At 67.0% G+C, this 55737-nt stretch carries 56 protein-coding genes (2 of these 56 cut by a window edge); 23 read left to right on the forward strand and 33 right to left on the reverse strand.

The features are described 5' to 3' along the window. The 4 genes from G6N37_RS11740 to G6N37_RS11755 all read right to left on the reverse strand — a co-directional run. Positions 1–727: the 5' portion of an alpha/beta hydrolase gene (locus G6N37_RS11740; protein ID WP_163680271.1), read on the reverse strand. It extends 245 nt beyond the left edge of the window; the window shows 727 of its 972 coding nt (coding positions 1–727); the start codon lies at positions 725–727; the stop codon falls past the left edge of the window. Positions 728–864: 137 nt separating this feature from the next. Beyond that, on the reverse strand, positions 865–2013 hold the full coding sequence (locus G6N37_RS11745) for an amidohydrolase family protein (protein ID WP_163680275.1): 1149 nt from the start codon (positions 2011–2013) through the stop codon (positions 865–867). Beyond that, positions 2010–3059 (reverse strand): amidohydrolase family protein, encoded by a 1050-nt coding sequence (locus G6N37_RS11750; RefSeq protein ID WP_163680278.1) that lies wholly within the window; start codon positions 3057–3059, stop codon positions 2010–2012. The genes G6N37_RS11745 and G6N37_RS11750 overlap by 4 nt, the downstream gene beginning before the upstream one ends. Then, positions 3056–3415, reverse strand: a complete 360-nt coding sequence (locus tag G6N37_RS11755; RefSeq protein ID WP_163680281.1) for a Rieske (2Fe-2S) protein — start codon at positions 3413–3415, stop codon at positions 3056–3058. The genes G6N37_RS11750 and G6N37_RS11755 overlap by 4 nt, the downstream gene beginning before the upstream one ends. Positions 3416–3566: 151 nt before the next feature. On the opposite strand from G6N37_RS11755, the gene G6N37_RS11760 reads away from it, so the two are divergent. After that, a complete protein-coding gene (locus tag G6N37_RS11760) occupies positions 3567–4793 on the forward strand; it encodes a cytochrome P450 (RefSeq protein WP_163680284.1) in 1227 nt (408 codons plus the stop codon). After that, complete coding sequence (locus G6N37_RS11765) at positions 4790–5947, forward strand: Zn-dependent alcohol dehydrogenase (protein ID WP_163680287.1); 1158 nt, start codon at positions 4790–4792, stop codon at positions 5945–5947. Before G6N37_RS11760 ends, G6N37_RS11765 begins: the two co-directional genes overlap by 4 nt. On the opposite strand, the gene G6N37_RS11770 is transcribed toward G6N37_RS11765, so the two are convergent. The 5 genes from G6N37_RS11770 to G6N37_RS11790 form a co-directional block, all read right to left on the reverse strand. Next, entirely contained in the window at positions 5940–6680 is a 741-nt protein-coding gene (locus G6N37_RS11770; RefSeq protein WP_163680290.1) for an SDR family NAD(P)-dependent oxidoreductase, read from the reverse strand. The genes G6N37_RS11765 and G6N37_RS11770 overlap by 8 nt on opposite strands. Then, positions 6677–7126, reverse strand: a complete 450-nt coding sequence (locus tag G6N37_RS11775) for a VOC family protein (RefSeq protein WP_163680292.1) — start codon at positions 7124–7126, stop codon at positions 6677–6679. Before G6N37_RS11775 ends, G6N37_RS11770 begins: the two co-directional genes overlap by 4 nt. 21 nt (positions 7127–7147) lie before the next feature. Then, a complete protein-coding gene (locus G6N37_RS11780) occupies positions 7148–7969 on the reverse strand; it encodes an SDR family NAD(P)-dependent oxidoreductase (RefSeq protein WP_163680295.1) in 822 nt (273 codons plus the stop codon). Positions 7970–8051: 82 nt separating this feature from the next. Then, positions 8052–9287 carry a cytochrome P450 gene (locus tag G6N37_RS11785; RefSeq protein WP_163680298.1) on the reverse strand — a complete coding sequence of 412 codons (1236 nt, stop codon included), beginning with the start codon at positions 9285–9287 and terminating at the stop codon, positions 8052–8054. Next, the gene (locus G6N37_RS11790) at positions 9284–10306 is read right to left on the reverse strand and encodes an LLM class F420-dependent oxidoreductase (RefSeq protein ID WP_163680301.1); all 1023 of its coding nucleotides are present in this window, start codon (positions 10304–10306) and stop codon (positions 9284–9286) included. The genes G6N37_RS11785 and G6N37_RS11790 overlap by 4 nt, the downstream gene beginning before the upstream one ends. An 85-nt stretch (positions 10307–10391) precedes the next feature. On the opposite strand from G6N37_RS11790, the gene G6N37_RS11795 reads away from it, so the two are divergent. Then, on the forward strand, positions 10392–11888 hold the full coding sequence (locus G6N37_RS11795) for an acyl-CoA carboxylase subunit beta (protein WP_163680303.1): 1497 nt from the start codon (positions 10392–10394) through the stop codon (positions 11886–11888). A gap of 6 nt (positions 11889–11894) precedes the next feature. On the opposite strand, the gene G6N37_RS11800 is transcribed toward G6N37_RS11795, so the two are convergent. Genes G6N37_RS11800 through G6N37_RS11815 form a run of 4 tightly spaced genes read right to left on the reverse strand, consistent with a single transcriptional unit; the run spans position 11895 to position 16068 of the window. Next, positions 11895–12938, reverse strand: a complete 1044-nt coding sequence (locus tag G6N37_RS11800; protein WP_163680306.1) for a TIGR03857 family LLM class F420-dependent oxidoreductase — start codon at positions 12936–12938, stop codon at positions 11895–11897. Then, positions 12935–13315, reverse strand: a complete 381-nt coding sequence (locus G6N37_RS11805; protein WP_163680309.1) for a nuclear transport factor 2 family protein — start codon at positions 13313–13315, stop codon at positions 12935–12937. The genes G6N37_RS11800 and G6N37_RS11805 overlap by 4 nt, the downstream gene beginning before the upstream one ends. Beyond that, positions 13315–14433, reverse strand: coding sequence for an alpha/beta hydrolase (locus G6N37_RS11810; protein ID WP_163680310.1), 1119 nt, complete (start codon positions 14431–14433; stop codon positions 13315–13317). Before G6N37_RS11810 ends, G6N37_RS11805 begins: the two co-directional genes overlap by 1 nt. 9 nt (positions 14434–14442) lie before the next feature. Next, positions 14443–16068, reverse strand: coding sequence for a flavin-containing monooxygenase (locus G6N37_RS11815; RefSeq protein WP_163680313.1), 1626 nt, complete (start codon positions 16066–16068; stop codon positions 14443–14445). Between the two features lie 81 nt (positions 16069–16149). Here G6N37_RS11815 and G6N37_RS11820 point away from each other — a divergent pair, with 81 nt between their 5' ends. The 7 genes from G6N37_RS11820 to G6N37_RS11850 all read left to right on the forward strand — a co-directional run bounded on the left by G6N37_RS11820 (position 16150) and on the right by G6N37_RS11850 (position 23750). Further along, complete coding sequence (locus tag G6N37_RS11820) at positions 16150–17154, forward strand: Rieske 2Fe-2S domain-containing protein (protein ID WP_163680316.1); 1005 nt, start codon at positions 16150–16152, stop codon at positions 17152–17154. Beyond that, complete coding sequence (locus G6N37_RS11825) at positions 17151–17771, forward strand: cysteine hydrolase (protein ID WP_163680319.1); 621 nt, start codon at positions 17151–17153, stop codon at positions 17769–17771. The genes G6N37_RS11820 and G6N37_RS11825 overlap by 4 nt, the downstream gene beginning before the upstream one ends. After that, the gene (locus tag G6N37_RS11830; RefSeq protein WP_163680322.1) at positions 17768–18388 is read left to right on the forward strand and encodes a PaaI family thioesterase; all 621 of its coding nucleotides are present in this window, start codon (positions 17768–17770) and stop codon (positions 18386–18388) included. The genes G6N37_RS11825 and G6N37_RS11830 overlap by 4 nt, the downstream gene beginning before the upstream one ends. An 8-nt stretch (positions 18389–18396) precedes the next feature. Continuing rightward, entirely contained in the window at positions 18397–20049 is a 1653-nt protein-coding gene (locus G6N37_RS11835; protein WP_163680325.1) for an acyl-CoA synthetase, read from the forward strand. A gap of 99 nt (positions 20050–20148) precedes the next feature. Continuing rightward, entirely contained in the window at positions 20149–21357 is a 1209-nt protein-coding gene (locus G6N37_RS11840; protein WP_163680328.1) for a cytochrome P450, read from the forward strand. Positions 21358–21378: 21 nt separating this feature from the next. Continuing rightward, positions 21379–22596, forward strand: coding sequence for a CaiB/BaiF CoA transferase family protein (locus tag G6N37_RS11845; RefSeq protein WP_163684943.1), 1218 nt, complete (start codon positions 21379–21381; stop codon positions 22594–22596). An 8-nt stretch (positions 22597–22604) separates the two neighbouring features. Then, positions 22605–23750 carry a thiolase family protein gene (locus tag G6N37_RS11850; RefSeq protein ID WP_163684945.1) on the forward strand — a complete coding sequence of 382 codons (1146 nt, stop codon included), beginning with the start codon at positions 22605–22607 and terminating at the stop codon, positions 23748–23750. Between the two features lie 185 nt (positions 23751–23935). On the opposite strand, the gene trxA is transcribed toward G6N37_RS11850, so the two are convergent. Both trxA and G6N37_RS11860 read right to left on the reverse strand, forming a co-directional pair. Then, positions 23936–24310, reverse strand: a complete 375-nt coding sequence (gene trxA, locus G6N37_RS11855; RefSeq protein ID WP_163680331.1) for a thioredoxin — start codon at positions 24308–24310, stop codon at positions 23936–23938. 93 nt (positions 24311–24403) lie between these two features. Further along, positions 24404–24772 (reverse strand): carboxymuconolactone decarboxylase family protein, encoded by a 369-nt coding sequence (locus G6N37_RS11860; RefSeq protein ID WP_163680334.1) that lies wholly within the window; start codon positions 24770–24772, stop codon positions 24404–24406. 205 nt (positions 24773–24977) lie between these two features. Here G6N37_RS11860 and G6N37_RS11865 point away from each other — a divergent pair, with 205 nt between their 5' ends. Together G6N37_RS11865 and G6N37_RS11870 are read left to right on the forward strand one after the other, a co-directional pair. Then, entirely contained in the window at positions 24978–26435 is a 1458-nt protein-coding gene (locus G6N37_RS11865) for an NAD(P)/FAD-dependent oxidoreductase (protein WP_163680337.1), read from the forward strand. Between the two features lie 11 nt (positions 26436–26446). After that, entirely contained in the window at positions 26447–26620 is a 174-nt protein-coding gene (locus G6N37_RS11870; protein WP_163674201.1) for a hypothetical protein, read from the forward strand. A 43-nt stretch (positions 26621–26663) separates the two neighbouring features. On the opposite strand, the gene G6N37_RS11875 is transcribed toward G6N37_RS11870, so the two are convergent. From G6N37_RS11875 to G6N37_RS11900, 6 genes are read right to left on the reverse strand one after another with little or no spacing between them, the layout of a single operon-like run. Continuing rightward, the gene (locus G6N37_RS11875; RefSeq protein ID WP_163680341.1) at positions 26664–27863 is read right to left on the reverse strand and encodes an acyl-CoA dehydrogenase family protein; all 1200 of its coding nucleotides are present in this window, start codon (positions 27861–27863) and stop codon (positions 26664–26666) included. A 14-nt stretch (positions 27864–27877) separates the two neighbouring features. Continuing rightward, positions 27878–28936, reverse strand: coding sequence for an acyl-CoA dehydrogenase family protein (locus G6N37_RS11880; protein WP_163680344.1), 1059 nt, complete (start codon positions 28934–28936; stop codon positions 27878–27880). 2 nt (positions 28937–28938) lie between these two features. Then, positions 28939–29769 (reverse strand): amidohydrolase family protein, encoded by an 831-nt coding sequence (locus G6N37_RS11885; protein WP_163680347.1) that lies wholly within the window; start codon positions 29767–29769, stop codon positions 28939–28941. Beyond that, the gene (locus G6N37_RS11890; RefSeq protein ID WP_163680349.1) at positions 29750–31417 is read right to left on the reverse strand and encodes an acyl-CoA synthetase; all 1668 of its coding nucleotides are present in this window, start codon (positions 31415–31417) and stop codon (positions 29750–29752) included. Before G6N37_RS11890 ends, G6N37_RS11885 begins: the two co-directional genes overlap by 20 nt. Positions 31418–31428: 11 nt before the next feature. Next, positions 31429–32631 carry an amidohydrolase family protein gene (locus G6N37_RS11895; protein ID WP_163680352.1) on the reverse strand — a complete coding sequence of 401 codons (1203 nt, stop codon included), beginning with the start codon at positions 32629–32631 and terminating at the stop codon, positions 31429–31431. Between the two features lie 31 nt (positions 32632–32662). Further along, the gene (locus G6N37_RS11900; RefSeq protein WP_163680355.1) at positions 32663–33505 is read right to left on the reverse strand and encodes an enoyl-CoA hydratase; all 843 of its coding nucleotides are present in this window, start codon (positions 33503–33505) and stop codon (positions 32663–32665) included. 282 nt (positions 33506–33787) lie between these two features. Here G6N37_RS11900 and mbp1 point away from each other — a divergent pair, with 282 nt between their 5' ends. Further along, on the forward strand, positions 33788–34024 hold the full coding sequence (gene mbp1, locus G6N37_RS11905) for a microaggregate-binding protein 1 (protein WP_163680359.1): 237 nt from the start codon (positions 33788–33790) through the stop codon (positions 34022–34024). Positions 34025–34087: 63 nt separating this feature from the next. Here mbp1 and G6N37_RS11910 read toward each other — a convergent pair whose 3' ends face one another. After that, complete coding sequence (locus tag G6N37_RS11910) at positions 34088–35116, reverse strand: dihydrodipicolinate synthase family protein (RefSeq protein ID WP_163680361.1); 1029 nt, start codon at positions 35114–35116, stop codon at positions 34088–34090. Positions 35117–35160: 44 nt separating this feature from the next. Next, on the reverse strand, positions 35161–35958 hold the full coding sequence (locus G6N37_RS11915; protein ID WP_163680365.1) for an SDR family NAD(P)-dependent oxidoreductase: 798 nt from the start codon (positions 35956–35958) through the stop codon (positions 35161–35163). A gap of 236 nt (positions 35959–36194) precedes the next feature. Between G6N37_RS11915 and G6N37_RS11920 the strand changes: the two genes are divergently transcribed. Beyond that, positions 36195–36992, forward strand: coding sequence for a TetR/AcrR family transcriptional regulator (locus G6N37_RS11920; RefSeq protein WP_174813818.1), 798 nt, complete (start codon positions 36195–36197; stop codon positions 36990–36992). Positions 36993–37009: 17 nt separating this feature from the next. On the opposite strand, the gene G6N37_RS11925 is transcribed toward G6N37_RS11920, so the two are convergent. Together G6N37_RS11925 and G6N37_RS11930 are read right to left on the reverse strand one after the other, a co-directional pair. Further along, a complete protein-coding gene (locus tag G6N37_RS11925; RefSeq protein WP_163680373.1) occupies positions 37010–37906 on the reverse strand; it encodes an enoyl-CoA hydratase/isomerase family protein in 897 nt (298 codons plus the stop codon). After that, positions 37903–38610, reverse strand: coding sequence for a hotdog family protein (locus G6N37_RS11930; protein WP_163680376.1), 708 nt, complete (start codon positions 38608–38610; stop codon positions 37903–37905). Before G6N37_RS11930 ends, G6N37_RS11925 begins: the two co-directional genes overlap by 4 nt. Before the next feature lie 131 nt (positions 38611–38741). Here G6N37_RS11930 and G6N37_RS11935 point away from each other — a divergent pair, with 131 nt between their 5' ends. From G6N37_RS11935 to G6N37_RS11960, 6 genes are read left to right on the forward strand one after another with little or no spacing between them, the layout of a single operon-like run. After that, entirely contained in the window at positions 38742–39554 is an 813-nt protein-coding gene (locus G6N37_RS11935; RefSeq protein WP_163680379.1) for an enoyl-CoA hydratase/isomerase family protein, read from the forward strand. A gap of 9 nt (positions 39555–39563) precedes the next feature. Further along, positions 39564–40376: an enoyl-CoA hydratase/isomerase family protein gene (locus tag G6N37_RS11940; RefSeq protein ID WP_163680382.1), complete on the forward strand. Its 813-nt coding sequence runs from the start codon at positions 39564–39566 to the stop codon at positions 40374–40376. Further along, complete coding sequence (locus G6N37_RS11945) at positions 40367–41167, forward strand: enoyl-CoA hydratase/isomerase family protein (RefSeq protein WP_174813819.1); 801 nt, start codon at positions 40367–40369, stop codon at positions 41165–41167. The genes G6N37_RS11940 and G6N37_RS11945 overlap by 10 nt, the downstream gene beginning before the upstream one ends. Next, positions 41167–42645, forward strand: coding sequence for a class I adenylate-forming enzyme family protein (locus G6N37_RS11950; protein ID WP_163680388.1), 1479 nt, complete (start codon positions 41167–41169; stop codon positions 42643–42645). Before G6N37_RS11945 ends, G6N37_RS11950 begins: the two co-directional genes overlap by 1 nt. Then, on the forward strand, positions 42635–44239 hold the full coding sequence (locus tag G6N37_RS11955; RefSeq protein ID WP_163680391.1) for a class I adenylate-forming enzyme family protein: 1605 nt from the start codon (positions 42635–42637) through the stop codon (positions 44237–44239). Before G6N37_RS11950 ends, G6N37_RS11955 begins: the two co-directional genes overlap by 11 nt. Then, the gene (locus tag G6N37_RS11960) at positions 44232–45770 is read left to right on the forward strand and encodes a class I adenylate-forming enzyme family protein (RefSeq protein WP_163680394.1); all 1539 of its coding nucleotides are present in this window, start codon (positions 44232–44234) and stop codon (positions 45768–45770) included. The genes G6N37_RS11955 and G6N37_RS11960 overlap by 8 nt, the downstream gene beginning before the upstream one ends. Here G6N37_RS11960 and G6N37_RS11965 read toward each other — a convergent pair. The 6 genes from G6N37_RS11965 to fabG form a co-directional block, all read right to left on the reverse strand. Continuing rightward, complete coding sequence (locus G6N37_RS11965; protein WP_163680397.1) at positions 45767–46129, reverse strand: hypothetical protein; 363 nt, start codon at positions 46127–46129, stop codon at positions 45767–45769. The two genes, G6N37_RS11960 and G6N37_RS11965, sit on opposite strands and share 4 nt — an antisense overlap. Positions 46130–46197: 68 nt before the next feature. Further along, the gene (locus G6N37_RS11970; protein ID WP_163680401.1) at positions 46198–46887 is read right to left on the reverse strand and encodes a GntR family transcriptional regulator; all 690 of its coding nucleotides are present in this window, start codon (positions 46885–46887) and stop codon (positions 46198–46200) included. Between the two features lie 2 nt (positions 46888–46889). Further along, positions 46890–48083 carry an acyl-CoA dehydrogenase family protein gene (locus G6N37_RS11975; RefSeq protein WP_163680403.1) on the reverse strand — a complete coding sequence of 398 codons (1194 nt, stop codon included), beginning with the start codon at positions 48081–48083 and terminating at the stop codon, positions 46890–46892. Between the two features lie 25 nt (positions 48084–48108). Beyond that, positions 48109–49302, reverse strand: coding sequence for a CoA transferase (locus G6N37_RS11980; RefSeq protein WP_163680406.1), 1194 nt, complete (start codon positions 49300–49302; stop codon positions 48109–48111). Next, positions 49299–50525 (reverse strand): acetyl-CoA C-acetyltransferase, encoded by a 1227-nt coding sequence (locus G6N37_RS11985; RefSeq protein WP_163680409.1) that lies wholly within the window; start codon positions 50523–50525, stop codon positions 49299–49301. The genes G6N37_RS11980 and G6N37_RS11985 overlap by 4 nt, the downstream gene beginning before the upstream one ends. Continuing rightward, a complete protein-coding gene (fabG, locus tag G6N37_RS11990) occupies positions 50522–51325 on the reverse strand; it encodes a 3-oxoacyl-ACP reductase FabG (RefSeq protein ID WP_232075437.1) in 804 nt (267 codons plus the stop codon). The genes G6N37_RS11985 and fabG overlap by 4 nt, the downstream gene beginning before the upstream one ends. 110 nt (positions 51326–51435) lie before the next feature. Here fabG and G6N37_RS11995 point away from each other — a divergent pair, with 110 nt between their 5' ends. Genes G6N37_RS11995 through G6N37_RS12005 form a run of 3 tightly spaced genes read left to right on the forward strand, consistent with a single transcriptional unit; the run spans position 51436 to position 53926 of the window. Further along, positions 51436–52629 carry an acyl-CoA dehydrogenase family protein gene (locus G6N37_RS11995; protein ID WP_163680415.1) on the forward strand — a complete coding sequence of 398 codons (1194 nt, stop codon included), beginning with the start codon at positions 51436–51438 and terminating at the stop codon, positions 52627–52629. Beyond that, entirely contained in the window at positions 52629–53450 is an 822-nt protein-coding gene (locus G6N37_RS12000) for a mycofactocin-coupled SDR family oxidoreductase (protein ID WP_163680417.1), read from the forward strand. Before G6N37_RS11995 ends, G6N37_RS12000 begins: the two co-directional genes overlap by 1 nt. Before the next feature lie 47 nt (positions 53451–53497). Continuing rightward, positions 53498–53926, forward strand: coding sequence for a pyridoxamine 5'-phosphate oxidase family protein (locus tag G6N37_RS12005; protein WP_163680419.1), 429 nt, complete (start codon positions 53498–53500; stop codon positions 53924–53926). A gap of 4 nt (positions 53927–53930) precedes the next feature. On the opposite strand, the gene G6N37_RS12010 is transcribed toward G6N37_RS12005, so the two are convergent. Both G6N37_RS12010 and G6N37_RS12015 read right to left on the reverse strand, forming a co-directional pair. Further along, positions 53931–55007 carry a phosphotransferase family protein gene (locus G6N37_RS12010; protein WP_163680422.1) on the reverse strand — a complete coding sequence of 359 codons (1077 nt, stop codon included), beginning with the start codon at positions 55005–55007 and terminating at the stop codon, positions 53931–53933. Positions 55008–55094: 87 nt separating this feature from the next. Further along, on the reverse strand, positions 55095–55737 hold the final stretch of the coding sequence (locus G6N37_RS12015; RefSeq protein WP_163680425.1) for an ABC transporter ATP-binding protein. Its footprint extends 1097 nt past the window's final position; the window shows 643 of its 1740 coding nt (coding positions 1098–1740); its start codon lies off the right edge, out of view — the gene reads right to left on this strand; its stop codon occupies positions 55095–55097.

Consider the following 55737-nt stretch of genomic DNA (forward strand, 5'->3'; position numbering starts at 1 on the left):
CGTGTTGACCGGTGGCGCTCGCGTGCCCGAGGTAGTGACCCCACGCCCGGCTCACCGCCGGCCCGTTGAGCCCCGGCGTGCGCTGGAACTCACGCCGCGACTGGGTGGCATCGGAGTCGAGCATCGGCTGGTGCAGGATCTGCACCAGGATCTGCGGGCCCTCGTCGTCGAACATGCGCTGACTGAGGCCCGCGACCAGCGCGGCACCCGCGTCCCGCCCCATCACCGCGATGCGGTTGACATCCACGTCCAGCTCGGCGCAATTGCGGATCGCGTAATAAAAGCCCGCCTCTATGTCGTCCAACGCCGCCGGGCAGGGATGTTCCGGCGCGAGCCGGTAGTCGACCGATATCAGCAGGCAACCGCCTTCTCTGGCCAGCTCCACGCATTGCGCGTGATCCGTGTCGAGGTTGCCGGTCACGAAGCCACCGCCGTGGGCGTACAGGACAAGGGGGGAACCCGAGTCCGCTCGGTCGAGGTCGGGGCCCCGGTAGAGGCGAAGCTTCAGCTGATGGCCGCCCGGGCCGGCGATCGTGCGCGTCTCGATGGCCACACCGGCGGTGTCGGCTGCCGTGGCGCGCTCGGCGGCGAGCCGGTCGGCGTGCTCGCGTTCGGCGGGCAATGTCTCGGCGCGGAATTCGACGACGCCCAGCGCGGCTGCCACCTCCCGAAGCACCGGGTCGATCCGGGTAAGGCCCTGCGGCCGCGACAGATTCGTCTGTGTCATACCTTCTCATCTTCCGGCTCATGAATGCGGGCTCGTCCGGTGCCGGCACGGTGCCGCGCCGGAAACCCTCTTCAACGTAGACCTGCGAATCCGTGCGGTGAAGGATGAGGTGCTTCTCGCTTGAGCGTGGGCCAGATTCACCGTTCTCCGGGGAGCGCCTTGACGGTCGCCGGCAGCCCGTAGAGAGCGGTCGCGTTGCCGCGCATGATCCGCTCGCGCTGGTCGGCCGGGAATCGGTTGATCGCGTAGGCCGGCGAGTCGTAGCTCCAATGCGGGTAGTCCGTCGAGAACATCAGGTTGTCGCCCAGGTCCATCATCTCCAGGTACTCCCGGAACTGCACGGTGCCGGCGTCTTCGAGCGGCTGGGTGGTGAACCGAACATGTTCTCGCACATACTCCGACGGGCGGCGCCGCACATGCGGCAGGTCGCCGCGGCGGGCTTCCCAGATGCGGTCCATCCGCGACATCACCGGCATCGCCCACGTAAAACCACCTTCGACGAACACCACCCGCAGCTCGGGGTGGCGGTCGAACGCGCCGTCGAACACCAGGCTCATCAGGTGCGAGACGTACAGCAGCGGCCAGGAGGCGAAGAAGTCGTGCCAGTGCGCGGGATTGCCGACCGGGTACAGCGGAATGAGCTCGAACGGCGTCTGCCCCATCAGGTGGGTGGCCACCGGGAAACCGTTGCGCGCCGCCGCTTCGTAGAGAGGGTCGAAATGCGGGTTACCGAAGGGGATCCCGCGGGTCTGCGGTGTCATCAGCACCTGGGCCATGTACGGATGCCCCGCCCATCGTTCGACCTCGCGGCCGGCCTGCTCCGGGGTCTGCGCGCTGACGCTGATCGATCCCCGCCAGCGGCCGTGCCAGTTGTACTTGTCCAGCCAGACATCGGCGAGCCAGTCGTTATAGGTCGATTTGAGAACGTGTTCGGCCTGCGGCAGCTGCGCGTCGCACATCGGCTCGAGCGTCGCGATGCTCACGCCGGCGTCGAGCAGCAACTGCTTGGCGGCGAAATCCGGGTCGCTGCCGGCGACCCCGCCACCGGGCGGGGCTGCGTCGAGGCGCAACGACATCGTCTTGTATGAATCGGGGGTGTCATAGAAGTGCGGCACGGGGCTCACCGCGTTGCCCGTCGGCCAGATCTTGTCGACCCATTCGGCGGGCGCGTAGGACTTCAGCACGTCGGCCGAGACCGGCAACGGGTGCACGTCGGTGTCGACGATGGTGACCGCTATTTCTTCGTCATGACCCGTCGTCGAGCCGACCCGTTCGATGGTCGTCATTGGACACGCTCCTTCAGCCCGTAGAGTTCGCTGGCGTTGCGCCACAGCACCTTTTCACGTTGCTCGGCATCGAGGCCCTCCGCGATGCCCTCCGGCGGCGAGCTGGACCAATGCGGATAGCTCGAGCCGTACATCAGCAGGTCGGACTTGCCGGTGAAATCCATCCAGCGCCGCATGTCGCCGGCGTCGGTCGGTCCGTCGAACGCCGACGAGCAGAACCTGACGTGGCCGGGCAGGTATTCGCTCGGGTACCGGTCGACCCACGGCGTCTGGTCCCGCATCGACACCCAGAACGTGTCCAGCCGCCAGATCAACGGGGTGAGGATGTCGTAGCCGCCGTCGGCGAAGACGAACGTGAGGCCGGGGTGCCGGCCGAACACCCCCTCGACGATGAGGGTGGCCAGGTGGACGAAGTAGTTCAGCGGCATGAACGCCGCGTATCCCGGATAGGTGTGGGCGTGCCCGGCGAAGGTGGGCGGGTAGTCGACGCCGTTGCCACCGTTGATGTGCACGGCCACCGGTAGCCCGTGCGCGGCGGCGGCCTCCCAGATCGGCTCGAACATCGGTTTGCCGTAGGGCTCGCGTGACTGCATCGGGACGCCGACCTGCACCAGTTTCGGGTGATCGGCCAGGCGCTCGATCTCGGCGACTGCCCCTTTGGGATCCTCGGGATTGACCCGGATGGTGCCCCGGAATCGATCGGCGGAGTCGGGCTCGAGCCAGCGGTCGAGCAGCCAGTCGTTGACCGCCGCGCAGATCCTGCTGTTGAGCAGGTAGTCGGCGATGTTGCCGCGAGTCAGCGGATTGAGGATGGCGTATTCGACGCCCATGTCATCGAAGAGGTGCCGGCTCACGGTGTCTGGGTCCGAACCCGGGTAGTGCTCCCCGTAGAGGTCTTTGCGGTAATCCCCGCCGGGCGCCTGATACCACTGCTGTTCGACGTCGGGGATCGATCGCAGTCGGTGGGCGGCGGGCAGGTAGCGCCGGATCTCCGCGTTGGAGCGGAAATGCGGCTGCACGTTGGCGTCGATGATCGGTGGGCTCATGCGGTCAGGTACACCTCCCCCTCGGCGACCTCGACCTGGTAGGTGCGGATGCGCCGGGTCGGATCGGCGACGCTCTGTCCGGTGGTGATATCGAATTCCCAGTTGTGCCAAGGGCATCGGACGATCTGCCCGTCGCGGACCCGCCGCAGCCCGCCGGGTTCGTCCGGGGCGAACTCGTTGGTGCCACCGATCAGACCGAGGCACAGCGGGGCGCCCTCGTGAGAGCAGTAGTTCACGATCGCGTAGAACTCGCCGCGCACGTTGTACACGCCGACCCCGAACTTCCCGACGTCGACCAGCTTCATCCCGCCGGGCGGCAGATCGTCCAGCGAGCACACCAATCGCCGTTCGGGCATTCGCCTCACCGCCTCCCGACGCCACGCAACCTCAATACTGAGCCCGTTACGGTAACCACGACAAGCCGTTGGGCTTAGTTGCTATCTATACTATGATAGCGATATTCCCCGCATTCCGATCCGCTTGCCGGCTGCCTCAGGAGGAGCGCTGATGACGCTCAGCACCGACCCCGCCAACCAGCCCGTCACGCTCGACCTCACCGGAGAAACCAGCCCCTACCCGTTCTTCGAATACATGAGGCGCACGGACCCGGTTTGGCACGGCGCTCTGGCGGACCACTCGCAGATGCCTGAAGAGCTGCGGCCGGGCGACGAGTGGGTGTTGTTCGGTTACGACCCGGTGTTCCAGGCGTTCCGCGACGACCGCATCTTCAGCTCCCACAAGTACGACGAGACCATCGGTTTGGTGATGGGACACACCATCCTGGCGATGGGCGGAAAGGAACACCACGATCACCGCAACCTGGTGGCCAAGGCCTTCCGCGCGACCGCGCTGGAACGCTGGGAGCCGTCGGTGATCGGACCGGTCTGCGATCGACTGGTTGACGAGATCAAGAACGACGGCCACGCCGACCTGGTCAAGGCGGTGACGTTCGAATTCCCCACCAGGATCATCTCCACGCTGCTCGGTTTGCCCCCCGAGGATCTCGACTTATTCCGGCGGCTATCCCTCGATCTCATCTCGATCCCGACCGACATCATGGCGGGGCTGAACGCGGCGGCGGAGTTGCACGGCTACTTCCTCGAACAGGTCGAGCAGCGGCGGCGCAAGCACACCGACGACATCATCGGGGACCTGGTCGCGGCCGAGATCGACGGGGAGAAGCTCACCGACGAGGCCATCATTGCGTTTCTGCGGCTGCTGCTGCCCGCAGGACTGGAAACCACCTACCGCTCGTCGGGCAACCTGCTGTACCTGCTGCTGACCCACCCCGAGCAGCTCGACCTCGTCTACCGGGACCGGTCGCTGATACCGATGGCGATCGAGGAGGGCCTGCGCTTCGAAACGCCACTGACGATGGTCATGCGGACCACGACCGAAGAGGTCGAAATCGGCGGCAAGACAATCCCGGCCGATGCCCAGATCGACATGTGCATGGGCTCGGCCAACCGCGACGAGACCCGCTGGACCGACCCCAACACCTTCGACATCCGCCGGCCGCGGCAAGCGCACATCGCGTTCGCCGGCGGTATTCACATGTGCCTCGGCATGCATCTGGCCCGGCTCGAGACGCGGGTCATGCTGAACAGCCTCTTCGACCGCGTCACAGATCTGGCCTTCGTGGCCGACGACGGAACGGGCCAGGAATCGAAGATCGTCGGGCTGACGTTCCGCTCCCCCAACAAGCTTCCGGTCACGTTCGCCCCGGCGGCATGAGAAGCCGCGCGGCGCTCCTGCACGACGTCGGCGGCCCCTGGTCGGTCGAGGAATTCGAACTCGACCCGCCCCGTGCCGGCGAAGTCCTGGTCGAGATGGCGGCGGCCGGGCTGTGTCACTCCGACGACCACATCCTCAAAGGTGACATGTCGGCGCCCAACGAGGTGATGCGATCCCTCGGCCTGCCGACCATGTTCCCGATGATCGGCGGCCATGAGGGCTCCGGGATCGTGCGGCAAGTCGGCGACGGGGTAACGGATTTCGCCCCCGGCGACCACGTGGTGATGTCGTTCGTCGCGGTGTGCGGCCAGTGCCGCTGGTGTGCCACCGGCATGGAATACATCTGCGATGTCGGCGCTTTCACCCTGACACCGGGGATGCCCACCGACGGCACTTTTCGTCATCACACCGCCGACGGCCGGCCGCTCGGACATCTGGCCAAGGTCGGGGCGTTCGCCGAACACACCGTGGTGTCGACGAATTCACTGGTGAAGATCGAGCCGCACCTGCCTCTGGCGCCGAGCGCGTTGCTGTCGTGCGCTATTCCAACCGGCTACGGTTCGGCCGCCAATCGCGCCGGCGTGCGCGGCGGCGACACGGTGGTCGTCGTAGGCGTGGGCGGAATCGGTACGGGGGCGATCCAGGGCGCGCGGATCAGCGGTGCCGCACAGATCGTCGCGGTGGACCCGGTGGACTTCAAGCAGAAATCGGCGTTGCAGTTCGGCGCGACCCACAGCGCCGCCACGATCGCCGAGGCGCAGGACTTGGTGCGGGACTTGACATACGGCGTGATGGCCGACGCCGTGGTGGTCTCACCATCGCTGATCACCGCCGACGACGTCCGCGACGCGCTGAAGCTGACCCGCAAGGGCGGGACATGCGTCCTCACCGGCATGACCTCGCAACTGACCCACTCGGTGAAGATCGACCTGCAGGAGTTCATCCTGATGAACAAGACGCTGGCGGGGACGATATTCGGCTCGTGCAACCCGCGGGCGGACATCGCCCGGCTGGCCAGGCTTTACCAGACCGGGCAGCTCCAGCTCGACGAAATGATCACCCGGCGCTACCGCCTCGAGGAGATCAACGATGCCTACGACGACCTCCGCAACGGCAAGATCATCCGGGGCATCATCGATTTCGGGGTCAGCTGAGGCCCTTTCGACGCATCACCCGCTGCAGTTGGCCGTAAGCGTCGATGGGACTGTGCAGCGCCAGACCGCCGTCGGCATGCACGACTTGGCCTGTCACCCATGGCAGTTCGAGGACGCCCACGATCGCCCCCGCCACGTCGACGACCTCCCCCAAACCGCCCAGTGCGGTCCGCTCGGACAGGGCCGCCACCCAGCCGGGCAGCTGTTCGGGTTTGGCCAACATCGGCGTGCGGGTGACGCCCGGGCCGACCGCGTTCACGCGGATTCCGTACCCACCCCACTCCGCCGCGGCGACCTTCACCAGCATGTCGACGCCCGCCTTGGACACGCAGTAGGCGCCCATGTCGCGGTCGGCGACGGTTCCGCTGATGCTGGAGACCGCGACAACCGAGCCGCCCACCCCGGCGTCGATCATGGCCCGCGCCGCCGCGCGAATCGTCAGCCAGGTGCCCGTGAGGTTGACGGCCAGCACCCGGTTCCATTCCGACGGTGACTGTTCGAGCAATAGCCCCGAGGCGCCGACGCCGGCGCAGGTGACGACTCGGGTGGGGGCGCCGTGGTCGCGCACGGTTTGCGCCATCGCGGCAGACACCGCGTCGGGATCGCTGATGTCGCAAGTGATATCGGCATTCGTGAGGTCCCACACCACAACGTCGTGTCCCGCTTCACGCAGCCGCGCGGCGACTTCTCGCCCGATGCCGGACGCGCCTCCGGTTACCAGGGCGGTGCTCACTGCGCCCGCCCGATCAACTCGACGAGTACGCCGTCCGGTGCGATGATCACCGCCATTGCGACGGTCCTCCCGTCCGGGGCCACGACATCGATGCGGCGAACGCCCTCGGTGAAACCCAATGCAGCCAAGCCAGACAGCGTCTGGTCGACGTCACGCTGAAATGACAGCAGGAAGAATCCGTGCCGGGGCGCCCTGGTCGCCGAGCTCGCGGGCAGCGCCGGGTCGGCGCCCGCCAACTCCACGAGTTCGACGATCCCACTGCCCGGCGTCTGCGGATCGCCGAGAAAGATCGACCGCAGCCGATCGGTCGCGGCGCCGAACAGTTCTGGCCAATCACCGGTGAAGTGATAGTCGATCAATTGGCTGAGGCCTAGCCCGTCACGCCAGAATCGAAGCGATCGTTCGACGTCCGAGGTGCATATCGCCGAGTGGTGCACACCGAGCACAAGCTGCCTCCTACGGTGTCCCTAGATGACCTTGGCCAATGTGTGATCCCAGAGCTCGCGCGCAAGCACGGGATCGTCGGCCGCGCGGTTGGCCCTGGCGACTTTGCCGTTCGCGTAGTACTCGCCGGACGACCAGTCGACGCCGGGCGTGCTGGAGGCCAACCACACCAGTTGGTCGGCGCCTTGATCCGGGGTTTTGATGAGGCGACGCACCGGGGTGCGCTGCATGGTGGTCAGGAATCGTGAACCCGACGAGTGGCCGATGTTGGTGTTGACAAAGCCCGGATGCACGACGGCGGTCGAAAGCCCGTCGTCGTGGTAGCGGCGATGTAATTCCCTGGTGAACAAGATGTTTGCGAGTTTGGCCAACGCATAGGCCGTGCTCGGCCGGCGTCGCCCGGTCGTGTCGAAATCGGTGAGGGTGACGTTGCGGAGCAGCCGCTGCGACGAGCTCGAGGTGTTGACGATCGTGGCGCGCGAAGCCACGAGCACATCGAGCAGAAGTGTGGTGAGCAGAAACGGCGCCAGGTAGTTGACCTGAAGGGTGATCTCGTGGCCGTCGGCCGTTTCGGTCAGCTTGCTGAACACGCCCCCGGCGTTGTTGCCCAAAACATCGATGCGCGGATATTCCGAGCGGATCTTGTCGGCCAGGGCCCGCACTTGGCCCAGATCGGCGAAGTCGGCCACGAAATAGGCGGCGTCCAGCTCCGCGGCCATGGCGGCAGCCTTTCGTTCGGTGCGACCGACCAATACGACGTTCGCGCCGGTGCGGCGGAGCCGGCGCGCCGCCGCGGCGCCGATGCCGTCGCTGGCACCGGTGATCACGATCGTCCTCCGCGTCATTGCCTCGTCCTCCACGGGGAGCCTAGCCGTCGCGATCGTCGCAAAACGCCAACTAAGCGGGTCGCTCACCCCCGGCGGTCACTCAGGTCAACGAGTAGCGCACCGGCAGGTGCTTGAGGCCGCCGACGAACGTGGTGGCCACCAGCTCCGGCTCCCCGGTCAGCTCGATGGATTTCAGCCTGGGCAGTAGCTCGGTGAAGAAGCTGTTGACCTCCATGCGCGCCAACGCCGCGCCCATGCAGAAGTGCACCCCGTACCCGAAGGCGAGGTGCTTGTTGGGATCGCGCCCGACGTCGAAGCGGAACGGGTCGACGAACACGTCCTCGTCACGGTTGGCCGACACGTAGGACAGCAGTACCGAATCCCCCGCCGCGATGGGCACCCCGCGCACGGTCGTGTCTTCGGTGGCGGTGCGCATGAATTCCTTGACCGGGGTGACCCAGCGGATCATCTCCTCGGTGGCCAGCGGCATCAAGTCGAGGTTGTCGCGCAGCCGCCCGAGCTGGTCGGGGTTCTCGATGAGCGCCTGCAGGCCACCGGAGATGGTCGCGCTGGTGGTGTCGTGCCCTGCGGTGGCGACGATGAGGTAGTAGGACACCGTGTCGATGTCCGACAGCGGCTCGCCGTCGACGCGGGCGTTGGCGATCGCGGACGCCAGATCATCGGTCGGGTGCTCGCGACGCGACTCGGTCACCCCGTTGAAGTACTGGAACATGTCGAACAACGCGGGCAGCTGATCCTCGTTGCCGGTACCCCGTTTGAATTCGGAATCGTCGCTGCCGAACAATTCCTGGGTCAACTTGAGCATCCTGGGGAAGTCGGCCTCCGGCAGGCCGAGCAGCGACATGATCACGTACAGCGGGTAATTGACTGCCACTTCCTGAACGAAGTCACATTCCGGACTTGCGGCCATCATCTTGTCCACGTAGATCCTGGCGAGCTCGTCCACACGAACCTTCAACGCCCGCATCGCCTTCGGACGGAACCAATCGGAACCGATCGCCCGCACCACCCGGTGCTGCGGATCGTCGAGGTGGATCAGCGTGCGCACGCCCGCGGCCGCCTGCATCTCGTCGCCCTCGGCGTTCGTCAGGACGGGTCGTGGCCAGTTGGTGAACAGCATGTTCTCGCGTTCGATGTCCATGATGTCGGCGTGCTTGGTGATCGCCCAGAATGGCCGGTAGTTCGGCACCTCGACCCAGGACACGGGCGCGCTGGCGCGCAGGTGGGTCAGCGCGGCATGCAGTCGCCGCTCGTCGGTGTATGCCAGGGGATCTGCCAGCAGCTTGGCGGACTCGTCTACCGTGGCTGTGCTCACTCGCGAAACTCCTTCAAAACGGCGGTAATACAGGGTTGGGAGGCGTTCATGAAGATGGGCAGCACGCGGTCGACCGCGCCGTGGCAGCGGTCCTTGAGCGCGGTGGCGACGCCGGTCACCGGGCCGACGACCGCGAAGGCCGCCAGCATCTCGTCGTCGATCAGCGAAGCCATGGCGTCCCACTCACCGGCCAGCGAAAGGCGGTGCAGTTCGGTCTGCAGGTCTCCCCAGCCATGCACGTCCAGCACCCTGCGGTAAGCGGGCGTCGACCCGTAGAAGGCGATCTGCTTGCGCACGGCGGCGGTGGCGGCGGCCAGTTCGTCTTCGTTCTCCCCGGTCGCGATCAGCACCTCGCCGGACACCTCAAAGTCGCTGCGACGCCGGCCCGCTCGCTGCAGGCCGCGCTCCAACGCCGGGACGGTGACTTCGTCGAGGTAGCGCTTCGAGACCATCGGGTGACCGAGGTGACCGTCGGCGACCTCGCCGCACATCTCGGTCATCGCTTCGCCCACCGCCGCGATGAAAACCTTGGGGACGGAATAGGGCTGTGGCTCGGGCGTGAACATCGGGGTCATGATTTTGTGCGTGTAGAAATCTCCCTCGAAACGCAGCTTTGTCCCGTCTTTCCACGCGGACCAGATCGCGTGCAGGGCGGCGACGAATTCGCGCATCCGGCGGGCGGGATGGCTCCACGGCATGCTGAACCGTTTCTCGATGTGGGGCTGGATCTGAGTGCCCAGGCCGAGGATGAACCGGCCCCGCGAGAACGCCTGCAGGTCCCAAGCGGTGTTGGCGACGATCATCGGATTGCGGGCGAACGCCACCGCGATGTTGGTGCCGAGTTCGAGTCGCGACGTGTGCTCAGCGGCCAGTAGTAACGGCAGGAATGGGTCGTGACTGGTTTCCGCCGTCCAGCCGCCGTCATACCCGTCTCGCTCCAGGGCGATCGCCGCATCGGTCACCCGTGCCAACTGATTGGGGATGCCCCCGTCGACCTTGAGGTGGGCGGCGTCGGGCATGCGGGTAACTTTACCGTAAGCGATCCAGTATGTGACCCCACGGATCCGCTCGCGTGACGAATCTTCCATGAGGTAGGACATAGGCATGCCGAAATCCCAGGACTGGGGAGAAACGCTCGACGATCTCGCGCGGCGCCGTCGGCGCGCGAGCGAGATGGGCGGGCCGGAGCGGCTCGACAAGCACCGCGGCAAGGGCAAGCTCGACGCCCGCGCGCGCATCGACCGGCTGCTCGACCCTGGCTCCTTCCGGGAAATCGGCACCCTGGTGGGGGGCCAGGTTGCGGCCGACGGGATCGTCGTCGGCTCCGGTTTGATCAACGGCTCGCCGGTGATGCTGGGCGCCGAGGACTTCACCACGATGGCCGGCAGCATCGGCCCAGGCGGCAACTCGAAGCGCTACCGCATCGCCGAACTCGCCCTGCGGGACAAGGTTCCCCTGGTGATGCTGCTCGAAGGTGCCGGCTTTCGTCCTGGCGGTGGGCATTACGGCCGCACCCCAACCGACCTGCTCGCCCAGGCGCAGTGCTCGGGCCGGGTACCGACCGTCGCCGCCGTCCTCGGCCCCTCGGCCGGACATGGCGCCCTGGTCGCCCCGGTCTGCGACTTCCGGATCATGAGCAGACAGGGCGCGATCTTCACCGCCGGGCCGCCGGTCGTCAAAGAGTCTACGGGCGAGGACATTTCGAAGGAGGACCTCGGCGGACCCGTCACCGCCGTTCCGAGCGGGGTGATCCACAACGTCGCCGAGGACGACGAAGCCGTGATCGCCGATATTCGGCGGTACCTGTCGTATTTCCCGCCGAGCGCGTGGTCATACCCGGCGCCGCTGCCGCCGGACGCGGACAGCGAGCCACGTGCGACGCCCGAACTGCTCGACATCGTCTCCCGCGACAACCGCCGCGTCTACGACATGCGCGCCGTGCTCGACGTGGTCTTCGACCGGCCCGACTGGTTCGAAGTCCAGCCGCAGTACGGCAAGGCGATCATTTGCGCGTTGGCGCATCTCGGCGGCCACCCGGTCGCGGTCGTCGCGAACCAGCCCAACGTGCTCGCGGGCTCCATCGACGCCGACGCGGCGGACAAAGCGGCACATTTCATCATGGTGGCCGACTCGTTCCACCTGCCCATCGTGTTCCTTGCGGACAACCCGGGCATGCTGCCCGGCAGTCGGTCCGAGCGCAGCGGCGTGCTGCGCGCCGGTGCGCGGATGTTCGCCGCGCAGACGGCGGCGACCACGGTCAAGTTGCACGTCACGCTGCGCAAGGCATACGGATTCGGCTCCATGGTCATGTCGCTCTTGGGTTTCGATCACCAGAGCGCGACGTTCGCATACCCGGGAGCGACCATGGGCGCCATGAGTGCGGCCGCGCTGGGCCGGGCGACGCACGCCGGTGAGGACATCACCGCGAAGCTGCGTGACGCCGAGTTGCAGGCGTCCTATCGCTCGGCCGAACATCTGGGATTCGACGAACTCATTGACCCCCGCGAAACCCGTGATGCCTTACTCGGTTCACTACTTCGCGGACTGTCCAGCCGGCAGGCCGCCGCCGAACCGGTGACCCGTACCGTCATCATGCCCTGACTCGCGCTAATCCCCCGCCCGATAAGCCGCGATCACGGGCTCTAGTTCGTCCGGTGTCGCGCCGTGCATGATCACCGCATCGGCCCCGTAGTCGAATTCCTTGCGGACGCGCTCGGCGCATTGGCGGGCCGACCCGGTCGCCGACGGCTCCAGCCACTCCTCGGGGATCAACGTCGCGATGTGCTCGATCTGCTCGGCCGTGCCCTTGTGGTCGATCCCTCCCGCGATCGACGTCACCACCGGGTCCTCCCGGAAGCGTTGCAGCACAGCCGGATCCCAGTTATTCGTCCGCACCATCAGGTCGCCGTAACCCTGCAGGTAGGTGGCCAGGCGGGCGACCGTCTTCTTCAGCCGCAACTCCTCGGGGAGGTGGTCACCGACAGTGGCGAAGCACGACCACACCCGGACGCTGTCCGGGTCGCGGCCGGCCTTCTCCGCCGCGGATTTGACGGTCTTGACGCAGCGCTGCAGCGTCTCGGGGGTGAAGTAGGTGTGCAAGATGACGTCGTCGAAAACCCGGCCCCCGAGGTCGAGGGTCCTGGGCCCGAAAGCCACCAGCGCCAGCCGGATGTCCTCGTTGAAGTCCGGGTCCAGGAACAGGATCGGGTACTTGCCCATCGGTCCGTCGTGGTTGAAGATCAGCTCGCCGTGCCAGAGGCGGCGCATGACCTGGGCCCAGTCCTCCATCTGCGCGGTCGTGACCGCGGGTATGCCGAACGCCCCGTAGATCGCCGCGATACCCCGGCCGATCCCCAGTGTGAAGCGCCCGCCGGAGAGCCGGTGCATTGTGGTGGCCCACGACCCCGTGATCAGCGGGTGGCGGGTGTTGTGATTGGTTGCGGCGGTGGCGATCTGCATCCGGGTCGTCACCGCGCATGCGGCCCCCGTCAGCGACGACGCTTCTTTGACGTTCCAGCGCTCGGAGATGAACGCGGTGCCGAAGCCCAGCTCCTCGCCGCGGCGGGCCTCGCCGATCAGTGTTGCCGGGCCCTCACCGCCGGCACCGGCCAACAGGTAGTAGCCCAACTCATCGAGAGTGCGATCGCTCAACTCCAAACTCCTTGCTGGTAGCCGCAATTCCAGACCTCCGCGATCTTCCCGTCGACGACGCGGAACACCTCGATGCTGGCGACATTTGTCTCGGTGCCGTCTTTGGCGGTCATCGACGAGTCGTAGACGATCGCGACGTGCTCGCCGTCGTCGCCGGCGGCGACGATGTTCAGATCGAAGCGCAACGTGTCGAACATCGCCCACACGTCCCTCACCCGGCTGATCGCCTGCTCGCGGGTCAGGGTGTGCGCCTCGCCTACCCCGTGCCGAATTACCTTGTCGGCGAACAACTCCTCGGCCAGGGTCAGGTTGCGCTCGTTCCAGACGACCAGGTTGTAGAGCTCGACCACCTCGCGTGCCGTGCGCGGGGCTGCCATCAGCCGGCCACTTCGCGCAGGAATCGGTCGGTCACGTTTTGCACCCGCCGGGAGAAGATGTGTCCCACGTGGCTGCCGTCGTACCAGTAAAGCTGGCCGCCCCAGCGCTCCTGCAACTCAACCGTGGGATCACGCATCGCCATCCGGTCGTGCCAGGCACCGACGATGAGCCGGCGATGCGGCGGCGGCGCCGGATCCACCCGCAATGGATCGATCACCGAGGTCAGCTTGGCCACCTGCGGCGAGGCCAGCAGGTCGCGGAATTCGTCCCGCGACGATCCCCAGCGCCCCAGGTGCCGCGCGATCATCGCATTCAGCCCGAGGATCGGCGTATACAGCGCCACCGCATCGATCTGCCTTTCCAGGTGCGAAACCAGCGCCGCGACCGGAGTCCCCATCGAAACCCCGGCTACCACAATCGCACTCGCCTGTGGTTGTGCCCACCGCACCACGGCGCGGATCTCCGACACCGACCGCATCATGCCGGCGACGTTGCCCAAGGGGTCCATGTCGGGGTAGGCAGGCCATTCCCGGCGCCGGCAGCCGTGACCGGGCTGCACCGGCAATGCGACGTTGAATCCCAACTGACGATGTATCCGGCCGATCCGGGTCAACAGCAGGTCTTCCGTGCCGCCCTGACCGGCGCCGTGCACCCAGATGAGCCACGGTCTCGGCCCGTCGGTGTGCCGGCACAGGTGCACCACCGCCCTCGCCGGTCCGCCCAGGCCCTCGGCTTCCAGCGTCTCCGGCAACGCCGGATCGTGCTCGAACGCCATCCGCTCGTACGCCAGATTGCCGATGCGGCGCCGCCGAACCGAGGTAGGGCGCAGCGGCATCGGGTCCCTGTGCGCACGGTCGATGCCCAGGGTGGACAACTCCTCTGCCGCGGCCGTGCAGCCAGACAGCGGCCGCATCGCCGCCGGGCTGCCGCCGAGCAGCGAAAAACCGCTCAGCACAAGCTCGTCCAGCATGACCTCGCCGAACTGGCGCACGCCACGCGGTGATACCGGAGCCCAGCCGGTGGATTCGTTCAGACCGGCCACCGTCCGGGGTAACAACTTGCCAAGTTCGCGGGTCGCTTCCTTGGCGAGTCCCAGCCCGCGCGTCACCTTCGACATGCCCTCCACCTAAGCGAGCTTGAAACCGGTGTATCCGTCGGCCGCGACTTCGTCGCAGCGGCGCCGATATTCGGGGATCCCGCCGGTATAGCCCATGTACATTCGCTTCTTCCCGGGCACGTTGCCGCCGTTGTACCACGAGTTGCAGGACGGGTGGACCAGCACCGTCGGCGCGACGAGCGCGGTGGCGTGGTCGATCCACTCCTGTTGTGCGGTGGCCAGCGCCTCGATCGTGCGGATACCGCGGGCCCGCAGGTGTGCGATGCAATCACCGATCCACTCCACATGCTGTTCCAGCGCGGCGACGAAGTTGGTGGCGGCGCTGGGGCTGCCCGGCCCCTGGATGGTGAAGAGGTTCGGGAAGCCCGCCACCGCCAACCCAAGATAGGACAGCGGACCCTCGCTCGCCCAGAACTCGGCGAGCGACATCCCATCGCGGCCGCGCACGTCGATGCGGCTCAGCGCCCCCGTCATCGCGTCGAACCCCGTGGCGTACACAATGACATCCAGGTCGTAGGAGCCGCCCTCGGTGCGGATTCCGCCCGGCGTCACCTCCCGGATCGGCGACTTGCGCAGGTCGACGAGGGTGACGTTGTCCCGGTTGAACGTCTCGTAGTAGCCCTGGTCGATGATCGGCCGTTTGCAGGCGAACGGATGGACGGGCACCAGCGAGGCCGCCGTTTCCGGGTCCTTGACGATGCGGGCCACCGCCTCGCCATACAATTCGGCGGCCATTCGGTTGGCCTCGATGTCGAAGAAGACGTCGCCCCAGTTGAGCGCGCCCATGACGCCGTGCTCCTCGATGGCACGCAACTGCTCGTCGCGCGTGGCCGACTTCAGCGGCGGCCTGCCCAGCATCTCCAGCAGTACCGAGAAGGCGCTCAGCCGCGCCGCCCCGATCGGGTGGGCCCGTTGCGCGGCGCGGATTTCGCCGTAGCGGGCCTTCATCCCGTCCAGCTCGCCGGCCTCGAACCGGCGCACGCGCCACGGCAGGGTGTAAGCGGGCGAACGTTGGAACACGCAGAGCCGCAACGCTTGCCGGGCCACGATGGGAATGAGCTGAACGCCGGTGGAACCTGTCCCGATGACGCCGACCCGCTTACCGGTCAGGTCGAAGCCCTCCTTGGGCCAGTGGCTGGTGTACAGCGACGTCCCGGTGAAGGTGTCCATGCCCGGGATGTCGGGCTGCAACGGAACGGACAGGATGCCGGATGCGGCGACGACGAACGGGGCCCGGAAAGTTTCGCCGCCCTCGGTTCGGACCAGCCAGGCCGCGGCGTCCTCGTCGAAGGTCATGGCGACGACCTTGGTGTGGAACTGGATGTCGCGGCGAAGGTCGAGCCGGTCGGCGACGAAGTTCAGGTAGGCCTCGATCTCCGGCTGGGCCGGCATCGACTCGGTCCAAACCCATTCCTGCTGAATCTCTTCGGAGAAGCTGTAGGAGTATTCGATGCTCTCGATGTCGCAGCGGGCACCCGGGTATCGGTTGTACCACCACGTGCCGCCGACGTTTTCGGCCATCTCCAGGACACGGGTCCGGATGCCCAATTGGCGCAGCCGATGCAGCATGTACAGCCCTGAGAAGCCGGCGCCGATGACGATGACGTCGATCCGGGTATCAGCCGCTTCAGTCACTTCACTCCTTGCCGTGCACGGGCCGGACTGCTGAAATCTATACTGTAACGGACTTAGTATCAGGCAATCGGAGGCTTCACTTTGAAAGTGCCCTTCACCTGGAAGGTCACCGGGTGGTTCATGGTCGGGTGGTCTCCCGAGTTTCCCGCCGGCGAGGTCCGGCCGCTGCACTACTTCGGTGAGGACTTGGTCGCCTACCGCGACGCGTCCGGGCAGCTACACGTGCTGGAAGCGCACTGCAAACACCTCGGCGCCCACATCGGCCACGGCGGCAAGGTGCTGGGCGACTGCGTCGAGTGCCCGTTCCACGGCTGGCGCTGGGGCCCCGACGGCACCAACCGGTACATCCCCTACCAACCCGACCGGCCCAACCGCGCGCTGCGGCTGCGGGTGTACCCGGTGCGCGAGCAGTACGACTGCGTGTTCATCTGGCACCAACCGGAAGGCAAGGAGCCGCAGTGGGAGATGCCGGACATCTTCCGGAAGTTTCCGCAGTTCGAGACCGACCCCGCGGCCTACTACCGCGCGTATCCGGAGTTCTCCCGGCGCGCCGAGCGCGAACCGGTGCATCCACAGATCGTCGCGGAGAACGCCCCCGACAGCGCCCATTTCGAATACGTGCACCACGCCACCGTGACCCCGCGGGTGCTGGACTGGAAGATCGTCGACCACGAGTGGCAGTTCGTCGCGGGATGGCCCGACGCGCGCAGCGGCAACCCCGAGGATCTCGCGTTACGGTTCCACAGCCACCTGTTCGGCCTGGGCGGGGCCATCAGCGTCTTCGAGGGAGCACAGAACCATCGGCTGATCTTCACCTGCACGCCGGTCGACGACGAGTGCTCGGACCTCTTCTACTCCATCTGGTGGCCCCGGGTCCCCGGCGACACCGCGGACGTACCGCACGGCAAGCTACGCGACGTGATCGAAAAGCAGTTCCTGTCCACCGTCTTCGACGATCTGCAGATCTGGCGCTACCAGAAGTACGTCGAAAACCCGGCGCTTTCCAAAGTTGACGCGAAAGGCTATATGGCACTGCGAAAGTGGGCGAAGCAGTTCTATGACGTCCCGCCGGCAGTACCGGCATGACACCGACCCTTGCCGAAATCGCGGCGCCCCAGCACACCGCGATCGTCACGCAGGAGTGCCAGGGGGCGGTCATCGGTCCCGACGCGGGGCTGGCGATGTTGGCCGAGGAGGCCCGGCGGGTCGCGCTGCCCAACATCGTCCGGCTCTTGCCGGCGGCCCGGGCGGCCGGGGTACGCGTCGTGCACTGCCTGGTACAGCGGCGGCCCGACGGGCTGGGCTCCAACCACAACGCCAAGATCTTCGCCATGGGACACGGTCAGGTCGACATCACGCCGGGCACCCCGGGGGCGGCCGTGCTACCCGAATTAGGTCCCGAGCCAGGCGATCTGGCGCTGAGCCGCTGGCACGGCGTCGGGCCGATGGGCGGCACCGACCTGGACGCGGTACTGCGGAATCTCGGCGTGTCCACCATCGTTGTCGTCGGGGTGTCGCTGAACATCGCCATCCCCAATGTCGTGATGGACGCGGTCAACGCCGCCTACCGCGTGATCGTTCCCCGGGACGCCGTTGCCGGCATACCTACCGAGTACGGAGAGGCCATCATCGCCAACACCCTGTCGCTGCTCGCGACCATCACCACCACCGACGAGTTGCTCAGCGCGTGGACGCGGCCATGACCGACACCGCTCCCGGGGTTCGCGGCGGATTCCCCGATATCAAGCCGGCCGAACACGCGCCGCCCGGGTTGGGCCGATTCGTCACCGCGATGCGCCGCCTGCAGGATCTGACCCTCGCCAGTAATCCGGACAGCTCGGCGTGGACGGCCGCGGCCCGGCACGTCGAAGACGCCTGCGCACTACTGGACGGCCACCAGGTGCCCGAGGGCATGGCGCCGGCCGGCCGCGTCATCGAACTGCCCGGCCTGGGCCACCCCCTGCTCCCGCCGTGGACCGTTACGGAATCCGGGCCGACTGGCGTCACCATGGCGGGACACTTCACCCGCTCGCATGTCGGCGGAAACAACGCCGTGCACGGCGGAATGATCCCGCTGTTCTACGACTGGCTGTTCGGGATGGTGGTCTCTACTGCCGGCACTCCCCCCACCCGCACCGCCTACCTGCATGTCGACTACCGAAACATCACCCCGATCGACGAGCCGCTAACCGCCCACGGCCACATCACCGAAATCGACGGCAGGAAGATCTTCATCTCGGCTACGATGACGGCCGCTGATGGCACGCTGCTCAGCGAAGCCAACGGCCTGATGGTCCGACTGCTCCCCCACCAGCCATGAGAGGCCTGATGTCCGACACAGCAACACAATTCACGGTGCCCGCTGTCGCGGCGGCCGTTGCGTCCGCGATTCCCGATCGGGAGCTGCTGATTCAGGGCGGACGGCGGTACAGCTACGCACAGGTGCTCGAGCGGTCGCACCGCCTCGCCGCTTACCTGCATTCCCGTGGACTCGGGTGCCGCACCGAACGCTCCGCGCTCGCCGGCCACGAGGCGGGCCAAGACCTGCTCGGCATCTACGCCTACAACGGCAACGAATTCGTCGAGTCGTTGCTGGGCTCGTTCCAGGCCCGGGTTGCCCCCTTCAACGTCAACTTCCGCTACGTCAAGAGCGAGCTGCAGTATCTGTTGGCGGATGCGGGGGCAACCGCGCTGATCTACCACGCCGCATTCGCGCCTCGGGTGGCCGAAATCCTGCCGGACCTCCCCCAATTGCGGGTGCTGATTCAGATCGCCGACGACTCGGGCAACGACCTGATCTACGGCGCAGTCGATTACGAGAGCGTCATCGCATCCTGCGCGCCGGAGCCACCACCGGTGCAGCATTCACCGGACGACCTGTACGTCCTGTACACCGGCGGCACCACGGGAATGCCGAAAGGCGTGCTGTGGCGCCAGCATGACATCTTCATGACGTCCTTCGGCGGACGCAACCTGATGACCGGCGAGCCGTTCGGGTCCGTCGAGGACATCGCGGCCGGCGTGGTCGGGGGCCCCGGCACCAAGCTGATGATCCTGCCGCCGCTGATGCACGGTGCGGCCCAGTGGAGCGTGATGACGGCGATCACGACCGGACAATCCGTCGTCTTCCCGTCGGTCGTCGATCGTCTGGACGCCGACGAGGTCGTCCGCACCATCGAGCGTGAGCGGGTGACCGTGGTGACGGTGGTGGGCGACGCGATGGCCCGCCCGTTGGTCACCGCCATCGAGAAGGGGATCGCGGACGTCTCGTCGTTGGCCGTGGTCGCCAACGGGGGCGCATTGCTCACCCCGTTCGTCAAGCAGCGCCTGATCGAGGTGCTGCCCAACGTCGTCGTCGTCGACGGTGTCGGATCGTCGGAGACCGGCGCGCAGATGCACCACATGTCCACGTCGGGGGCGGTGTCGACCGGCACCTTCAACGCGGGACCGGACACGTCCGTGGCGGCCGAGGATCTGAGCGCCATCCTGGAACCGGGCCATGACGGGATGGGCTGGTTGGCGCAGCGGGGTTACGTTCCGCTGGGCTACAAGGGCGATGCGGCCAAGACCGCCAAGACATTTCCTGTCATCGACGGGGTGAGGTATGCGATTCCCGGTGATCGGGCACGCCACCGCGCCGACGGCAGCATCGAACTGCTGGGCCGCGATTCGGTGACGATCAACTCGGGCGGCGAGAAGATCTTCGTCGAGGAGGTCGAGACCGCGATCGCGTCGCATCCCGCGGTGGCCGACGTGGTGGTCGCGGGGCGGCCCAGCGAACGATGGGGCCAGGAGGTGGTCGCCGTGGTCGCGCTGGCTCAGGGCGCCCACGCCGACGCCGAGGAGTTGGTCGCACACGCCGGGCAGTCGTTGGCGCGCTACAAGCTTCCCAAGGCGATCGTGTTCCGCGCGGCAATCGAGCGCAGCCCGTCGGGCAAGGCCGACTACCGGTGGGCGCGCGAGCAGGCGGTGAACGGCTGACCGCGGAGCAATGCCCCCGCCCATATTGTCTACTGTAAGAATTACAGTACGATCGTACGCGAGGCTTTGCCGTTCACGCAGAGATGCTGGAGATCCAAGGTGACGACCAACGTTCACGCCGCCGCCAGTGCCGACGGCCAGACTGTCAGCCTGCGTGACCCCTACCCGTTCTTCGCGCTCAAGCGCCGCGAATCCGGGGTGTTTCGCGGGACGGTCATGGACTATTCCAAAACACCCGAGTCGCTGGTGCCCAAGCGTGAGTTCTCCGCGGTGTCCTTCGACGCGGTGAACACGGTGTTCCGGGACGGCCGGGTGTACAGCTCCGCACCGTATGACAAGACGATCGGCCTGTTCATGGGGCCGACCATCCTGGCGATGGAGGGAAAGAAACATCGCGACCACCGCAACCTCGTGTCCGCGGCGTTCAAGTCCAAGGCGTTGGCCCGCTGGGAGAACACCATCGTGCGGCCGATCTGCAACGCGCTGATCGACGACTTCATCGACACCGGCCAGGCCGACCTGGTCCGCAATTTCACCTTCGAATTCCCCACCCGCGTCATCGCCCAGCTGTTGGGGCTGCCCGCCGACGACCTGCCGACGTTTCGGAAGCGCGCGGTGCAGCTGATCAGTTATCACGTCGACTACGAGCACGCCTTCGAGGCGTCTGCGGCGCTCAAGGATTACTTCGTCGAGCAGATCGAACAGCGCAAGTCCCACCCCACGCAGGACATCATCGGTGACCTGGTCACCGCGGAGATCGACGGCGAAAAGCTAAGCGACGAAGCGATTTACTCCTTCCTGCGGTTGCTGCTGCCGGCCGGGTTGGAGACCACCTACCGGTCGTCGGGCAACCTGCTGTACCTGCTGCTCACCCACCCGGACCAGTTCGCCGCGGTCCAGGCCGACCCCGGGCTCTTGCCGCAGGCGATCGAGGAAGGACTGCGGTTCGAGACCCCGCTGACCACGGTGCAGCGATTCACCACCGAGGACACCGAGCTCGGAGGCGTCGCGATACCGGCGCGTTCGGTCGTCGGGGTGTGCATCGGCGCCGCGAACCGCGACGAGCGGCGCTGGGAACGCCCCGAGGAGTTCGACATCTTCCGCACACACCTGCCGCACATCTCCTTCGCCGCCGGCGAACACACGTGCCTCGGTCTGCACCTGGCGCGACTGGAAACCCGCGTCGCGGTCGAGTGCCTGCTGGACCGGGTGACCAACGTCAGGTTGCTGACCGACGACGACCCGCACATCCACGGCCAGCCGTTCCGTTCACCGACGGCGCTTCCCGTGACGTTCGACGCGAAGTAGGGTCCGAAAATGGTAAAAGTCATGTCGGGCTTCCGGGTCCTGGAACTTGCCCAATTCACGTTCGTCCCGGCGGCGGGAGCCATCCTGGCCGATTGGGGCGCCGACGTCATCAAGGTCGAACACCCGCTGCGCGGCGACACCCAACGCGGCTTCATCAACATGGGTGGCATCCAGCTTGATCCGGAGCGGCACCCGCTGATGGAACATCCCAACCGGGGCAAACGCAGCGTCGGGATCGATGTTTCCACGCCGGGCGGTCAGGAAGTGATCTATGAACTGGCCAAGACCTCGGATGTGTTCCTCACCAACTACATGCCGGCGCAGCGGCAGAAGCACAAGTTCGACGTGGAGCACATCCGCGCGGTGAACCCGAACATCGTCTACGCGCGCGGTTCGGCGTACGGCGACAAGGGCGCCGAGCGTGACGTGGGTGGCTATGACGGGACGGCGTTCTGGACGCGCAGCGGCATCGGGTACGCGCTGACGCCGGAGGAGCTGGGCGGCGCACTGGGGCAAGGCATTCCGGCGTTCGGTGACTCCATCGGCGGCATGTTCATCGCCGGCGGCATTTCGGCGGCGCTACTGCATCGCGAGCGCACCGGCGAAGCCCTCGAGCTCGACGTGTCGTTGCTGAGCACGGCTTGGTGGGCGGCGGGGGCGAGCGTGACGCAGGGCATGGAGACCGGACAGGTGATGCGCACTCCCATGCCAGGCTCCCCCACCGCGATGTCGGTGAACCCCTTCATGGGCAACTACGAAACCTCCGACGGCGGCACCATCAACCTGTGCATCATCAGCCCGACGGGCTTGATCCGCGACACGTTCGAGCATCTGGGCATCCCCGAGGCGGCCGACGACCCCCGCTTCTCCGACGTGCTGCCCTTGATCCAGAACGCCGGCGCGGCCGCGGAGCTCATCGCAGAGGCCTTCGCCCGCAAGCCCTTCGACTATTGGCGGCAGCACCTGAAGACGATGAAGGGTCAGTGGGCGCCGTTCCAGAGCCTCCTCGACCTGATCGACGACGAGCAGGCCCTGGCCAACGACATGGTCAGCGAGGTCGAACTCGCCAGCGGCGGAAAGCCTTTCCGCGTGGTGCGCGGCCCGGTGCAGTTCAACCACGAGCCCCTGGTGACCACCCGGGCGCCCCAGGCCTCCGAGCACACCGAGATCGTGCTGATGGAGCTGGGCATGGAATGGGACCGCATCGAGGAACTGAAGGACACGGGAGCCATCGCGTGACGGTCGGCATGCATGACGTGGCCATCATCGGGGTGGGCCTGCACCCGTTCGGCCGCTTCGAGGGCAAGTCCGCGATGGAAATGGCCGCGGACGCCATCCAACTCGCGATCGCCGACGCCGGCATCGAATGGCAGGACGTCCAGGCCGCCACGGGCGGCAGCTGGACGGTGGCCAATCCCGACGCGATCGTGGCCATGGTCGGGCTGTCGGGCATCCCGTTCACCAACGTGTTCAACGCGTGCGCGACGGCGGCCAGCGCCGCCAAGGCCTGCGCTGACGGTATCCGGTTGGGCGACTACGACATCGGGATCGCCATCGGCCTGGACAAGCACCCGCGCGGCGCCTTCACCGAGGACCCGGCCCTGGTGGGGATGCCGCGCTGGTATGCGGAGAACGGGCAGTACCTGACGACGAAGTTCTTCGGTATGAAGGCCAACCGCTACCTGCACGACCACGGCATCTCACAGCAGACGTTGGCCAAGGTGGCCGCCAAGAACTTTCGCAACGGTGCGCTGAACCCCAATGCCTTTCGCCGCAAGCCGATCTCCGAAGACGACATCCTCAGCTCGGCGATGCTGAATTACCCGCTCACGCAGTACATGTTCTGCGCGCCCGACGAGGGTGCCGCCGCGGTCGTGATGTGCCGCGGCGACATCGCGCACCGCTACACCGGCACGCCGATCTTCTTGCGGGCGGTCGAGGTGCGCACCCGCCGCTATGGCGCCTACGAGGTCAACACCACCTTCGCCCCGGTCGACGAGGACGTCTCCCCGACCGTTTACGCGTCCCGCGCCGCGTTCGAGAAGGCGGGGGTGGCGCCGCAGGACGTCGACGTCATCCAGCTGCAGGACACCGACGCCGGCGCGGAGATCATCCACATGGCCGAATGCGGGTTCTGCGCCGACGGAGAGCAGGAAAAGCTCCTGGCCGACGGCGACACCGAGATCAGCGGCTCGATGCCGATCAACACCGACGGCGGGCTGATCGCGAACGGCGAGCCGATCGGGGCGTCAGGCCTGCGCCAGATCCATGAACTGGTGCGCCAACTTCGCGGCGAGGCCGGCGATCGCCAGGTGGCCGGCTCGCCGCGCGTCGGGTTCGCGCAACTCTACGGGGCGCCGGGCACGGCCGCAGCGACGATCCTGACGACCTGACCAGGGGTGCACGCGCTATCTGGCGGCGCTTTGACCGCAGGTGCATCGCTGATCGGTGGGCACCCGCTTCATCACGCTCTCGGCGTGCGCGCCGCACCCCGCCCAGGTGATCTTTCCGCAGCGCCGACAGCGCACGGGGTAGCACATGGTTGCTCCCTACTGCTCAGGGCGAAGCGATTGCGCCACTACGCCTGCACAGCAGCTTTGCGCTCGGCGATCTTGGCACGCACCTTCTCCATGTCAAGACCCTTGACCTGGTCGATCAAGTCGTCCAGCACGGCTGGTGACATCGCTCCCGGCTGACTGTAAATGAGGATGCCGTCGCGGAACGCCATGATTGTCGGCACCGAGCGGATGCCCACAGTCGCGGCCAGTTCGCGCTCGGCGTCGGTGTCCACCTTGGCGTACACGATATCCGGGTGGCTCTGCGAGGACCGCTCGAAGACCGGCGCGAAAGCCCGGCATGGCCCACACCAGGGGGCCCAGAAGTCAACGAGCACAATCGGACTTGCGAGCACCGTCGACTCGAAGTCGGCGGCGGTCAGTGTCTGGACGGTCATGATTGCTCCTTTCGAGCTTTGATGGTTACGACCGAATCTGGTTCCGCAGCGGGCTTCCTAACGTGCCCACGCGGCTGGGTCTTATTGAGTCGATCAGGAGACGGGCTCGGCGGCGCTGTCGGCGAATTCGCAGAAGGCGCTGTACGCGCGCGCACCGTAAATGGTGGCCGGCCCGCCATGCATGAGGATGGTGACGCCGATCGCCTCGGCGGCCTCTTGTTTGGATGCTCCGGCACGGGCCGCCCCTTGGGCGTGCGAGGCGATGCAGCCGTCGCATCCGGCGACGACCCCGATCGCCATCGCGATCAGCTCCTTGAACTTTTTGTCCAAGGCGCCCGAGGTCAGTGCGCCGTTGCTCATCTCGGCGAAACCCCGGTACACGTCGGGGATCATCTTGCGCAGGGCGCGGTGCTGGGGGTTGAGGTCGTCCAGCACCTGTTGGTAGTGAGTGTGCTCTGTCATGACATGTACAATACCTATACGGGTAGGGGTATTCCTGCGGTCCGGCTAATTTTTCCTCCGGTGCGCATCTACCTCGCCCAATAGAGTCCATCGGCCCTAGAAACGCGCCATCGCGGCGCGCAGTCTGGCCTTGGAGCGCCCGGCGTTCCCAGACGCGGCGGTTACGCCGCACGGTGATGCCGGCGCAGAGAGCAGAGGAGCATCAATGGCACGAGTCGTCATCCTCGGCGCTGGCATCGCCGGGCACACCGCCGCGCTACACCTTCGCCGATGGCTGGGCCGCAGTCACGAAGTCGTCGTGATTTCCCCCAACGCCGACTGGAACTGGATTCCGTCGAACATCTGGGTCGGGGTGGGCCGCATGGATCCCGCCAAGGTCCTGATTCCGCTCAAACCCATCTACCGCCGCAAGGGCATCGTGTTTCATCAAGCGCTTGCCACCGCGATCCATCCGGAGGGCACCAAAGATCAGTCGGCGCCCTCGGTGGACTTCACCTACACCGATGAGGAGCACGGCGGCCGGAGCGGCACCATTACTTATGACTACCTCGTCAACGCCACCGGACCGCGCCTGAACTTCGCGGCCACCCCCGGGCTCGGCCCCGCCGGCCACTCATACTCGGTGTGCACCGCGGCCCACGCCGTCGAGGCGGCCGAGGCGCTGGACCGGGTCATCGCCAGGATGAAGGCCGGCGAGAAGCAGCGCCTGGTCATCGGCGTCGGACACGGCACCTGCACCTGCGAGGGCGCGGCCTTCGAGTACGCCTTCAACGTCGAGCACACGTTGCGAGCCGCCGGCGTGCGGGACCTGGCCGAGGTCGTCTACCTCACCAACGAGTACGAACTGGGCGATTTCGGCGTCGGTGGCATGAGTTTCGTCGAACAGGGCTTCGTGCAGTCCAGCCGGCTATGGACCGAGTCGCTGTTCCGCGAGCGCGGCGTCAAGGCCATCACGCAAGCGGCCGTCCACGAGGTGATGGACGGCAAGCTGCGCTACGAGCAACTCGACGGCAGAGAGCAAGAATTGGACTTCGACTTCGCCATGCTGCTACCACCGTTCAGGGGAGCTGAACTGGCGGCATACGACAAGGACGGCAACGACATCAGCTCCGTCCTGTTCGCGCCATCGGGCTTCATGAAGGTCGACGCGGACTACTCAGGCAAGCCCTATGACGAATGGTCCGCGGAGGATTGGCCGCACACCTACGAGTCCCCCGCCTATCCGAACATCTTCGCCCCGGGCATCGCGTTCGCGCCCCCGCATCCCATCTCCCGGCCGCGCACGAGTCCCACCGGGACCGTGATCACGCCGAGTCCACCGCGCACCGGCATGCCGTCGGGCATTATGGCCAAGACGGTCGCTGAGACGATCCGCGACCGAATCACCAAGGGAACGACCGCAGTTGCGCACCGCGCCTCGATGTCGAGCATGGGCGCCGCGTGCGTCGCCTCGGCAGGCACCGGATTACGCGAAGGCTCGGCCGCCGCCATGACGATGTTCCCGGTGGTCCCCGATCCGGTGAAGTACCCGCAAACCGGTCGTGACATCGCCGGCACCTCCGGTGAGCTCGGGCTTGCCGGCCACTGGATCAAGCTGCTGCTGCACTATCTCTTCATTTACAAGGCCAAAGCCCGCCCATTCTGGTGGCTGATCCCCGAGTGAAAGGCACTTCGATGGAAGACGGAACCTCCTACTCGGACGTGAACGCGCTGACCGCCGAGCGCATCGCCGACGCACCGCTGCCCACTCCGGCGAGGCTGCGGATGCGGCAGAACGTCTTCGTGCAGTTCGGGCGCTTCATCCGTATCAATCTCAAGATGCTGCGGATCATCTACGGGCACGGCTGACGCGCCGGCCCGGATCGGCAGGCAGCAATTCGGTGGCTCCGGGTCAGGAGACCTTCTTGACCGGCGGCGCGTAAGCCGGCTTGCCCAGGCCCAACATGTACTGGGCGATCATGTTGCGGAACACCTCCAGCGTGCCGCCGTAGATCCCCACCAGTGGGGCGAACCGGTAGGCGTATTCGGCGCTGCCGTCATCGGCGGCCGCTTCGGTTCCGAACGGCAGCGCGGAGGCGGCCCCGAGGATGTCCATCAGTTCGGGAGAGATGTCGCGCATCGTTTGCGCGATGGCGACCCGGCCGAAGATGCTCGGGGTGGCCAGCGCCGTCTCCAGCCGAGCGACGCAGCGGCCCAGCCGATATGCGACCGACGCGTCGTCAATCAGCCGGCGCCCGGCGCCGTCGGGGCGGGTCACCCGCGCCGCCGCGTTGTCCACCGCCTCGGACAGCGACCCGGCCTGGTGCATCATGATTGACGTGTCCTGCAGCCCGTCGGGGGCGGCGGCAACGGCGCCGTGCTCGACGTTGAGCGGTTCGCGCAGCACCGTCCAGCCGCCGTTCACCTCGCCCAGCCGGTACTTGTCGTCCACGCGGACGTCGCTGTAGTAGACGATGTTGGTCCGATCGCCGTCCACCGTGCGGATACCCTGGATTTCGATGCCCGGCGAATCCAGCGGCACCAGGAACATGGTGAGACTCTTGTGCTTCGGCGCGTCCGGGGCGGTGTTGGCGATCAGGAAGACGTACTGGCAGTTGTGTGCTCCGGTGGTGAACATCTTGGAGCCATTAATGACCCAGCTCGATCCATCCGCCTCACGCACCGCGCGGGTCTTACAGGTGGCGATATCGGAGCCGCCCTCGGGCTCGGTGTAGCCGAGGCATAATCGGACCTCGCCGCTGAACACCTTCGGCAGTACCTCGTCACGCAGTTGCGGCGACCCGAACTTGTCCACCGAACGGGCCACCATCGCGGTCGTCCCCCACGTCACCCAGGGCACGTGTGCGCGCCGCTTCTCCAGCTCCCAGATGCGCCGCCGTACCCGGGTGAAGCCGCCGTCGGATTCCGGTTTCCACTCGGCCGCCAAATAGCCTGCGGCGCCGAACTTCAGGTGCAGACCTTCGTCGAAATTGTCGCCCGTCTCGCGGTCTCGACGCCTGATCTCCTCGGTCATGTGCGTGGCCAGAAAGCTGCGCGCTTGGTCGCGGAACGCCTGGTCTTCGTCGGACAGCTCGACGGGGGAGAAATCCATGATGTTGCTCCTTTCTACGCCGGCTGCGCCGCGGCCTCGCGGGCGGCCACGATCTCGGCGATCCGTTGGGCCGTGGCACCCGGATCGCCACCGGCGAGGGGCCACCCCCGGGCCCGTACCAGATACGCCGTCGCCGCGGCCTCGGCCGAAACCCCGAGGCCGCCTTGGATGTGGACCGCCATGGTCGCCGCCCTGGCGGCCTCCTCGGCCATGAAAACGAAGGCGGAGGGCGCCAATTCGGGTCGTTCTTCGGGTTCGTTGTCCAGGAACCAGGCGGCGCGTCGAGCCAGGTTACGTCCGCCTTGGACGGTGATGGCCATATTCGCAAGCGGGTGGGAGATCGCCTGCAGCGTCGAGATGGGCACGCCCAGTGTGTAGCGCGTCTTGGCGAACTCGGCGGCGATGGTCATGGTCTCCTCTACCAGCCCGACGAGCGCCGCCGCGGTCAGCAGCCGCCATTCGTCCAGCGCCAGCCGGTAGCTCGCCAGCGCGTCGGGCCCCTCGGCGATGACCTCGCGGGTGTCGGCGACCGCCGGGTCCACCCAGGCCATTGGCAGGCGGCCGATGTTGTCGACCTTCGCCGGGCGGGTGGCGAAGGACAGGCGCACGACTTCGTCGCCCTCGCGGACGACGATCTGGTCGGCGATCGAGCCCGAGGGGATCAACCGCGGGCCGGGCCCGGCGTCGATGCGCGGGTCGAGCGCGGCGAGCTGTTCGCCGTCGGCTACCCCGGCGGCGCCCTCACCCAGCGCGCCGAGACGGCCCAGCAGCCGTGCGGTGCAGACGTGGTCGATCCACGGAACGGGCGCCAGCGACCGGCCGATCTCCTCTGCCACCAGGGTGAGGTCGACCAGGGTGGCGCCGTCACCACCGCACGATTCCGGCAACGCCATGGTCGTCGCGCCCATCCCGCACAACCTCTCCCAGAGGTGCTTGTCGAACCCGGATGGCTCTGCGGCGCGGACTGTTTCGATGGGGCAGTGGGTCTTGAAGAACTGCTTATAGGCGTCGCGCAGAGCGACGTGGTCTTCGGAGAGGCTGTAGTCGAGCCTGCGCAGTTCGAATCGGTCCATGGTCAGCATTCCTTCCCGAAGAAAAAGTCCTGCGCATTGTTGTAAAGGTAGTTATCCAGCACCTCGGCCGGCAGATCAAGGGCACGGGCCTCAGGGATCACCCGACGCATGGGCAATACCGGCCAGTCCGACGCGTAGATCACCTTGTTGGGACCGCGCGTGCGCATGTAGTGCAGCAGGCTCTCCGGCAGCCGCTTGGGTGACCAGGCCGACGTCATGAGCCGCAGGTTCGCGTACTTGAGCAGCAAGCGGATCGCCACGTCCCACCATGGGTCGGCGCCGTGAATCATGCACAGCCGCAATTCGGGAAATCGCACGCAGACCCGGTCCAGGTGCATGGGGTGCTGGACCTCGCCGGGTATTGGCGGTCCCGGTATCCCGGTGTTGACACAGAGCGGAAGCTCCAGTTCCGCGCACTTGGCATAGAGCGGGTAGTACACGGCGTCACTGGGCGGGTACTGACCGTCACCCCAAAAGCTCGGGCCCACCACGGCATACGCGACGGGCAGGTCGCCCGCGACGGCGGCCAATTCGCGCAGGGACCGCACCGGGCGCAGCAGGTTGACCCCGCCCATCGCCAACGCGAACCGGTTCGGTTTGGCTTCGACGAATTTGCGTGCGGTCGTGGACGGGGCGGCAAGCGAGTCCATCAGGATCGCCTTCTGCACACCCTGCTCGTCCATCTCGGCGAGCAATTCGGAGAGGTCGACCGGGGCGAACATCGACTCCGGTCCCTTGAAGTAATCGTCCCTGACCTTGAGCATCCACGTGGGCTGAGATTCGGCTTCCCCGAAGTGGACGTTCACCAGGCAGTCAATCGCTTTGGTGTTCATGACTTCCTTCGGGGTCGGACGGTACCAGCGTGATAGCCGGAACACGTTGTGTGGCTTGCTCTCTGGCCCATCGGTAGTTGGGCTTGCCATTGCCGAGGCGCTCGATCTGCTCGACGAAGATGAAGGCCTTAGGCGCCTTGAAATGCGCCAGTTGCGCCGTGCACGCGTCGTAGAGGGCCTCTTCACTGGGCCGCGCACCGGAATGCGGCGCGACGAGCGCGACGACCTCTTGACCCCACCGCTCGCTTGGCCGCCCTACGACCAGGGCATCGGCGACACCCGGTTGCGCGCGCAGCACTTCCTCGACCTCTTCGACGAAAACCTTTTCGCCACCGGTGTTCACCACCAGCGAATCGCGACCCAGCAGGCGGATGGTGCCGTCGGGTTCGAGCGCTGCCCGGTCGCCCGGTATCACCACCCGCCGGCCGTCGATCTCCGGGAAGGTCCGTTGGGTGGCCTCGGCGTCACCGAAGTAGCCGAGCGGAATGCGACCGGTCCTGGCGGCCCAACCGATTTCCCGCTCACCGGGCCGCAGGAACCGGCTGCGGTCGGCCGAGACCACGGTGGCCCCTTCCCGGGGTTGGAACGTCTCGCTGGCGGTCCCCTCGCGGCTGTGACCGAACGCCATATTGCCGCTTTCGGACGACCCGTAGCCTTCGATGATCGTGATATGCGGCAGGCACTCCATCAGCGCGCGTTTGTGTTTCGCGTTCGTCGCGGCCCCGCCGGTGCCGATCGCGTGCAGCGCGGACAGGTCGTAGGACCGCGCGCGCAACTCGGCGATCAGCGGCCCGGCGTACGCATCGCCCACCATGGTCATCATGCCCACCTTCTCGCGCTCGGCGGTTTCCCACACCGAGCGCACGTCAAGCCTGTTGCGGTCGTCGTAGAGCACCACGGGCAGGCCGGCGCAGAGCGCGGCGAAGGCGGTCCACATGCCGGCGGCGTGCATGAGCGGAGAGACGGCGAACCACGGCTGTCCGCCCGCGGCGACCTTGTCATGGATCTCGGTGACGCTGGCATGGTCGGCGCCCACCATGGAGGACACGTACATGTCGCTCTGTCGCCACAGCACACCCTTCGGTCGCCCCGTCGTTCCGCCGGTGCACATCATGATGAGGTCATCCGGGGACCCCGCCTCCGCGCGGTCCGGGCTGGCGGCCGCCAGGGCGTCGTCGAGCGAGATCGCTTTCGGCAGTTGAGGAACCGTACTGCCGTCATCGATCGAGATCAGCAACTCGGTACCGATCGGGGGCAGGACGTCGGCGAACCGGGCACCGAGCGAGCGGTGATAAATGATGCCCCGCGGGCGCACGTAGTCGAGTAGGTCGCGGATTTCCCGGGGCGAGTAGTGATGATTCACGTTGACGGGGACGGTGCGTGCCTTGAGGCATCCGATGACCATGTCGGGGTAGAGATCGTTGTACATCAGGAGCGCGATGCGGTCCTGGCCGCATTCCCACCCCTGCAGCGCGTCACGGGTCGCATAGACGCCGAAACCCTTGCCGCTGAGGTAGTTCGCCAATCGGTTGGTGCGCACCGCGGATTCGGCGAACGTGCTGACGCGGTCGCCGCACACGGTCATCAGTCGGTCCGGCACGACGTCGGCGATCGCGTCGAGGACCGCGCCTACAGTCCATTCACTCATGGCGCCAGCGGCTATACGGTCGACGGGACCGGTACGCCGAGCAGGTCGAGGGCGTTGTCGCGCATGACTTTACGGATGTCGGATTCGCTGAAGCCGTCGAGTTCAGCTGCGAAGGACACCGGCGTCTCGAGACCTTCGCCGTGCGGCCAGTCGGACCCGAACAGGATCTTGTCGATGCCGATGACGGTGGCCAGCTCGGGCAGATCGTCCTCGTAGTAGGGAGCGATCCACACGTTGTTGCGCAACTGTTCCACCGGATCTTCGGGGAAATGGCGCGGGTAGTTGTTGGCCACCTTCTTCAGCCGTTTGATCAGCCGATGCACGAAGTAGGAGCCGTTCTCGATGCTGACCGCCCTGAGCGTCGGGTGGCGGGTGAACACCCCGTGCACGATCATCGAGGCCATCGTGTCGTGGATGGCACGGTCGTCGAGGAGAACCTGGTCCAGTGGATCCTTTTCGCCGAAACCCTCGAAGGTCGCCTTGCCGCCCCACTGCGCCGCGATGTGCAGATACCCACTGTCGCTGAGGTGGAAGCCCACCGGTACCCCCGCCTCGGCCAGCCGCGCCCACACCGGGTCATGGCTCGGGTCGCCCAGCGACCTCGGCTTGACGACACCGGGCACCGGCGCCGGCCGCACCAGCACCAGCTTGGCGCCTCGCGCCAACACGAAGTCCACCTCTTCGAGCGCCTTGGCCGGATCCGCCAGCGAGATGATCGGCGCGGCAACGATCCGGTGATCGGGCCGGTCGAAGCCCCAATCCTCGTCCAGCCACAGGTTGAATGCGTGCAGCGACGCCATCGTCGCCTCGATGTCGTGTTTGAGCGCCTCCTCGACACCGCACGCGAAAGTCGGCAGCATGAACGCCGTTTCGATGTCCTGAGTGTCCATCACCGCAACCCGCGCGTCGCGGTTCTGGTACTCGGGGTGGTCGGCCAGCCGCTCGACTTTCATCAGCGAGGCGGGGTCGACGCCCTCGGGGATCTCGCCGCGGAACAACAGGTCCAGGCAGCCCGGCACGATGATCGGGTCGAAGGTCGGGTTGGGGATGAAGTGGTTGACCCGGTCACCGATCACGGCCCACGTGCGCTTGCCGTCGTTGAGCATCTGCACGCCTCGCCTCTTGAACTTCTTGTCCAGGTGGCGGGTGAACGCGTCCAGCGGTTCGTAGTAGTGGTTATCGACGTCGATCGCCTTGTAACCCAATGTGGCCATGATCATCCTTTCCGGGCATTACCGGCGAACACTAAGCGTCGGTGGGGTCGAGCGAGGGGAACTGCGGGGGCCGCTTCTCGAGGAAGCTGGTGATGCCTTCGATGACGTCCGGCCGCGGCATCGCCTCGTGCAGCAGGACCTCGGCACGCGACGTGGCGTCAGCGACGTCGCGGGTGGCGTCGCCGTACACCTGCCTCTTGATCACTTCCATGGACGCCGGCGAACAGTTGCGAGCAATGTCTTCGGCGTAGTCCAGCGCGCGCTTCATCAGATCCTGGGGCGCAACCACTTCCTTGACGAGGCCGAGCTCGGCCGCCTCCTCGGCGAGGAAGGTACGGCCACTCAACAACAGATCCAGGGCGACGCCCCACGTGGTGAGTCGCGGCAGGATCCAGGAGATGCCGAACTCGGCGATCAGTCCGCGACGGGCGAACACCGCGGCGAACTTGGCGCCGGCGGCCGCGAACCGGACGTCGCACATGAGTGCCTGGGTCAGGCCGATGCCGACGCAGGCGCCGTTGATCGCCGCGATGACGGGCTTGCGCAACGTGGTCACGAAATGCGGGGGGCGGTCCCCGACCAAGTCGGCGAGGTCGGTTCGACTCGCCTTCTCCATCGTGTCGCCGTAGCTGGGAGCGGAATTCGGCGTGCCAAGATACGCGCCGGCGCAGAAACCCTTGCCGCGTCCGGTCAGCACGATCACCCGGATGTCCGGGTCCCGTTCGGCGCGGTCTATCACGGAGTAGAAACCGGCGGCGATGTCCGGCCCCCAGGCGTTGAGGCGGTCCGGACGGTTGAAGGTCAGGATCGCGACGCCGCTGGCGGTGGCCTCGTAGAGCACTGCGTCCCCGGAAGCGCCGTCGCCGCCCGACATCTCCCCCGGCACCTCCTCAAGATTCCTACCGGATTCCGCGATTGTTTGTACGCATACTGTATACCTATCGGTACCGTTTTCCACAACCACCGCCAGGCCGCCTCGAACCCCGCCGAACAGGGAGTTTCGGCCTGCTGAACCGCACCATCGACAGCGGTCGGGGACGGCGGATCGTCCGGCCTGAGGCCATGTCTGTGGCGAGCGCCACGCCGGGATCACGTTTCCTCCGACCGCCAAAGAGGGAAAGCCAACACAGATACCCACTAGAGGGAGGGGAAACGCATGGTTGACGCAAAGAGCGGCCCGATCGAGTTGATCCAGGGCATCGTCGAGGCTGTCTTCGGCAAGGCCAAGGAGATCGTCGGCACGATCATCGGCCGCAACGATCTGGTCAACGAGGGCCAGGCTCAGCAGGACAAGGCCGACGCGCAGCGCAGCGCGGCGAAGAAGGAAGCCGCGGCCGAGAAGGCCCGCGGCAAGGCCAAAGCCGCCGAGGCGCGCGAGAAGGCCGAGCAGTAACCCGTTGGCGAGCGGCCCGGTCACCTCGGTGGCCGGGCCTTTCGCTATGCGTATCAGCCTGTCTCACGGTCGGTTTGGCGCTCGCGAGGTGCCGATGAGCCCCAGCCGGCGATAGGCCTCCTCGATCTGCGACTTGGCCTCCGGCGGCAACTCCGCCTGCGGAGGCCGGGAATGCGGATAATCGCCGATCGGTAACCCCAGAAGCGAGGCGGCGTACTTGAACGCGCCACCCCAGTGGGTGAAGTAATCCGGCCGTCCCGGGTAGCACGTCCACCAGGATCCGACGTCGAGGTCGAACTGGTCCAGGCCCGACTCACGGCCGAAGTCCATCGCCTCGAGCAGCTTGTCGCTTTGCACCAAATCCCAGTAGTGGGAAAACAAGCGCCGCTGTGGAGTCTCGAACAGGTAGCCCGCGGTACCCAGTTGCGCCGGGCAGACGATCCCGTCACGCAGCCAACCGGCGCGATACACGGTCTTGTCACATTCCCACAGCACCAGACCGGGCGCCAGCTGGTGCAACATCCGGCTGCTCGCCGGCCGGAAGGCGCCTTCCTTGGTGGCGCACACCGCGGGCACCTCGTCGTAGATCCGTGCGCTTTCCGCAGCGGTCAGCACGTAACCCGACGACGGCGAGTTGAACATCCCCAGCGCGATGTCGGTGCGCGCGGCGATGTATTTGAAAAATCGCAGCACCCCGTCGCCGCCGTGCACCTCCATCATCGGCGTCTGGATGTAGACGATGTCGGCGCCCGCCTCCTGGGCGTGCAGCGTCAATTCCAGGCAGTCCTTCGCCGTGATCGCCGCCGTGCAGGCCTGCACGACAACATCGGGATTGGCGGCGCGCCCTTCCTCAATCGCCACCTCCAGCAAGCGTTTTCGCTCTTCGATGGTCAACGACCAGAATTCGGAGAGGCCACTGGTGCACCACAGCATCGGGTGCCCGAGGTCGCCGACGCAGTAGCGGACCAAGGTCCGGTATGCCTCCCAGTCGATGTCGTCGCCGTCCGGCCCGCAAAACGGGGTGTAGAGCGAGTCGCCGATTCCGCGCAACGCCCCGCGCGCCCAGGCGCGGGCCTCACTTGCCGTGGCCACAGCGACCTCCTTTCTTTCTCAGCCGACTTCTTCGATCCGGGCAGTCAGATGAAGTCCGAACCCCCGTCGACGTTGATGTTGGCCCCCGTCATGTAAGAGTTGCGCCGCGACGCCAGGAACGCGACCACCGGCCCGATCTCCTCCGGCAGTCCCGCCCGCGGCATGTGCGCCGGATGGCCAAAGTGCTTGGCAATGGCCTCCATCAGCGCGTAGGGGTCGCCGCCGTCGACACCCACCGACTTCGCCCAACCAACCAGCGACTCGGACGCGATGCTGCCGGGCGACACCACGTTGACCAAGATCTCGTCCTTCGCCAGCAACAGGGACAGGTTCTTGGAGACGCTCGTCAACATCGACTTGGCCGCCGTGTAGGCGGGCAGCATGACGCTCTGCCGCTGGGTCGAGTGCGCAGAGAAGTTGACGATCCGCGCCCATTGCGCCTTGCGCAGCAAGGGAAGCGCGGCGCGTACGCAGCGCACCATGCCCATCACCCCGTCTTCGACGGCTTGGCGCCACTGCTCATCGGTCAAATCCTCGAACGTGCCGGCCGCGCCCGGCCCGACCGTATTGACGAGGACGTTGAGTTCGCCGCCCCATCGCCCGGCGAGGTCGGCGAATGCCTCCTCAACCTGTCCGGGGTCGGCGACGTCCGCGACGAGCCCGACAGCATCCGGGCTACCGCGCCCCGTCACATCCGCGACCGCGGAGTCGAGCGCGTCGCGACTGCGGCCGACCACCGCAACCCGGGCACCCTCGTCGGCGAGGCAACGGGCCGCGGCCAAACCCATGCCTCGGCTACCACCGACCACCACCGTCGCGGCATTCGCCAGGCCTAAATCCATGGCAATTCCCGTGGCTCATCGGGTGACTCGGTGAATGGCTTGTGCCCGGTCATCTTCGCCCGTCCAGCCTTCGTTACCAAAAAGCCTACGATAGGTATTACAGTAGCAGATGGAAAATTGCACGAAAGCCGCGTTGACGGTCACCGTCGGGCGGCGACACGCCAACGGATGCGCAGGTGAGTCGGTGGGGCTCTTCGACCGCATGCACAGGATACATCGTGATGGAGGTGCCCGTAATGGCAAAGCAGGCTACCGCCGATAAGCGTCAACGACGCGAGCGCGGATCCATCAATCCCGATGACATCATCAGTGGCGCATTCGAACTCGCTGAGCAAGTATCGATCGACAATTTGAGCATGCCGCTGCTGGGCAAACACCTCGGCGTCGGCGTCACCAGCATCTACTGGTACTTCCGCAAGAAAGACGACCTGCTCAACGCGATGACGGACCGCGCATTGAGCAAGTACGTGTTCGCCACCCCCTACGTCCAGGCCAGCGACTGGCGCGAGACATTGGCCAACCATGCGCGCCTGATGCGTAAGACGTTCATGGGCAATCCAATTCTGTGCGACCTGATTCTGATTCGCGCCGCGCTCAGCCCGAAGGCGGCGCGGCTGGGCGCCGAGGAGATGGAGAAGGCCATCGCCAATCTGGTCGAGGCGGGCCTGTCGCCGGAGGATGCCTTCGACACGTACTCGGCTGTTTCGGTACACGTCCGCGGCTCGGTGGTGCTGCAGCGGCTGTACGAAAAGAACCAATCCTCCGACGAGGGCGCCCGCGCGATCGAGGACGCCGTCGCCATCGATCCCGAGAAGACGCCCTTGCTGGCTCAGGTGAGCCGGATCGGTCACCGGATCGGCGCCCCGGACGAAACCAACTTCGAGTACGGCCTCGGCTGCATCCTCGATCACGCCGGCCGCTTGATCGAGGAGGGCCGGGGATCGAAAAGCGGCAAGCCGGCGCCGTCACGGCAACGCAAGGCCACCAAGGCGCCTGGGCCGCGGGCGCGCACCAAGGCCCCGGCCGCGCGCTAGCCCGACGTCGAACCGGATTACTCGGGTTCCGGCACCTGGAAGTACTCGTCGCGGAGCCGGAACGCTTCCTTGGTCCCATGCTGCGCGCGGGTCTTGACGAAGTTGAACTCGCCCGGCCCGAATTGCAGGTTGGTTCCGAAGGCGTGGAAGAGGTAGCTGGCGACTTCCTCACCCTGGTATGCCTGACTCTGTTCGACGAGGCGGAACGCCTCCTTGGCGATGACCACCCCGTCTGCGGGCATCTTCGCCGCCTTCTCGGCCCAATACCGCGCCCGGCCCGGGACAGCGGCGGAATCGCATGTGTCGGTGAATATTCCGAGATGTTCGAGCTCGCCGGCCTCGACGATGTCACCGGTCAGTAGCAGGCGCCGGGCCAGCACCGGCCCGAGCCGGTGGAAGAACATGTGCAGGCTGCCGAGCGCCGGGCCCAGGAAGCGGGTCGCCGGCATGCCGACCTTGGTGTCCCGCGCGATCACCGAGATATCGGTCATCAGCGCCAGCTCGAAGCCCCCACCGAGCGCATAGCCGGCGATCTCGCCGACCGTGACCTTCGGGAAGCCCATGAAGTTGTGGTAGAAGCCAAACGACTTGCGGTCCACCGTGAGTCGACGGCGCTGACTCGGTCGGCGCTTGGCCGGCGCGTCGTCGCCGTCCGCTTGGCCCTGACTGCCGTACCAGCCATAGGCGTTGTTCATGTCGGCCCCGGTGGAAAACACGCCGCCGGCACCGCGAAGCAGCACCACCGTCAGGTCGTCGTCATCGGCCACGCGGTCCAGGCAGCGAGCCACGGCCTCGCGCATCGGGGCGTCGTAGGAGTTGCGTTGCGCCGGATTGTTCAGCGTGATCGTCGCGATGCGGCGGTCGCGATCGACATCGAAGAGCACGCGATCGTCCGGGCCGTTCGGATCTGTCATGTATCGGACTCCTCTCGCCGCCTGCCGAATTGAAACGCGGCCAGCTCTTGCGGCGGTGACGCCAAGGTGTTCACCTCGCCGGTGCAGAGCACTTCGTCGTCGAGCAGCAGTCGGGCGGTCGACGCGATCCCGCGTTCGATCTGTGAGCGGGCGATGTCGAACCGCAGCTCGGTCAGCAATGGCGTCGGTCGGCGGAACGTCACGACCAGCGACCGCGTCTTGCCGGAAAGGCCCGTGACGCAATTGTGGTGCTGGATCACGCAGTCGAAGAAGACGCCCAGAAAGCCGCCGTGCACCAATCCCGGAGGACCCTCGTAGACCAGCGGGAAGTTGACTCGCCCGGTCGCCTTGTCGGCGTCGAGGTCATCGAACCGGTACTCGGGAAAACACGGGTTGTAGGCGCCGATGTCGGTCGCGTGGTCGAGATAGACGCGCCGGGGATCGTCGGGGGCATCGCCGATTCGCGGTGAGGTGTCCGCCGGCGCCGCGGCGGCCAGCTCGCGCTCCCACTCGGCGAACTTCTCCACCATGGCGTCGACCGTGGGATGGGGATGTTCGAGTGCCAGCAGCAGTGAACTCATCCGCCGCATCGCGGCCGCGGCCGCCATGGTCTGGGCGAGGGGCCGCTCGCCGAATCTGGCGTCGGCGGCGCGCGCGGACCCGGGTTCGGCCCGTCCCTCGGCCCGCCCCTCCTGCAAGGCCATGCATCTCTCTTTTCGCTCGGGTTCCGGCCCGGCTATTTCCGGCGGCAGCGTACCCTGCTAACTTATACAGCGTATCAATCGTATTGCCTACTGTATGGGTAACCGTATCGGCAGAAAGGCCGGATTCGACGGTGAGTCAGGGGGCCGATGCGGCCGGTGCCGAAGGTTCGGTGACAGCGCACCGCGACGGTGCGGTGTTGCGGGTGACACTCGACCGCCCGTCCCGGCGTAACTCGTTGAGCCAGGCGATGATTGAGGCGCTGGTCGACGCGTTGACCGATGCCGCCACCGACGATTCGCTACGGGCCGTGCACATCCGGGGCGGCGATGACTTCTGCGCCGGAGTCGACTGGGTCGCCGCCAACGACAGGCAGCGCCCCCGCGCCGGTGATCTGGTCCGGCGGATCCCCCATGCCGCTCACCGCGTGATCGAGCTCGTCGCGAGCATCCAACTCCCCGTGCTCTGCAGCGTGCGAGGATGGGCCGCGGGCTTCGGCTGCAACCTCGCGCTGGCAGCCGACTTCACCCTCGCCGCTACCGACGCCGTGTTCTGGGAGCCCTTCGTGGAGCGGGGCTTCAGCCCCGATTCGGGAGCCACCTGGCTGCTGCCCCGGCTGGTCGGCCTGGCGCGGGCCAGGCGAATGCTGCTGCTGGGCGAGAAGGTCAACGCGCCGGATGCGGCCGACTGGGGATTGATCCACCAGGCCGTGAGCCCCGCTGACCTTGACGACGCCGCCGAGGAGTTGCTCGAGCGGCTCGCGTCCGGGCCGACGGCGGCGATCGGCCTGGCCAAGCAGGCACTGAGCTTCGGCCAGCACGCGACCCTGAGCCAATCCATGACCCAGGAGCTGTTCAATCTCGAACTAGCCTGCCGAACAGCAGATTTCAAGGAAGGCCTGGACGCCTTCCGGCAGCGACGCGCGGCGAAATTTCAGGGCCGATGAGGGAGCAGGATGCCTACTGACTCGTTCGACACCATCAACTACGACGTCGACGGGCATACCGCCACTATCACGCTGAACCGGCCGGACGCCCTCAACGCGCTCAGCCCGCACATGATCACCGAATTGCGGGCCGCGTACGACGAGGCCGAGAACGACGACAAGGTCTGGCTGACCATCGTGACCGGCACCGGTCGCGCGTTCTGCACGGGGGCCGACGTCAAGGCCATCCCCGAAGACGGCAAGGTCGTCTACGAACGCCCGTACCTGTCGACCTACGACCAATGGGAGGCGCCGCAGGAGGGCACTCCCCCCTTTCGCTCGGCCGCCAAGCCGGTGCTCGCCGCGGTCAACGGGTTGTGCTGCGGCGCCGGCATGGACTGGGTCACCACATCGGACATCGTGATCGCCTCGGAGCAAGCGACTTTCTTCGACCCGCATGTGAGCATCGGGCTGGTGGCCGGCCGCGAGATGGTGCGGGTGTCGCGCGTACTGCCCCGCTCCATTGCCCTGCGGATGGCGTTGATGGGAAAGCACGAGCGGATGAGCGCACAACGCGCCTACGAACTCGGGTTGATCAGTGAAATCGTCGAGCACGACCGGCTTCTCGAGCGGGCGCACGAGATCGCCGACATCGTCAACTCCAATGCGCCGCTGGCGGTTCGGGGGACTCGGCTGGCCATCATCAAGGGTCTCAATGTGCCGTTGCACGAAGCCGAGATCATGGCCGAAACGTTCCGCGAGCGCGTATTGCGCACCGATGACGCGGCCGAAGGACCCAAGGCCTTCGTGGAGAAACGCAAGCCCGATTGGCAATGTCGATGACGTTCGAGACCATCCTGCTCGAGGTCGACGCGACCGACCGGGTCGCGACCATCACCCTGAACCGGCCCGCACAGCTGAACGCGTTCAACCGCACCATGTGTGAGGAGATGGCCCGAGCCTGGCGCGCGGTCAAACTCGACGATTCGGTCAACGCGGTGGTGCTGCGGGCGGCCGGCGACCGAGCGTTCAGCGCCGGTCTCGACGTGAAGACGCCGTACGGGCAGCCCGAAAACATCTGGAATCACGAGGATCCCGGTGAGTCACTCAGCCCCAAGTGGCAGAAGATGTGGAAGCCTGTCGTGTGCGCTGTTCGGGGCATGTGCACCGCGGGCGCGTTCTACTTCATCAATGAATCCGACGTCGTCATCTGCTCGGAGGACGCCACGTTTTTCGACTCGCACGTGTCGGCCGGCCTGGTCTGCGCGCTGGAGCCGATCGGCCTGATGAGGCGCATCGGTCTCGGCGAGACGCTGCGCATCGCGCTGATGGGCAACGACGAGCGGGTAAGCGCCGACACCGCGTTACGGATCGGGTTGGTGTCGGAAGTGGTCCCCGCCGAGCGACTCTGGGACCACGCGCACGAGATTGCGGCGACGATCGCCGCGAAGCCGCCGACCGCGACGCAGGGCACGGTGAAGGCGATCTGGGAGTCGCTCGACAAACCCTACCGCGCGGCCATGGAGCAGGGGCTGATCTATACCCGGCTGGGCAACCCGCTCGGCACGGCCGAACTTGCCGCCCAGAGGAATTCCGGTGGCGAAGGCACCGCGCGCACTCCGAAGAGGCGCTGATGCCTCCGCATCCGCTGAGCCAACGCATCGCCGGTGTCCTCGATCTGCAGCCGGACGCGAACGCCATCGAGTATGCGGGCCAATGGATCTCCTGGGCTCGCGTCAGCGCGCTCGCGCAGCGCATCGCCGGCCTCACCGCAGGTACCCAAGCAGGGATGCTGCTGCGCAACCGCCCCGGCCACGTGGCGGCCTTCCTCGGCGTGTTGCTGGGCGGCGGCACCGTCGTCGTCATCAACCCGTCTCGCGGTGACGAGCGCACCCGGGCGGACGTCGCCGGGCTGCGGCTCCCGCTGATCATCGGGGAGGACGCCGATCTGGCGGCACTCGTGCCCGCGACGACGGCGACCATGGCGGTCGAGATCTCGGGTCCCCTGGACGATCCCCGCCCGGGCTGCGCGACGATTCCCCCCGCGCCGCAGGCCGACCCGCGGCCCGGCGTGGCGGTACGCATGCTGACCAGCGGCACCACGGGAACGCCCAAACGAATCGACCTCGGCTACGACATGCTCGCGCGCAGTGTGATGGGCGTCGACGCCGACCGTGCCCCGGCTCCCACGGAGCTGCGGCGCGGAGTCGCGATCGTCAACTCGCCGCTGGTGCACATCGGCGGCGTGTTCCGCGTGCTGCAATGCGTCGCCGAGGCAAGGCCGTTCGCGCTCCTCGAGCGATTCGAACTGAACGCATGGACGGAGGCGGTGCGCAGGCACCGGCCGCGAACCGTATCGCTGGTACCCGCGGCACTGCGGACGGTGTTGCACTCCGACGTGCCGAAGGCCGATCTGCAGAGCATCCGCGCGGTCACCTGCGGTACGGCCCCCCTGACGGCCGAGGACGCCGACGCCTTCACCGCAAAGTACGGCATTCCCGTCCTGACCTCCTACGCGGCAACGGAGTTCGGTGGCGGTGTGGCGGGCTGGACACTGCCCGACTACCAACGATATTGGGCCGCCAAACGGGGCAGCGTCGGCCGCGCCAACCCCGGTGCGCGGCTGCGGGTGGTCGGCGACGATGGCTCGCCGCTCGGCCCCGACCAGGTCGGCCTGCTCGAAGTCAAGCCGGGCCAGCTGGGGCCGGCGGCTCCGTGGATGCGGACCACGGACATGGCGCGCATCGACGCGGACGGCTTCGTCTGGATCGTCGGGCGGGCCGACCAGGCGATCATCCGCGGCGGGTTCAAGGTGATGCCCGACGACATCCGCACCGCCCTGGAAAGCCACCGGGCGGTGGCCGGCGCGGCGGTGGTCGGTCGCTCCGACCCGCGCCTCGGCGCGACGCCGGTCGCCATGGTGGAACTGCGCGAGCCAGGCTCCACCGAATCCGACGCACTGGTGGAATATCTGCGAACGCGGCTGGCGCGCTATGAGATTCCGACCGAGATCGCGATCGTCGACGCCATCCCCCGGACACCGTCGGGCAAGGCCGATCTGGGCGCGGTCCGGCGCTTCTTCGGCGCAGCCCACAGCGACCATGCGCGGTGACCCCGCCACGGTCGCCGGGGTCCTGGCACGCCAGGCCAACTCGCGCGGAGACCATCCATTGCTCGTCTGCGACGGCGGCCGCATCGGTTATGGCGAAGCCGAGGCCCGCTCCGCCGCGCTCGCCCGCGGGCTGATCGCGGTCGGTGCGGGCAAGGGCACCCATGTGGGCCTGCTCTACCCCAACGGTCCGGAGTTCGTCGTAGCGATGCTGGCGGCGGCGCGCATCGGCGCCGTGGTGGTCCCCTTCTCCACGTTCGCCACGGCCCGTGAGCTGCGCGAGCAGCTGCTCGACAGTGACGTCGAAATACTGTTGAGCGCAGCATCTTTCCGCACCCACGACTATGCGCGGCGGCTGGCCGGGCTCCTGTCCGATCCAGACTTCGAATCGGACGGCCGCGTGTTGTCGCCGGCGGTGCCGCAGCTGAGGCACGTCGGCATCGACTACCCCGCCGATGCGGTTGGGCACGTGCGCGGCATCGACCGGCTCTACCGGCTGGCCGATACCGTGACGCCCGAGCTGCTGGCGGCGACCGAAGGGGATGTCCAGGGCTGCGATCCGCTGGCCATCGTCTACACGTCGGGTTCCACCAGCGCCCCAAAGGGCGTCGTGCACACCCACGCGGCGCTGCTCGGACATCAGCGGAATCTCAACAAGATCCGCGGTTTGACGGCCGGCGACAAACTGTTCTGCAATTCGCCGTTCTTCTGGATCGGCGGTCTGGCGTTCGGACTGCTGGCCACCTTGGTCGCCGGGTCGACGCTGGTGTGCTCAAATGCCGGCGATGCCGGTGTGACGCTCGACCTGCTGGAGGCCGAAAGGCCCACGGTCACCAACGGTTTCAGCGCCGGGATCGCTCATCTGGCCGAGCATCCGAGCTTCCCGCGCCGGGATTTGTCATCGATGCGGCGGGGCAACCTGTACCCGATTATGGCCCCCGAAGTACGACCGGCGGATCCGGAGCTGCGGCACAACATGCTGGGCATGACCGAAGCGGGCAGCGTCGTGCTGATCAGCGGCGACGAAACCGATCAGCCCGCCCACCGGCGCGGGTCGTTCGGCAAGCCGGCACCCGGCTTCGACATCAAGGTCATCGACATCGAAACCGGAGAGCAGGTTTGCGTCGGCGAGGTCGGTGAACTGTGCATCCGCGGACCCTATGTGATGCAGCGCTACTACGGACGTAGCCGCGAGGAGTGCTTCGATGCAGACGGCTGGTTCCACAGCGGCGATTTGGTGCACACCGACGCCGACGGGTTCTTCTACTACGTCGGTCGGCTCAACACGATGATCAAGACGGCGGGCGCCAACGTCTCGGCGGATGAGGTCGAACGCGCGATCGCCAGGGTGACCGGCGGATTGACGGCCCACGTCGTGGGAGTCCCCGATGCCCGGCGCGGACAGCTGGTCGCGGCGGTCGTGGTGGTGCCGGAAGGCGCCGCCTTCGACGAGGCGGCGCTGCGCGACCGGCTGAAGGCCGAACTGTCGGCCTACAAGATCCCCCGGCGCTTTGTCACGGTGTCACGCTCCCAACTCCCGTTGCTCTCCAGCGGCAAAGTCGACACACAACGTCTGAGGAAACTCCTCGATGGTTGACTCGACGGCCAGCGGCACCATCGACGAGCTCGTGCGTTCCCGCGCCGCGGGCTATGGGGACAAGCCGATGGTGATCGACCCGACGTCGCGAACCAGTTACCGCCAACTCGACGCCGTGACAAGGGATCTCGCCGCGGTGTTCGTCGAAGCCGGTGTCGGTAAGGGCACCCGTGTCGGCCTGATCATGCCCAACGGCGCCCGCTGGGTCGAGGTGGCCGTCGCCCTGACCCGCGTGGGCGCCGTGCTGGTTCCGCTGAGCACCCTGCTGGCGGCGCGGGAGCTGGCGGCGCAACTGCGGGCCGCCGCGGTGCAATTCCTGGTCAGCGTCGAGGAATTCCGGGGGCACCGTTACCTCGACGACCTCCCGCCCCGGACCGAGCTCCCCGCGTTGCGCCAGGTCTGGACGGCCGAGCGGCTGGCCGCCGCGACGGCCGGGGATCGGGCCCGCCGACTCGTCGACGCCATGACGGGGACGGTGAGGGCCGCCGACCCGTTGGTGATCATGTTCACCTCCGGCAGCAGCGGGCCGCCCAAGGGAGTCATGCATTCGCACGGCAGCGCGCTGGGCGCCGTGCGGTCGGGCCTGGCGGCGCGTTGCATCACCGCCGACACCCGACTGTATCTACCGATGCCGTTCTTCTGGGTCGGCGGCTTCGGTAGCGGAATACTGTCCACGCTGTTGGCCGGCGCCACCCTGGTGACCGAGGAGATACCCCGGCCCGAGACGACGCTGCGGCTGCTGGAAACCGAACGGGTGACGCTGTTTCGCGGTTGGCCGGACCAGGCCGAGACGCTGGCGCGGCACGCGGCCGCGGCCGGTGCCGACCTGTCGGCACTGCACCCGGGGAGCCTGCAGGGCCTGCTCCCGCCCGACCGGCGGGCCCAGCCCGGCGCCCGCGCCACGCTGTTCGGCATGACGGAGGCGTTCGGGCCCTACTGCGGCTACCCCGCCGACACCGACATGCCCGAGACCGCGTGGGGCAGCTGTGGGAAGCCGTTCGGCGGCATGGAAGTGCGCATCGTCGATCCCGGCGGCGGCGAACCTGTCCCGGCCGGATCCGTGGGCATGATCGAGATTCGGGGACCGCACACGCTGCGCGGCATCTGCGGTCGCAGCCGGGAAGAGGTTTTCACCGCCGACGGCTTCTACCCCACCGGCGACCTGGGCCACCTCGACGGGGACGGGTTCCTGTTCTACCACGGGCGCTCTGACGACATGTTCAAGGTCAGCGGCGCCACCGTCTATCCCGGCGAGGTCGAACGGGCGCTGCGCACCATCGATGGCGTCCGCAGCGCCTTCGTCACCGACGTGCCGGGAACGGCGGGTCAGCGGGTGGGCGCGGCGGTGGTGTGTGACGCCGCCGTGTCCGCCGAGACGCTGACACGGTGCGCGCGAAAGCTGCTGAGTGCGTTCAAGGTACCGACGGCGTGGCTGCTGCTGGATTCCGACGACGAGGTCCCGCGGGGTGGCGCCGGCAAGGTCGATACCGCCCGGCTGCGGGAGATGTTGCGCGCCGCGAATCAGACTTAGGAGACCCGCGTCCAGGGTTGACAGTTCTGCGACTCGAAGGCCTTCACCGATGTGTTGATGTTCGCATACATCGGGCCGATCGACGTGTTCGTCTGCAGCACATGGTCCTTGTTCGCGTCGGGCGTGCTGTAGGTGAACCAGGAGCACATCGAGTCCTGGGTTGGCACATTGTTGATCCAGACGCCGAAGGCCGACCCGGATCCGCCCGTGTGGTAGAGGCCCGGTGCGATGTCAGGACCCACGACGAACACACCGTTGCCGGGGATCGGGTCGAGTGGGTCGGCGACGGCCGGTGGTGCAAGGGCGATGGCTGTCACAGTCGACACGAGTAGGGCCGACGCGCGGATCGTTCGGGGCACTTTTCCTCGCTCTATGTTGTTGCCCCCTCCGACGCAGCCTATGCCGAGCCGGGCGCTGCAGACAACAGTCAGCCCGGCGCCGGGTCCTTCCCGACGACGACGCCGCGCGCGGTGAGGTGATCGATCAACGGGACGGCGCCCGCGGCAAGGTGTTGCGACATCGCCGCGCGGGCGAGCTCCCCGTCGCGCTTCTTCAGCGCGGACAAGATCCGGCGGTGGTCCCTCATCGACTGTTCGGGCCAGCCTTGGATGGCGGGAAACACCGATTCGGGTGCGTAGCGGGTGATCTGCGACATCAACTGGGCGAGTTTCGGAGAGTCCGCGGCGACGTTGATGGCCCGGTGGAATTGGTGATTGAGACGCACCGTGCGCTCGTCGTCGTCCCCGGCGTAAGCATCTTCGAGTTCCGCCTGGATCTGTTTGAGTTCGCGCAGTTGGTCATCGGTGATGTTGATGGCTGCCCGCGCCGCGAGCTCGCCACCGACGTGCGCCTGAACGTTCGCGACGTCGGTGACATCGCGACCGGTTACCGGCAACACCATGAAACCCCGGCGCGGCTGTTGGGCGATCAACCCCTCCGCGCGCAGCGCAAAGAGCGCTTCCCGCACCGGCGTCACGCTGATCCCCAGCTCGGCGGCCAATTGGTCCAGGCGGACGTAGGACCCCGCGACGTAGGTGCCATCGAAGATCCGCTGGCGGATAAGGCCCGCGACGTCGTCGGACAGTTGCGGTCGCGCGGCGAAATCCGGAACCGTCATCGCTACACCTGGTACTCGGCGAGCAGTCGCTTGCTGATGATGTTCTTCTGAATTTCGCTCGTGCCCTCGCCGATGAGCAGGAACGGCGCGTCGCGCATCAGCCGCTCGATCTCGTATTCCTTCGAATAGCCGTAGCCCCCGTGGATCCGGAAACTCTGCTGGGTGACCTCGGTGCAGTATTCACTGCACAGGTATTTGGCCATCCCGGCGGCGACGTCGTTGCGCTCCCCCGAGTCCTTCAGCCTGGCCGCATTGACCATCATCAGGTGCGCCGCTTCGACTTTGGTGGCCATCTCGGCCAGCTGGAAGGCGATGGCCTGGTGCTCCGCGATGGGCTTGCCAAAGGTGTGGCGCTGTTGGGCGTAGCGGACCGCGAGCTCGAAGGCGCGGATGCCGACGCCGCATGCCCGGGCCGAAACGTTGACCCGGCCGACCTCGATGCCGTCCATCATCTGGAAGAAGCCCTGTCCGGACGTGCCGCCGAGGATGTCGTCGGCGCTGGCCCGGTAGCCGTCGAAAATCATCTCCGTCGTTTCGATGCCCTTGTAGCCCAGCTTGTCGATCTTGCCCGGAATTTGTAGCCCGGGAACGACTTCGCCGAAGCCGACCGGCTTTTCGACCAGGAACGCGGTCAGGTTCCGGTGCGGCTTGTCGGCGCCTTCGTCCGTGCGCACCAGAACCGCCACCACCGTAGAGGTGGCGCCGTTGGTCAGCCACATCTTCTGGCCGTTGATGGTGTAGTCGCCGTCGGGATTGCGCACCGCCCGAGTACGGATCGCGGCGACGTCGGAACCCAGCTCCGGCTCCGACATCGAAAACGCGCCGCGCGACTCGCCGGTCGCCATCCGCGGCAGGAACCGCTGCTTCTGCTGATCGGTGCCGTGCTGGCGCAGCATGTAGGCCACGATGAAGTGGGTGTTGAGCACCCCGGACACGCTCATCCACCCGCGCGCCAACTCCTCGACGCACAGCGCGTACGTCAAAAGCGACTCTCCCAGGCCGCCGTACTCCTGGGGAATCATCAGCCCGAACAGGCCCATGTCGCGCATCCGGTCGACGATGTCCTGCGGGTAGGTGTCGCCGCGTTCCAGCTCCGCGGCGTTCGGGATGACTTCCTTCTCGACGAATTGCCGTACGGTGGCGATGATCTCGGTCTGGAATTCGGTCAACCCGAGGGTCTGGGCGAGTTTGGTCATGCGCGGTCTTTCGGTTCCGGCTTGCTCAGCAAGCGATGGTCTTCGCGTCGGTGAGGCGTTCGATGTCGGCGGTCGTCAATCCCAGGCGCCGCTCGAGGATGTCGGCGGTGTCTTGCCCCAGTGCGGGCGCCGGCGCACCGGCGGGGTGGGCCCCATCGAACACGATCGGCAGGCCCGGGGCGAAGTACTCCCCCAGGCCCTCCTGGCGCAACAGCGAAAAGAGCGGGTTGGCGGTCACTTTAGGGCTCGCCGCGACGTCGGCGAAGGTGCGGTAGCGCTCGAACAGCACCGTGGTGCCCGACAGTGCGGCGGCGATCTCGTCGGCGGTGTGATCGGCGAACCAGGTGGCGAACAGCCCGGACAGCGCGTCCCGGTACCGGTAGCGGTCACCCTCGGCACCGAAGTCGACGCCCAGCGCGTCGGCGAGCGCCGCGATCGCGGCCCCGGTGCCCGTCACGTCGACCAAGTCACGAAAGTGCCTGCGGGCGAGGGTGACAACCATGAACCGGGCGCCGTCCCGGCTGACGAAGTCCTGCCCGTATTGGCCGTAGATGGAATTGCCCAGTCGCTGCCGTTGCGTACCGGTGACTTGCGGCTCGGTCAACAGTCCGAGGTTTCCGGCGGTGGCCAGCGCGACGTCCTCGAGCGCCAGGCTGATCCGCGCGCCCGTGCCGCTTTCGTCACGGCGGCGGACGGCGGTGATGACGGCGAGCGCGGCGTACAGGCCGCAACAAACGTCCCAGGCCGGCAACACGTGGTTGATCGGGCCGGCATGATCGGCGGGGCCGGTGACGAGCGGGAATCCAATGCCGGCGTTGACCGTGTAATCCACCCCGGTGGACCCGTCGCCACGCCCGAGCAGCTGCACGTGGATGACGTCGGAACGCTTGGCGGCCAACACGTCGTGGCTGAGCCAGGGCAGGCCGGCGGCGTTGGTCACCACCACGCCGTCCCCCTCGACGATGAGGCGCTGGACCAGCTCTTGCCCTTCGGTTGATCGCAAATCAACGGTGGCCGAACGCTTTCCCTTGTTCAGCCCGGTCCAGTAGATCGACGTGCCGTCCGCCGCCAGCGGCCACCGCTGGACGTCGGACGCTCCGCCGATCGGATCGATCCGAATCACCTCCGCGCCAAGCTGACTCAGCGTCATGCCGCACAGCGGGGCGGCGACGAAGCTGGACACCTCGACGACGGTGAGGCCGCCCAGGGGTTCGGTCATGTCGGGCCGACTCGCTCGAACACGGCCGCCAGGCCCTGGCCGCCGCCGATGCACATGGTCTCCAACCCGTAGCGCGCCTCGCGACGGTGCAGCTCGCGCGCCAGCGTGGCCAGCATCCGCCCGCCCGTCGCGCCGACCGGGTGGCCCAGGGAGATGCCCGATCCGTGCACGTTGGTCCGCTCGTGGTCGGCCGCGCCGAAATCCCATTCCCGCATCACGGCGAGCGCTTGCGCGGCAAATGCTTCGTTGAGTTCGATGACGTCGATCTCGGCCAGCCGCAGGCCGGCCTTGGCCAGGGCGACCTCGGTCGCCGGCACCGGCCCGATGCCCATGATGTGGGGCGCCACCCCCGCCAGCCCCCACGACACCAGGCGGACCAACGGCGTCAGGCCGTATTCGGCGGCCTTCTCGGGTGTGGTGACCACGCACATCGACGCCGCGTCGTTCTGTCCGCTGGAATTGCCGGCCGTTACGGTCGCCTCCGAATCCTCGCTAGACAACACGGGTTTGAGCTTGCTCAATGACTCGACCGAGGTGTCGGCGCGCGGATGCTCGTCGCTGTCGATGAGCTCCTCGCCCTGGCGGGTGCGCACCGCGACCGGGATGATCTCCTCCGCCAAGATGCCGTCCTTCTGTGCGGCCACCGCGCGCTGGTGCGACCGCACGGCGAGCTCGTCCTGCTCGAGACGCGAGATGCCGTACTGGCGGCGCAGGTTCTCGGCCGTCTCCAGCATTCCGCCGGGCACCGGGTGGTGACGCCCACCGGCGGTGGTGCGCCCCCGGGCCAGCCCGTCGTGCACGCGAACGCCGGTTCGCGCTCCGCCCCAGCGCATGTCGGTGGAGTAGAAAGCGACGTTGCTCATGCTCTCGCAGCCGCCGGCGATGACGAGATCGTGATCGCCGTTGCCCACCTGCAGGCTCGCCTGGATCACCGCCTGCAGGCCGGACCCGCAGCGGCGGTCGACCTGCATCCCGGTTACCGTCACGGGCAAGCCGGAATCCAATGCCACCACGCGTCCGATCGCCGGCGCCTCGCTGCTGGGGTAGCAGTGGCCGAGGATGACGTCGTGCACCGCGGCGGGCGAGATTCCGGTGCGTTCGAGGAGTCCCTTCAGGGCGGCGACGCCCAGGTCGACGGCGGTCAGCGACTTGAACATCCCGCCGTAGCGGCCGATCGGGGTCCGTACGGGTTCACAGATGACGGTCTCGCGCATCGCGCTCATAGATGCCGGCCGCCGGTGATTTCCATGACGGTCCCGGTCATGTACGAGGACAGGTCGGAAGCCAGGAACAGCGCCACGCTGGCGACTTCGCTGGGTTCGCCGGCCCTGCCCATCGGCACCTCGGCAACCTTCGAATCCCAAATGCGCTGCGGCATGGCCTCCGTCATGGCGGAGCGGATCAAACCAGGGGCGATCGCGTTCACCCGGATGCCCAGGTAGGCCAGCTCCTTGGCGGCCGCCTTGGTCATCCCGACGATGCCGGCCTTGGCGGCCGAGTAGTTGGTCTGGCCGACCATGCCGACCTTCCCCGACACCGAGGACATGTTGATGATGACGCCCCGTTTGTTTTCCCGCATGACGGCGGCGGCCAGCCGGGTGCCGTTCCAGGTGCCCTTGAGGTGGACGGCGATGACCTGATCGAATTGCTCCTCGGTCATCTTGCGCATCGTCGCGTCACGAGTGATCCCGGCGTTGTTGACCATGATGTCCAGGCCGCCGAACCGCTCGATGGCGGTCTGGATCAGGGTTTCGACGTCGGACGCCTGTGTGACATCGCATCGGACCGCGACCGCGACGTCATCGCCGCCCAACTGCTTGGCCACGACCCGGGCTTCCTCGAGATTGACGTCGCCGAGCACAACTCGCGCCCCCTCGGCGACAAAGCGTTCCGCGATTGCCAGACCCAGTCCCTGAGCACCGCCGGTGATTACCGCGGTCTGCCCTGTCAACAACGACACCTGATTCCGCCTCCCTCTGCTCTTGCGCCGGGGACACCCAGCCAGTCGAATATCATATTTCATATAGGATCTGCTCCGGTGCCGGGTTCCACACCGGACCGTTTGAGCCGGCCGGCCCGCCGCGGGCTGCGCGGCTCGCTGCCAACAAGGTGCCGAAGAGGGGGCGTTTGCCTATGACCACCGCCGAACAACCCGAGGTCTCCGACGACGACTTTCGGGAGATCCTCGCCCAGACGCGGCACTTCGTCCGCACCGCCGTCGTCCCGCGCGAACAGGAGATCCTGACCGAGGATCGGGTGCCCGACGACCTGCGTGACCAGGCCAAGAAGATGGGCCTGTTCGGGTACGCGATCCCGCAGCAGTGGGGCGGCCTGGGCCTGAACCTGATGCAAGATGTCGAGCTGGCAATGGAATTGGGCTACACCTCGCTGGCCTTGCGATCGATGTTCGGCACCAACAACGGCATCGCGGGGCAGGTGCTGGTGGGCTTCGGCACCGACGAGCAGAAGGCCCGCTGGCTGGAGTCGATGGCGTCCGGCGACGTGGTCGCCTCGTTCGCGTTGACCGAGCCCGGCGCGGGATCCAACCCGGCCGGCCTGCGAACCAAAGCCGTTCGCGACCAAGCCGATTGGGTGATTTCCGGGCAGAAGCGCTTCATCACCAATGCGCCCGTCGCCGATCTGTTCGTGGTGTTCGCGCGGACCCGGCCGGCGGACGACCAGGGGCCCGGGATCGCGGTATTCCTCGTTCCGGCGGACTCACCGGGCGTCGAAGTGGGCGCCAAGGACGCCAAGATGGGCCAGGAGGGCGCCTGGACCGCCGACGTGAGCTTCAACGACGTCCGCGTCGAGGGCGGCGCACTGATCGGCGGCAGCGAAGACATCGGCTACCGAGCGGCGATGACGTCGCTGGCGCGGGGCCGGGTTCATATCGCCGCCCTCGCGGTGGGCGCCGCCCAACGCGCACTCGACGAATCGGTCTCGTACGCCGCCACGGCGACCCAGGGCGGCACGCCGATCGGGAGCTTTCAGTTGGTTCAGGCGATGCTCGCCGACCAGCAGACCGGGGTGCTGGCCGGCCGCGCGCTGGTTCGCGATGCCGCCCGGCTCTGGGTATCCGGTGAAGACCGCCGGGTCGCGCCGTCGGCGGCCAAGCTGTTCTGCACCGAAATGGCCGGCAACGTAGCCGATCTCGCGGTGCAGATTCACGGCGGCAGCGGCTACATGCATGGCGTCCCGGTCGAGCGCATCTACCGCGACGTACGGCTGCTGCGGCTCTACGAGGGCACCAGCGAGATTCAGCGGTTGATCATCGGGTCCAACCTCGTCAAAGCGGCGCAGCGCGCCAGCACAACGAAGGAGCGCTAATGAGCGGCAAGCTTGCGGGCCGAGTGGCATTCATCACCGGAGCGGCGCGCGGGCAGGGCCGGGCGCACGCGGTCCGTCTGGCGCGGGAGGGCGCCGACATCATCGCCGTCGACATCGCCGGCAAGCTTCCGTCCTGCGTTCCCTACGACCCGGCGACTCCCGACGACCTGAGCGAGACCGTTCGCCTGGTTGAAGAGACGGGCCGCCGCATCATCGCCTCCGTCGTGGACACCCGCGACTTCGAGGGGCTGCGCAAGGCCGTCGACGACGGGGTGGCCGCACTCGGGCGACTGGACATCATCGTCGCCAACGCCGGCGTCGCCGCGCCGCAGGCCTGGAACGACATCACGCCGGAAGACTTCCGCGCCGTCATCGACATCAACGTCACCGGCACCTGGAACACCGTGATGGCCGGCGCGGACAAGATCATCGAAGGCGGTCGCGGCGGATCCATCATCCTGATCAGTTCCGCGGCCGGCATGAAGATGCAGCCCTTCATGATCCACTACACCGCCAGCAAGCACGCCGTCACCGGGATGGCGAGGGCATTCGCCGCCGAGCTGGGCAAGCATTCGATCCGGGTCAACAGCGTTCATCCCGGGCCGGTGAACACGCCGATGGGAACCGGGGACATGGTCACCGCGGTGGGCAGGGCCATGGAAACCAACCCGCAGCTGTCCAACGTGCTCACGCCGTTCCTGCCGGACTGGGTCGCCGAGCCGGAGGAGATCGCCGACACCGTCTGCTGGCTGGCCAGCGACGAGTCCCGCAAGATCACCGCCGCCCGGATCCCGGTGGACCAGGGCTCGACGCAGTACTGACCGGCGGCTCGGGAATAGATTCGCCACGACCGGCGCTTGCAGGGCACATGAAAGCCTTCACCGAGAGCGAACGTCAGGAGTTCTTGGCCGCCACGCACGTGGCGGTGCTGTCCGTCGACGCCGCCGACGGGCGGCCGCCCGCGAGCGTGCCGATCTGGTACGACTACACCCCCGGTGGCAACATCCGGATCATGACCGGGGCGGCCAGCCGCAAAGCCCGGCTGATCGAGCGGGCCGGCAAGGTGACGCTCGTCGTCCAGCGCGAGGAGCTGCCGTACCAGTACGTGGTGGTCGAAGGCACCGTCGTCGACACCGCCAAGCCCGCCCCGACCGATGTGCAGGAGGCCGTCGCCATCCGCTACCTCGGCGAGGAGGGCGGGCGGGCGTTCATCCGCAGCATGGAGGGCGTGGAAGAGGTGATGTACACCATCCGCCCCGATCGCTGGATGAGTGCGGATTTCACCGGCGACCTCTGAGATCTCAGCCGATCAGCTCCAGCGTCCCCAGTTCACGGATCGCCTGGCAGCCGCGGCTGAGCATGGCGAGCACCATGTCGTCGCCGCGCTCGGTCGCGGCGGCGAACGCGAACCCCAGCGCCGAGATCAGCGGCGCCTGCAGCACCCCGAGGCGGTAATCACGCCAACACGTTTCGGCATCGTAACCGGTGACGCCACCCGCCGTGAGCGCGCGATGGTAGTCGGCGACCAGCTGTTCCTCGATGCTCGCGCGCAGCTGCGAATTGAGGCTGGTCGCGGTGAAGTAGGCGAGATCCCTGGCCGGCAATCCGACGCCGAGCGTCTGCCAGTCGACGACGCTGACCCTGGTCCGGTCGGGATCGAACAGGAGGTTGTCCAGGCGATAGTCCCCGTGCAGCAGGGCAAACCGGTCGTATTCGGAGAGCAGCCACGGCGTGACCAATCCCATTGCGGCGCTGAAGGTCTCGCGATCTTGAGTACTCATCCGGTCGCCCAGCTTGTCCAGCGTGATGTCGGCGCTCATCTTCGCCACCTCACCCATGCCGGCGGCGCCCGCTTCGTCCGGCCTGGCGAACGCGATGCCCGGGAAATCGAGCCAGACCGGATCGCACCAGCTGGGCGCGTGCAGGCCGGCCAGGGCGGTGACCGCGAGGCGCGCTTCGGTTTCCCCGCACCCGGCGAGCTGATCCCCCTGCACCGCCGGCGCCTGATCGGCGAGCAGCAAAGCGAACTCCATTGCATCATCGGTGATCTCGGAATAGAAGCACCGCGGCGTCGGCACTTGCACCCGATCCGCCACGGATGAGTAGAACGCGCATTCGCTGCGATATCCGATGACCACCCGGTCGCGCACGGTGTCGTCCTGCGCCGGCAGCTTGATAACGAACGTGCGCGGCAGGTCGCCGGGATCCGTCGCGTATCGGGCGGACACCCGGTAGGTTGCGCCGGTCTGCCCGGTGCCGATCGCGACCACGTCCACGTCGGCGACCTCGACCGGTGCCCCGCGCCCACTGAGGGCGGCCGACAACCACGCCGGGGTCACGTCACCGGGATAGCGCGGAATCGACACCACAGCACTCATGAACAGCACGCCTCCTGTACCCGGACAGCTCCGCCCGACTGACAAACTGTAAGGCATACCGCAATAGCAGCGGTCGACTACGGTGACCTAGTCGGCGAGGATCCGCCATTCCGCGGCCTCGTGCTGCTGCCGCCAGAACTCGTCGAAACGCCCACCCGCCGCGAGCAATTCGCCGACCGTTCCGTCCTCGATCACCCGGCCATCGTCGAGGAACAGGACGCGGTCGGCGTGACTGATGCTGGCCAAGCGGTGCGCGACGATCACCTGGGTGCGCGGCTGCGGGTCGAGGGTCAGCGCGTCGACCACCGCCGCCTCGTTTTCGGTGTCCAGGGCGCTGGTCGCCTCGTCGACCAGCAGTATCGGCGCCGGCTTGAGCAGCGCCCGCGCGATGCTGACCCGTTGGCGTTCGCCGCCCGACAGGGCGGAACCGGCCTCGCCGACGACCGTGTCGGCGCCGTCGGGCAGCCGGGCGAGGAGTTCGTCGACGCGGGCGAGGGCCACGGCCCGGGCGAACTGGTCGTCGCCGGCGCCGGGATCCCCGGCGAACACGTTGTCCCGGATCGACCCGTGGAAAAGGTAGGGATGCTGGAACACAACGCTGCTTGCCGCCCGTCGGGCCTCGGCGCCCAGCGTGGCCGCGTCGACGCCGTCGATCAGGACCCGGCCGCGGCTTGGCTCGTGCAACCCGGCGATCAGCGCCAGGATGGTGCTCTTGCCCGACCCGGACGGC

This window comes from Mycobacterium seoulense (assembly GCF_010731595.1).
Classification (GTDB): Bacteria; Actinomycetota; Actinomycetes; order Mycobacteriales; family Mycobacteriaceae; genus Mycobacterium; species Mycobacterium seoulense.

Coding starts and splice junctions, on each gene's coding strand:
- G6N37_RS11745 (WP_163680275.1), bottom strand. CDS start 2,013: ATGACGACCATCGAACGGGTCGGCTCGACGACGGGTCATGACGAAGAA.
- G6N37_RS11750 (WP_163680278.1), bottom strand. CDS start 3,059: ATGAGCCCACCGATCATCGACGCCAACGTGCAGCCGCATTTCCGCTCC.
- G6N37_RS11755 (WP_163680281.1), bottom strand. CDS start 3,415: ATGCCCGAACGGCGATTGGTGTGCTCGCTGGACGATCTGCCGCCCGGC.
- G6N37_RS11760 (WP_163680284.1), top strand. CDS start 3,567: ATGACGCTCAGCACCGACCCCGCCAACCAGCCCGTCACGCTCGACCTC.
- G6N37_RS11765 (WP_163680287.1), top strand. CDS start 4,790: ATGAGAAGCCGCGCGGCGCTCCTGCACGACGTCGGCGGCCCCTGGTCG.
- G6N37_RS11780 (WP_163680295.1), bottom strand. CDS start 7,969: ATGACGCGGAGGACGATCGTGATCACCGGTGCCAGCGACGGCATCGGC.
- G6N37_RS11790 (WP_163680301.1), bottom strand. CDS start 10,306: ATGCCCGACGCCGCCCACCTCAAGGTCGACGGGGGCATCCCCAATCAG.
- G6N37_RS11795 (WP_163680303.1), top strand. CDS start 10,392: ATGCCGAAATCCCAGGACTGGGGAGAAACGCTCGACGATCTCGCGCGG.
- G6N37_RS11805 (WP_163680309.1), bottom strand. CDS start 13,315: ATGGCAGCCCCGCGCACGGCACGCGAGGTGGTCGAGCTCTACAACCTG.
- G6N37_RS11810 (WP_163680310.1), bottom strand. CDS start 14,433: ATGTCGAAGGTGACGCGCGGGCTGGGACTCGCCAAGGAAGCGACCCGC.
- G6N37_RS11825 (WP_163680319.1), top strand. CDS start 17,151: ATGACACCGACCCTTGCCGAAATCGCGGCGCCCCAGCACACCGCGATC.
- G6N37_RS11830 (WP_163680322.1), top strand. CDS start 17,768: ATGACCGACACCGCTCCCGGGGTTCGCGGCGGATTCCCCGATATCAAG.
- G6N37_RS11835 (WP_163680325.1), top strand. CDS start 18,397: ATGTCCGACACAGCAACACAATTCACGGTGCCCGCTGTCGCGGCGGCC.
- G6N37_RS11845 (WP_163684943.1), top strand. CDS start 21,379: ATGTCGGGCTTCCGGGTCCTGGAACTTGCCCAATTCACGTTCGTCCCG.
- G6N37_RS11850 (WP_163684945.1), top strand. CDS start 22,605: ATGCATGACGTGGCCATCATCGGGGTGGGCCTGCACCCGTTCGGCCGC.
- trxA (WP_163680331.1), bottom strand. CDS start 24,310: ATGACCGTCCAGACACTGACCGCCGCCGACTTCGAGTCGACGGTGCTC.
- G6N37_RS11860 (WP_163680334.1), bottom strand. CDS start 24,772: ATGACAGAGCACACTCACTACCAACAGGTGCTGGACGACCTCAACCCC.
- G6N37_RS11865 (WP_163680337.1), top strand. CDS start 24,978: ATGGCACGAGTCGTCATCCTCGGCGCTGGCATCGCCGGGCACACCGCC.
- G6N37_RS11870 (WP_163674201.1), top strand. CDS start 26,447: ATGGAAGACGGAACCTCCTACTCGGACGTGAACGCGCTGACCGCCGAG.
- G6N37_RS11875 (WP_163680341.1), bottom strand. CDS start 27,863: ATGGATTTCTCCCCCGTCGAGCTGTCCGACGAAGACCAGGCGTTCCGC.
- G6N37_RS11880 (WP_163680344.1), bottom strand. CDS start 28,936: ATGGACCGATTCGAACTGCGCAGGCTCGACTACAGCCTCTCCGAAGAC.
- G6N37_RS11885 (WP_163680347.1), bottom strand. CDS start 29,769: ATGAACACCAAAGCGATTGACTGCCTGGTGAACGTCCACTTCGGGGAA.
- G6N37_RS11890 (WP_163680349.1), bottom strand. CDS start 31,417: ATGAGTGAATGGACTGTAGGCGCGGTCCTCGACGCGATCGCCGACGTC.
- G6N37_RS11895 (WP_163680352.1), bottom strand. CDS start 32,631: ATGGCCACATTGGGTTACAAGGCGATCGACGTCGATAACCACTACTAC.
- G6N37_RS11900 (WP_163680355.1), bottom strand. CDS start 33,505: ATGTCGGGCGGCGACGGCGCTTCCGGGGACGCAGTGCTCTACGAGGCC.
- mbp1 (WP_163680359.1), top strand. CDS start 33,788: ATGGTTGACGCAAAGAGCGGCCCGATCGAGTTGATCCAGGGCATCGTC.
- G6N37_RS11915 (WP_163680365.1), bottom strand. CDS start 35,958: ATGGATTTAGGCCTGGCGAATGCCGCGACGGTGGTGGTCGGTGGTAGC.
- G6N37_RS11920 (WP_174813818.1), top strand. CDS start 36,195: ATGGCAAAGCAGGCTACCGCCGATAAGCGTCAACGACGCGAGCGCGGA.
- G6N37_RS11925 (WP_163680373.1), bottom strand. CDS start 37,906: ATGACAGATCCGAACGGCCCGGACGATCGCGTGCTCTTCGATGTCGAT.
- G6N37_RS11930 (WP_163680376.1), bottom strand. CDS start 38,610: ATGGCCTTGCAGGAGGGGCGGGCCGAGGGACGGGCCGAACCCGGGTCC.
- G6N37_RS11940 (WP_163680382.1), top strand. CDS start 39,564: ATGCCTACTGACTCGTTCGACACCATCAACTACGACGTCGACGGGCAT.
- G6N37_RS11945 (WP_174813819.1), top strand. CDS start 40,367: ATGTCGATGACGTTCGAGACCATCCTGCTCGAGGTCGACGCGACCGAC.
- G6N37_RS11950 (WP_163680388.1), top strand. CDS start 41,167: ATGCCTCCGCATCCGCTGAGCCAACGCATCGCCGGTGTCCTCGATCTG.
- G6N37_RS11955 (WP_163680391.1), top strand. CDS start 42,635: ATGCGCGGTGACCCCGCCACGGTCGCCGGGGTCCTGGCACGCCAGGCC.
- G6N37_RS11960 (WP_163680394.1), top strand. CDS start 44,232: ATGGTTGACTCGACGGCCAGCGGCACCATCGACGAGCTCGTGCGTTCC.
- G6N37_RS11970 (WP_163680401.1), bottom strand. CDS start 46,887: ATGACGGTTCCGGATTTCGCCGCGCGACCGCAACTGTCCGACGACGTC.
- G6N37_RS11975 (WP_163680403.1), bottom strand. CDS start 48,083: ATGACCAAACTCGCCCAGACCCTCGGGTTGACCGAATTCCAGACCGAG.
- G6N37_RS11980 (WP_163680406.1), bottom strand. CDS start 49,302: ATGACCGAACCCCTGGGCGGCCTCACCGTCGTCGAGGTGTCCAGCTTC.
- G6N37_RS11985 (WP_163680409.1), bottom strand. CDS start 50,525: ATGAGCGCGATGCGCGAGACCGTCATCTGTGAACCCGTACGGACCCCG.
- fabG (WP_232075437.1), bottom strand. CDS start 51,325: ATGAAATATGATATTCGACTGGCTGGGTGTCCCCGGCGCAAGAGCAGA.
- G6N37_RS11995 (WP_163680415.1), top strand. CDS start 51,436: ATGACCACCGCCGAACAACCCGAGGTCTCCGACGACGACTTTCGGGAG.
- G6N37_RS12000 (WP_163680417.1), top strand. CDS start 52,629: ATGAGCGGCAAGCTTGCGGGCCGAGTGGCATTCATCACCGGAGCGGCG.
- G6N37_RS12005 (WP_163680419.1), top strand. CDS start 53,498: ATGAAAGCCTTCACCGAGAGCGAACGTCAGGAGTTCTTGGCCGCCACG.
- G6N37_RS12010 (WP_163680422.1), bottom strand. CDS start 55,007: ATGAGTGCTGTGGTGTCGATTCCGCGCTATCCCGGTGACGTGACCCCG.